At 72.8% G+C, this 55,090-nt stretch carries 58 protein-coding genes (2 of these 58 only partly in view); 37 read left to right on the top strand and 21 right to left on the bottom strand.

The genetic code is table 11. The annotated features are described in order from the left end of the window. The 3 genes in view from ACIQH8_RS15490 to ACIQH8_RS15480 are tightly spaced (at most 20 nt apart) and all read left to right on the top strand, a layout consistent with a single transcriptional unit that may run on beyond the window. Positions 1–753, top strand: the 3' portion of a protein-coding gene (locus ACIQH8_RS15490) for an amino acid ABC transporter ATP-binding protein (RefSeq protein ID WP_401000279.1). Its footprint begins 54 nt before the window's first position; only the last 753 of its 807 coding nucleotides appear in the window; the start codon falls outside the window, past its left edge; the stop codon is at positions 751–753. Then, positions 753–1,979: a M20/M25/M40 family metallo-hydrolase gene (locus ACIQH8_RS15485; RefSeq protein ID WP_401000277.1), complete on the top strand. Its 1,227-nt coding sequence runs from the start codon at positions 753–755 to the stop codon at positions 1,977–1,979. Before ACIQH8_RS15490 ends, ACIQH8_RS15485 begins: the two co-directional genes overlap by 1 nt. A gap of 20 nt (positions 1,980–1,999) precedes the next feature. After that, positions 2,000–2,875: a MurR/RpiR family transcriptional regulator gene (locus ACIQH8_RS15480; protein ID WP_401000275.1), complete on the top strand. Its 876-nt coding sequence runs from the start codon at positions 2,000–2,002 to the stop codon at positions 2,873–2,875. Between the two features lie 41 nt (positions 2,876–2,916). Here the strand turns inward: ACIQH8_RS15480 and ACIQH8_RS15475 are convergent, their stop codons facing one another. Further along, positions 2,917–3,078 (bottom strand): hypothetical protein, encoded by a 162-nt coding sequence (locus ACIQH8_RS15475; RefSeq protein ID WP_401000273.1) that lies wholly within the window; start codon positions 3,076–3,078, stop codon positions 2,917–2,919. 172 nt (positions 3,079–3,250) lie between these two features. Between ACIQH8_RS15475 and ACIQH8_RS15470 the strand changes: the two genes are divergently transcribed. Then, positions 3,251–5,365: a multicopper oxidase family protein gene (locus ACIQH8_RS15470; protein WP_401000271.1), complete on the top strand. Its 2,115-nt coding sequence runs from the start codon at positions 3,251–3,253 to the stop codon at positions 5,363–5,365. Here ACIQH8_RS15470 and ACIQH8_RS15465 read toward each other — a convergent pair. Both ACIQH8_RS15465 and ACIQH8_RS15460 read right to left on the bottom strand, forming a co-directional pair. Then, positions 5,344–6,867, bottom strand: a complete 1,524-nt coding sequence (locus tag ACIQH8_RS15465; protein ID WP_401000269.1) for an alpha/beta fold hydrolase — start codon at positions 6,865–6,867, stop codon at positions 5,344–5,346. The two genes, ACIQH8_RS15470 and ACIQH8_RS15465, sit on opposite strands and share 22 nt — an antisense overlap. 171 nt (positions 6,868–7,038) lie before the next feature. Further along, positions 7,039–7,443 carry an NUDIX domain-containing protein gene (locus ACIQH8_RS15460; protein ID WP_401000267.1) on the bottom strand — a complete coding sequence of 135 codons (405 nt, stop codon included), beginning with the start codon at positions 7,441–7,443 and terminating at the stop codon, positions 7,039–7,041. Between the two features lie 64 nt (positions 7,444–7,507). Here ACIQH8_RS15460 and ACIQH8_RS15455 point away from each other — a divergent pair, with 64 nt between their 5' ends. After that, a complete protein-coding gene (locus tag ACIQH8_RS15455; RefSeq protein ID WP_401000265.1) occupies positions 7,508–8,809 on the top strand; it encodes an alpha-hydroxy-acid oxidizing protein in 1,302 nt (433 codons plus the stop codon). Between the two features lie 51 nt (positions 8,810–8,860). On the opposite strand, the gene ACIQH8_RS15450 is transcribed toward ACIQH8_RS15455, so the two are convergent. Beyond that, positions 8,861–9,637, bottom strand: coding sequence for a polysaccharide deacetylase family protein (locus ACIQH8_RS15450; protein ID WP_401000263.1), 777 nt, complete (start codon positions 9,635–9,637; stop codon positions 8,861–8,863). A 219-nt stretch (positions 9,638–9,856) separates the two neighbouring features. On the opposite strand from ACIQH8_RS15450, the gene ACIQH8_RS15445 reads away from it, so the two are divergent. The 7 genes from ACIQH8_RS15445 to ACIQH8_RS15415 all read left to right on the top strand — a co-directional run bounded on the left by ACIQH8_RS15445 (position 9,857) and on the right by ACIQH8_RS15415 (position 16,438). Next, complete coding sequence (locus tag ACIQH8_RS15445; RefSeq protein WP_401000261.1) at positions 9,857–11,242, top strand: glycine--tRNA ligase; 1,386 nt, start codon at positions 9,857–9,859, stop codon at positions 11,240–11,242. A gap of 190 nt (positions 11,243–11,432) precedes the next feature. Next, positions 11,433–12,044 (top strand): hypothetical protein, encoded by a 612-nt coding sequence (locus ACIQH8_RS15440; RefSeq protein ID WP_401000259.1) that lies wholly within the window; start codon positions 11,433–11,435, stop codon positions 12,042–12,044. Positions 12,045–12,168: 124 nt separating this feature from the next. Further along, positions 12,169–12,687 (top strand): thioredoxin family protein, encoded by a 519-nt coding sequence (locus tag ACIQH8_RS15435; RefSeq protein WP_401000257.1) that lies wholly within the window; start codon positions 12,169–12,171, stop codon positions 12,685–12,687. Positions 12,688–12,703: 16 nt separating this feature from the next. Continuing rightward, entirely contained in the window at positions 12,704–13,441 is a 738-nt protein-coding gene (locus ACIQH8_RS15430; protein WP_401000255.1) for a cytochrome c biogenesis CcdA family protein, read from the top strand. Continuing rightward, positions 13,434–14,183 (top strand): response regulator, encoded by a 750-nt coding sequence (locus ACIQH8_RS15425; RefSeq protein WP_401000253.1) that lies wholly within the window; start codon positions 13,434–13,436, stop codon positions 14,181–14,183. Before ACIQH8_RS15430 ends, ACIQH8_RS15425 begins: the two co-directional genes overlap by 8 nt. Beyond that, a complete protein-coding gene (locus tag ACIQH8_RS15420) occupies positions 14,180–15,316 on the top strand; it encodes a sensor histidine kinase (protein WP_401000251.1) in 1,137 nt (378 codons plus the stop codon). The genes ACIQH8_RS15425 and ACIQH8_RS15420 overlap by 4 nt, the downstream gene beginning before the upstream one ends. 84 nt (positions 15,317–15,400) lie before the next feature. After that, on the top strand, positions 15,401–16,438 hold the full coding sequence (locus ACIQH8_RS15415) for a DUF4190 domain-containing protein (RefSeq protein ID WP_401000249.1): 1,038 nt from the start codon (positions 15,401–15,403) through the stop codon (positions 16,436–16,438). Between the two features lie 215 nt (positions 16,439–16,653). Here the strand turns inward: ACIQH8_RS15415 and ACIQH8_RS15410 are convergent, their stop codons facing one another. The 3 genes from ACIQH8_RS15410 to ACIQH8_RS15400 all read right to left on the bottom strand — a co-directional run bounded on the left by ACIQH8_RS15410 (position 16,654) and on the right by ACIQH8_RS15400 (position 19,569). After that, a complete protein-coding gene (locus ACIQH8_RS15410; RefSeq protein ID WP_401000247.1) occupies positions 16,654–17,301 on the bottom strand; it encodes a GNAT family N-acetyltransferase in 648 nt (215 codons plus the stop codon). A gap of 65 nt (positions 17,302–17,366) precedes the next feature. Then, a complete protein-coding gene (locus tag ACIQH8_RS15405) occupies positions 17,367–18,785 on the bottom strand; it encodes a glutamyl-tRNA reductase (protein WP_401000245.1) in 1,419 nt (472 codons plus the stop codon). A 67-nt stretch (positions 18,786–18,852) separates the two neighbouring features. Beyond that, positions 18,853–19,569: a hypothetical protein gene (locus tag ACIQH8_RS15400; RefSeq protein WP_401000243.1), complete on the bottom strand. Its 717-nt coding sequence runs from the start codon at positions 19,567–19,569 to the stop codon at positions 18,853–18,855. 199 nt (positions 19,570–19,768) lie between these two features. Here ACIQH8_RS15400 and hemE point away from each other — a divergent pair, with 199 nt between their 5' ends. From hemE to hemL, 13 genes are all read left to right on the top strand, one after another. Next, complete coding sequence (gene hemE / locus ACIQH8_RS15395; RefSeq protein ID WP_401000241.1) at positions 19,769–20,929, top strand: uroporphyrinogen decarboxylase; 1,161 nt, start codon at positions 19,769–19,771, stop codon at positions 20,927–20,929. After that, a complete protein-coding gene (gene hemG / locus ACIQH8_RS15390; RefSeq protein ID WP_401000239.1) occupies positions 20,926–22,503 on the top strand; it encodes a protoporphyrinogen oxidase in 1,578 nt (525 codons plus the stop codon). The genes hemE and hemG overlap by 4 nt, the downstream gene beginning before the upstream one ends. Before the next feature lie 113 nt (positions 22,504–22,616). Next, entirely contained in the window at positions 22,617–23,075 is a 459-nt protein-coding gene (locus tag ACIQH8_RS15385; RefSeq protein ID WP_401000237.1) for a YtxH domain-containing protein, read from the top strand. Between the two features lie 23 nt (positions 23,076–23,098). After that, positions 23,099–23,503: a phage holin family protein gene (locus ACIQH8_RS15380; RefSeq protein ID WP_401000235.1), complete on the top strand. Its 405-nt coding sequence runs from the start codon at positions 23,099–23,101 to the stop codon at positions 23,501–23,503. Then, complete coding sequence (locus ACIQH8_RS15375; RefSeq protein ID WP_353815194.1) at positions 23,490–23,783, top strand: DUF3618 domain-containing protein; 294 nt, start codon at positions 23,490–23,492, stop codon at positions 23,781–23,783. The genes ACIQH8_RS15380 and ACIQH8_RS15375 overlap by 14 nt, the downstream gene beginning before the upstream one ends. Beyond that, positions 23,764–24,450 (top strand): GntR family transcriptional regulator, encoded by a 687-nt coding sequence (locus tag ACIQH8_RS15370; protein ID WP_401000233.1) that lies wholly within the window; start codon positions 23,764–23,766, stop codon positions 24,448–24,450. Before ACIQH8_RS15375 ends, ACIQH8_RS15370 begins: the two co-directional genes overlap by 20 nt. Positions 24,451–24,643: 193 nt before the next feature. Then, on the top strand, positions 24,644–25,153 hold the full coding sequence (locus tag ACIQH8_RS15365; RefSeq protein ID WP_401000231.1) for an OsmC family protein: 510 nt from the start codon (positions 24,644–24,646) through the stop codon (positions 25,151–25,153). A gap of 58 nt (positions 25,154–25,211) precedes the next feature. Continuing rightward, positions 25,212–25,946, top strand: coding sequence for a hydrogen peroxide-dependent heme synthase (gene hemQ / locus ACIQH8_RS15360; protein WP_401000229.1), 735 nt, complete (start codon positions 25,212–25,214; stop codon positions 25,944–25,946). Then, positions 25,946–27,232 carry a ferrochelatase gene (locus ACIQH8_RS15355; RefSeq protein WP_401000227.1) on the top strand — a complete coding sequence of 429 codons (1,287 nt, stop codon included), beginning with the start codon at positions 25,946–25,948 and terminating at the stop codon, positions 27,230–27,232. Before hemQ ends, ACIQH8_RS15355 begins: the two co-directional genes overlap by 1 nt. Next, complete coding sequence (hemC, locus tag ACIQH8_RS15350) at positions 27,229–28,200, top strand: hydroxymethylbilane synthase (RefSeq protein ID WP_401000225.1); 972 nt, start codon at positions 27,229–27,231, stop codon at positions 28,198–28,200. Before ACIQH8_RS15355 ends, hemC begins: the two co-directional genes overlap by 4 nt. Before the next feature lie 14 nt (positions 28,201–28,214). Beyond that, positions 28,215–29,012: a uroporphyrinogen-III synthase gene (locus ACIQH8_RS15345; protein WP_401000772.1), complete on the top strand. Its 798-nt coding sequence runs from the start codon at positions 28,215–28,217 to the stop codon at positions 29,010–29,012. Positions 29,013–29,181: 169 nt separating this feature from the next. Further along, positions 29,182–30,177, top strand: coding sequence for a porphobilinogen synthase (gene hemB, locus ACIQH8_RS15340; RefSeq protein WP_401000223.1), 996 nt, complete (start codon positions 29,182–29,184; stop codon positions 30,175–30,177). Next, complete coding sequence (gene hemL, locus ACIQH8_RS15335) at positions 30,177–31,577, top strand: glutamate-1-semialdehyde 2,1-aminomutase (RefSeq protein ID WP_401000221.1); 1,401 nt, start codon at positions 30,177–30,179, stop codon at positions 31,575–31,577. Before hemB ends, hemL begins: the two co-directional genes overlap by 1 nt. A 10-nt stretch (positions 31,578–31,587) precedes the next feature. Here hemL and ACIQH8_RS15330 read toward each other — a convergent pair whose 3' ends face one another. Continuing rightward, positions 31,588–31,773 (bottom strand): hypothetical protein, encoded by a 186-nt coding sequence (locus ACIQH8_RS15330; protein ID WP_401000219.1) that lies wholly within the window; start codon positions 31,771–31,773, stop codon positions 31,588–31,590. Here ACIQH8_RS15330 and ACIQH8_RS15325 point away from each other — a divergent pair. Further along, positions 31,772–32,200, top strand: a complete 429-nt coding sequence (locus tag ACIQH8_RS15325; RefSeq protein WP_401000217.1) for a hypothetical protein — start codon at positions 31,772–31,774, stop codon at positions 32,198–32,200. The two genes, ACIQH8_RS15330 and ACIQH8_RS15325, sit on opposite strands and share 2 nt — an antisense overlap. Positions 32,201–32,241: 41 nt before the next feature. Here ACIQH8_RS15325 and ACIQH8_RS15320 read toward each other — a convergent pair whose 3' ends face one another. The 5 genes from ACIQH8_RS15320 to ACIQH8_RS15300 all read right to left on the bottom strand — a co-directional run bounded on the left by ACIQH8_RS15320 (position 32,242) and on the right by ACIQH8_RS15300 (position 36,540). Further along, positions 32,242–32,631 carry a DUF1304 domain-containing protein gene (locus ACIQH8_RS15320; RefSeq protein ID WP_401000215.1) on the bottom strand — a complete coding sequence of 130 codons (390 nt, stop codon included), beginning with the start codon at positions 32,629–32,631 and terminating at the stop codon, positions 32,242–32,244. Between the two features lie 28 nt (positions 32,632–32,659). Next, positions 32,660–33,490, bottom strand: coding sequence for an ABC transporter permease (locus tag ACIQH8_RS15315; RefSeq protein ID WP_401000213.1), 831 nt, complete (start codon positions 33,488–33,490; stop codon positions 32,660–32,662). After that, positions 33,490–34,392, bottom strand: coding sequence for an ATP-binding cassette domain-containing protein (locus ACIQH8_RS15310; RefSeq protein WP_401000211.1), 903 nt, complete (start codon positions 34,390–34,392; stop codon positions 33,490–33,492). The genes ACIQH8_RS15315 and ACIQH8_RS15310 overlap by 1 nt, the downstream gene beginning before the upstream one ends. A 45-nt stretch (positions 34,393–34,437) precedes the next feature. Continuing rightward, a complete protein-coding gene (locus ACIQH8_RS15305) occupies positions 34,438–35,211 on the bottom strand; it encodes an isocitrate lyase/phosphoenolpyruvate mutase family protein (RefSeq protein ID WP_401000209.1) in 774 nt (257 codons plus the stop codon). A 75-nt stretch (positions 35,212–35,286) separates the two neighbouring features. Next, on the bottom strand, positions 35,287–36,540 hold the full coding sequence (locus tag ACIQH8_RS15300; protein ID WP_401000207.1) for a cysteine desulfurase-like protein: 1,254 nt from the start codon (positions 36,538–36,540) through the stop codon (positions 35,287–35,289). 54 nt (positions 36,541–36,594) lie between these two features. Here ACIQH8_RS15300 and ACIQH8_RS15295 point away from each other — a divergent pair, with 54 nt between their 5' ends. Beyond that, positions 36,595–37,686, top strand: a complete 1,092-nt coding sequence (locus ACIQH8_RS15295) for a serine hydrolase domain-containing protein (protein WP_401000205.1) — start codon at positions 36,595–36,597, stop codon at positions 37,684–37,686. A gap of 34 nt (positions 37,687–37,720) precedes the next feature. Here the strand turns inward: ACIQH8_RS15295 and ACIQH8_RS15290 are convergent, their stop codons facing one another. Next, positions 37,721–38,716: an SIS domain-containing protein gene (locus ACIQH8_RS15290; protein WP_401000203.1), complete on the bottom strand. Its 996-nt coding sequence runs from the start codon at positions 38,714–38,716 to the stop codon at positions 37,721–37,723. Further along, positions 38,680–39,858 carry a hypothetical protein gene (locus ACIQH8_RS15285; protein ID WP_401000201.1) on the bottom strand — a complete coding sequence of 393 codons (1,179 nt, stop codon included), beginning with the start codon at positions 39,856–39,858 and terminating at the stop codon, positions 38,680–38,682. The genes ACIQH8_RS15290 and ACIQH8_RS15285 overlap by 37 nt, the downstream gene beginning before the upstream one ends. A gap of 120 nt (positions 39,859–39,978) precedes the next feature. Between ACIQH8_RS15285 and ACIQH8_RS15280 the strand changes: the two genes are divergently transcribed. From ACIQH8_RS15280 to ACIQH8_RS15265, 4 genes are read left to right on the top strand one after another with little or no spacing between them, the layout of a single operon-like run. Next, positions 39,979–41,082, top strand: coding sequence for a spermidine/putrescine ABC transporter substrate-binding protein (locus ACIQH8_RS15280; RefSeq protein WP_401000199.1), 1,104 nt, complete (start codon positions 39,979–39,981; stop codon positions 41,080–41,082). A gap of 11 nt (positions 41,083–41,093) precedes the next feature. Further along, positions 41,094–41,996, top strand: coding sequence for an ABC transporter permease (locus ACIQH8_RS15275; RefSeq protein WP_401000197.1), 903 nt, complete (start codon positions 41,094–41,096; stop codon positions 41,994–41,996). Further along, entirely contained in the window at positions 41,989–42,828 is an 840-nt protein-coding gene (locus ACIQH8_RS15270; RefSeq protein WP_401000195.1) for an ABC transporter permease, read from the top strand. Before ACIQH8_RS15275 ends, ACIQH8_RS15270 begins: the two co-directional genes overlap by 8 nt. Further along, on the top strand, positions 42,825–43,967 hold the full coding sequence (locus ACIQH8_RS15265; RefSeq protein WP_401000193.1) for an ABC transporter ATP-binding protein: 1,143 nt from the start codon (positions 42,825–42,827) through the stop codon (positions 43,965–43,967). Before ACIQH8_RS15270 ends, ACIQH8_RS15265 begins: the two co-directional genes overlap by 4 nt. On the opposite strand, the gene ACIQH8_RS15260 is transcribed toward ACIQH8_RS15265, so the two are convergent. Further along, a complete protein-coding gene (locus tag ACIQH8_RS15260; RefSeq protein WP_401000191.1) occupies positions 43,949–44,557 on the bottom strand; it encodes a TetR/AcrR family transcriptional regulator in 609 nt (202 codons plus the stop codon). The two genes, ACIQH8_RS15265 and ACIQH8_RS15260, sit on opposite strands and share 19 nt — an antisense overlap. 133 nt (positions 44,558–44,690) lie before the next feature. On the opposite strand from ACIQH8_RS15260, the gene ACIQH8_RS15255 reads away from it, so the two are divergent. From ACIQH8_RS15255 to ACIQH8_RS15240, 4 genes are read left to right on the top strand one after another with little or no spacing between them, the layout of a single operon-like run. Continuing rightward, entirely contained in the window at positions 44,691–46,034 is a 1,344-nt protein-coding gene (locus ACIQH8_RS15255) for a glycosyltransferase (RefSeq protein WP_401000189.1), read from the top strand. After that, positions 46,031–47,443, top strand: a complete 1,413-nt coding sequence (locus tag ACIQH8_RS15250; RefSeq protein WP_401000187.1) for an NAD(P)/FAD-dependent oxidoreductase — start codon at positions 46,031–46,033, stop codon at positions 47,441–47,443. Before ACIQH8_RS15255 ends, ACIQH8_RS15250 begins: the two co-directional genes overlap by 4 nt. A gap of 13 nt (positions 47,444–47,456) precedes the next feature. Then, positions 47,457–48,914 (top strand): aminobutyraldehyde dehydrogenase, encoded by a 1,458-nt coding sequence (locus tag ACIQH8_RS15245; RefSeq protein WP_401000185.1) that lies wholly within the window; start codon positions 47,457–47,459, stop codon positions 48,912–48,914. Positions 48,915–48,968: 54 nt separating this feature from the next. Continuing rightward, complete coding sequence (locus ACIQH8_RS15240) at positions 48,969–50,486, top strand: LssY C-terminal domain-containing protein (protein ID WP_401000183.1); 1,518 nt, start codon at positions 48,969–48,971, stop codon at positions 50,484–50,486. Positions 50,487–50,489: 3 nt separating this feature from the next. Here ACIQH8_RS15240 and ACIQH8_RS15235 read toward each other — a convergent pair whose 3' ends face one another. Then, positions 50,490–51,389 carry a rhodanese-related sulfurtransferase gene (locus tag ACIQH8_RS15235; RefSeq protein ID WP_401000181.1) on the bottom strand — a complete coding sequence of 300 codons (900 nt, stop codon included), beginning with the start codon at positions 51,387–51,389 and terminating at the stop codon, positions 50,490–50,492. A gap of 196 nt (positions 51,390–51,585) precedes the next feature. Here ACIQH8_RS15235 and ACIQH8_RS15230 point away from each other — a divergent pair, with 196 nt between their 5' ends. After that, positions 51,586–52,122 carry a YbhB/YbcL family Raf kinase inhibitor-like protein gene (locus tag ACIQH8_RS15230; RefSeq protein WP_401000179.1) on the top strand — a complete coding sequence of 179 codons (537 nt, stop codon included), beginning with the start codon at positions 51,586–51,588 and terminating at the stop codon, positions 52,120–52,122. A gap of 54 nt (positions 52,123–52,176) precedes the next feature. On the opposite strand, the gene ACIQH8_RS15225 is transcribed toward ACIQH8_RS15230, so the two are convergent. Genes ACIQH8_RS15225 through ACIQH8_RS15215 form a run of 3 tightly spaced genes read right to left on the bottom strand, consistent with a single transcriptional unit; the run spans position 52,177 to position 53,486 of the window. Then, positions 52,177–52,398: a PLD nuclease N-terminal domain-containing protein gene (locus tag ACIQH8_RS15225; protein WP_401000177.1), complete on the bottom strand. Its 222-nt coding sequence runs from the start codon at positions 52,396–52,398 to the stop codon at positions 52,177–52,179. Between the two features lie 42 nt (positions 52,399–52,440). Continuing rightward, a complete protein-coding gene (locus ACIQH8_RS15220) occupies positions 52,441–53,079 on the bottom strand; it encodes a LysE family translocator (RefSeq protein ID WP_401000175.1) in 639 nt (212 codons plus the stop codon). Positions 53,080–53,102: 23 nt separating this feature from the next. Further along, positions 53,103–53,486: a VOC family protein gene (locus tag ACIQH8_RS15215; protein ID WP_401000173.1), complete on the bottom strand. Its 384-nt coding sequence runs from the start codon at positions 53,484–53,486 to the stop codon at positions 53,103–53,105. Positions 53,487–53,542: 56 nt separating this feature from the next. Between ACIQH8_RS15215 and ACIQH8_RS15210 the strand changes: the two genes are divergently transcribed. Continuing rightward, entirely contained in the window at positions 53,543–54,664 is a 1,122-nt protein-coding gene (locus ACIQH8_RS15210; RefSeq protein WP_401000171.1) for an enoyl-CoA hydratase/isomerase family protein, read from the top strand. Between the two features lie 100 nt (positions 54,665–54,764). On the opposite strand, the gene sufU is transcribed toward ACIQH8_RS15210, so the two are convergent. Next, a protein-coding gene (gene sufU, locus ACIQH8_RS15205) for a Fe-S cluster assembly sulfur transfer protein SufU (protein WP_401000169.1) crosses the window boundary here: on the bottom strand, positions 54,765–55,090 show its 3' portion. 115 nt of this gene lie beyond the right edge of the window; the window shows 326 of its 441 coding nt (coding positions 116–441); its start codon lies off the right edge, out of view; it ends in the stop codon at positions 54,765–54,767.

Below are 55,090 nucleotides of genomic sequence, written 5' to 3'. Positions count from 1 at the left end.
ATGGTCGAGGCCGTCGACGTGCACAAGCGCTTCGGCAGTCTCGAGGTGCTGAAGGGCATCACGATGTCGGTCCAGCGCGGGCAGGTCGTGTGCCTGCTCGGCCCCTCCGGCTCCGGCAAGTCGACCTTCCTGCGCTGCATCAACCACCTCGAGCAGATCGACGCCGGCATGATCCGGGTCGCGGGCGAGACCGTCGGCTACCGCGAGCGGAACGGCAGGCTCCACGAGCTCCGCGAGAAGGAGGTCGCCGCGCAGCGCCGCAAGGTCGGCATGGTCTTCCAGCGCTTCAACCTCTTCCCGCACATGACCGCGCTCGAGAATGTCATCGAGGCGCCCGTGCAGGTCGCGCGTCGGTCGAAGGCGGATGCCAGGGCGCACGCCGAACGCCTGCTCGCCCAGGTCGGCCTGGCCGACAAGGCCGGCACCTATCCGGCCCAGCTCTCCGGCGGCCAGCAGCAGCGCGTGGCGATCGCCCGCGCCCTCGCGATGGAGCCCGAGGTGATGCTCTTCGACGAGCCGACCTCGGCGCTCGACCCCGAGCTCGTCGGCGACGTGCTCGATGTCATGCGCGGCCTCGCGGAGAGCGGCATGACCATGATCGTGGTCACCCACGAGATCGGCTTCGCGCGCGAGGTCGGCGACGTGGCGGTGTTCATGGACGGCGGCGTGGTGGTCGAGGCCGGCGATCCCGCCCAGGTGCTCGGCGACCCGCGCGAGGAGCGCACGCGGGCGTTCCTGTCGAAGGTGCTCTAGTGGCACGCGCCGCCGCCGAGGCCGCAGCAGCAACGCCCGTCGCTCTCCCGCCCACGCCGGCGGAGCTGCTCGCGGCGGCCCGGGCGACGAATGCCCGGTACCGCGACGACCTCGCGCAGATCGTCGGCATCGATTCCGGCTCTCTCGACCACGACGGCGTGTCGCGCGTCGCCGCATGGGCGGAGCGGGCGCTGCACGAAGGAGGATTCGACGTCGAGGTCGTCCCGACGCCGGTACGGGCCGGACGCCGGTACGGGCCGGTCGTGGTCGGCCGTCGTCGAGGCCGGGGCTCCGCGCGGGTCGTCCTGTTCGCCCACCTCGATACGGTCTTCCCGGCCGGCACCGTGGCGGCGCGCCCGTTCCGGATCGACGGGGACGTGGCGCGCGGCCCGGGGGTCTGCGACGACGGGGCCGGCGTCGCCGCGGCGCTCGCCGCCGCCCGTGTGCTGGACCGCGTCGACTACGCGGGCTTCGCCGAACTGGTGATCGCCTTCACCCCGGACGAGGAGGTCGGGTCTCCCGCGAGCCGGGACATCCTCGCCGGCATCGTCGAGGGCGCGGATGCCGCGCTGTGCCTCGAGTGCGCGCGAGAGAACGGCGACCTCGTCGGGGCGCGCAAGGGCGTGGCGGACGTGCTCGTGACCGTTCACGGGCGAGCCGCCCACTCGGGCGTCGAGCCGGAGCGCGGCGTCAACGCGGCGGTCGAGGCCGCCCGACTGCTGCTGGACGTGCAGGCGCTCGGCGGCACCGTGCCGGGACTCACGGTCAACGTGGGCCGGGTGACGTCGGGGACTCGCGCGAACATCGTGCCGGAGCGAGCAGAACTCCACCTCGAGGTCCGGTCGGTCGGCCTCGCCGAGCTCACGGCCACGCTCGACGCGATCGACGAGCGCGCGCGCCATCCGTTCGTGGAGGGCGCTCGGATCTCGGTCGAACGCCTCGACGTGTGCCCGCCGCTCGAGCGGCGGGCCACGGGCGCGCTGGCCGGGCTGGCGCGGGAGGTGGCGGCGGAGCTCGCACTCGACCTCGACGTCGCCGCAACCGGAGGTGCCTCCGACGCGAACTTCGTGGCGGCACTGGGCGTGCCGACGCTCGACGGGCTCGGGCCCGTGGGCGGTGGCGACCACGGGGATGACGAGTGGCTCGACCTGGCCACGGTGCCCGAGCGGGTCGCACTGCTCGCCGGACTCGTCGTCGCGATCACCGAGGGCGGGCCGATACGGTGAGCACGGTGAAGGAGGAGGCCGTGGCACCTGGCGACGCAGCGGTTCCGATGGCGGAGGCGATCCGACGGGGCATGGCCGAGTGCAGTCCGGCCGAGCGGAAGGTCGCTCGGGTGCTGCTCTCGTCGTATCCGTCGGCCGGCTTCGAGACGGTCGCCAAGCTCGCCGCGCGCGCCGGCGTGAGCGGCCCGACCGTGCTCCGGTTCGCGAACCGCCTCGGCTATCGCGGGTTCCCCGATTTCCAGCAGGCGCTCCGCGACGACCTCGACGAGCGCTCGGCCTCGCCGATCGACCTCTACGACCGGCACCGCGCCGAGTCGGAGGCCGGACCGGTCACCGGGCTGGAGCGCGCCGCCGCGATCACGGCCGAGACGCTCGAGCGCACGTTCGACGCACTGGTGCCGGGCGAGTTCGACCGCGCGGTCGAGCTGCTCTGCACCCGCAGGACGCGCGTCTTCGTCTCGGGCGGGCGCTTCAGCGGCCTGCTCGCGAGGCTGCTCGCACAGCATCTCCAGCTCATCCGACCCGGTGTCACCGCACTGCCCGAGCACGATGCGGGCCGCATCGAGGCGGTGTCCGGACTCCGCCGGGGCGACATCGTCGTGCTCTTCGACTACCGCCGGTACGAGGAGCCGACCCAGCGGCTCGCGGCCCTGGCACGAGAGCGCAAGGCCTCGGTGATCCTCTTCACCGACACCTGGCTCTCGCCGATCGCGAGCGAGGCCGACGTCGTGCTGCCGAGCGAGACGGGGTCGCCGTCGGCGGCGTTCGACGCCATGACGCCCGTGCTGGCCATCGTCGAGGCCGTGATCGCCGAGTGCGCCGAGCGGCTCGGCGCCGAGGCATCCGCTCGAATGCGCGAGGTCGAGCAGACCGGTCGCGAGCTGGGGCTGTACTGAGCCGTCGCCGTCGCCGTCGCCGTCGCCGTCTCCGTCTCCGTCTACGGCAGCTGCAGCGCCGTGTCGCCGAGGACGACCGCGGCGACCGAGAGGATCACGCCGCCCGCGATCACGAGGCCGCCCATCAGCAGCAGGAGTGCCGTGCCGAAGAGGGTCGCCTTCGACTCGCTTCGGATCCCGGAGGCGGGAGGGTTCGCGGACATGGGCGCTCCTTCGGCTCGACGACGAGGCGGGTCGTACGTCGATCATCGCAGACCCGCGGGACCAGAGTCCCGGCGTGTCGCCGCGAGGGCCGGTAGGAATGGGGACGACCCGACCCGGAACCGCCGTCGCCACCCTGCGCCCCCGCCCGGCCCGAGACCCAGGGGAATCACGATGTCAGAGGCGACGCCGTTCGGGCGACCCATCAGCCGCCGCACGTTCATCGCGGCCGCCGGCGCCGCCGGCGCGGGCTTCATGCTCTACGCGATGCTGCCGGGCGGCGAACGCGTGGCGCTCGCGCAGATCCCGGGCGGCACGCTGCCACCCGGCGACGTGCCGAAGTTCGTCACGCCGCTGCTCGTGCCGCCGGTGATGCCGAAGGCCGGGACGATCAACCGGAAGGGCGGCAAACCCGCCGACTACTACGAGATCTCGGTGCGACAGTTCGCGCAGCAGATCCTGCCCGCGGGGCTGCCGGCGACGACGGTGTGGGGCTACGGGGCCATCACGTCGGCGAGCAGGAAGGGCCCGCTCATCCACAACGCCCCGTCGCTGACCATCGAGTCGAAGTGGGGGCGACCGGTCCAGGTCAAGTGGATCAACGACCTCGTCGACGCCGACGGCAACGCCCTTCCCCACCTGCTGCCGGTCGATCCGACACTGCACTGGGCGAACCCGCCCGGCGGTGAGGACGGTCGCGACACGCGGCCGACGTTCACGGGCGACACGCCGGGTGCGTACACCGGACCCGTCCCGCTCGTCACCCACCTGCACGGCGCGGTCGGCGTCGGCGACGAGAGCGACGGCTACGCCGAGGCGTGGTTCCTGCCCGACGCGGCCGACATCCCGGCGGAGTACGCCACGCACGGCACGTGGTACGAGTTCTTCGCCGGCAAGGCGGCCACCGCGTTCGGAGCGACCTGGGGGCCGGGCCACGCCGTGTTCGAGTACCCGAACGACCAGCGCGAATCGACGCTCTGGTACCACGACCACACACTCGGGATGACGCGCCTCAACGTCTACGCGGGCCCGGCCGGGTTCTTCATCGTCCGCGGCGGACCGGACGGCGAGAAGGCCGTGCTCGACTCGCGCAGCGGGGCGACCGCCGTCCTCCCGTCGCCCGCGCCGATGGAGGGCGACAAGTTCCCCCCGAACAAGACGTACCTCGAGATCCCGATCGTCGTTCAGGACCGTTCGTTCGACGTCGACGGCTCGCTGTTCTATCCCGACACCCGCGAGTTCTTCGACGACATCGTCGGCCCCTACATCCCCGCCGGGGACTTCTCGCCGATCTGGCAGCCCGAGTTCTTCGGCAACATGCTCATGGTCAACGGCAACACGTGGCCGTTCCACGACGTGCAGCAGCGCCGCTACCGGCTGCGGCTCCTGAACGGATGCCAGTCGCGATTCCTGATCCTCGATTTCAGTGCGATCCCCGGCGTCGAGGTGTGGCAGATCGGCAACGAGGGCGGATTCCTCGCCGCGCCCGTGAACCTCACCGCCGACCACGGCGACCGGATGCTGCTGGGTCCCGCCGAGCGTGCGGACGTCATCGTCGACTTCACGAACGTGCCCGTCGGCGCGTACGTGCTCGGAAACGTCGGGCCGGATGAGCCGTTCGGCGGGGGTGAGCCCGATCTCGACTTCGACGTGGCGGACCCCGACTCGACCGGTCAGGTCATGCAGTTCGTGGTCGGTCCGGCCGTCGGGGCCGACACGACCACCCCGCCGCAGTACCTCGTGCTCCCGCCGATCACGCCGCTCCCGGCGGAGTCGGTGGTCCGCCCGCTCGCGCTCATCGAGAAGATGGGCGAGGGGGTCGACGCGGGCGGCGAGCCCGTCGAGGGCCCCGTCGAGGCGCTGCTCGGCGACATCCGGTCGGGGGTCTGGATCGAGCGCATGTGGGCGGAGGAGATCACCGAGAACCCCGCAGTCGGCGCGACCGAGGTGTGGGAGTTCGTGAACACGACCGGCGACGCGCACCCCATGCACGTGCACGAGGTCGTGTTCGAGGTGGTGAACCGACAGGCCCTGGTGCTCGACGTCGACGGCGAGGTGGCCCAGCCCGTGCAGCCGCTCGGCGACCCGCGACCGCCCGAGCCCTGGGAGACCGGGTTCAAGGACACCGTGATCGCCTATCCGGGCGAGATCACGCGCGTGCGCGCCATGTTCGCGAACCCCGGCCAGTTCGTCTGGCACTGCCACATCGTCGAGCACGAGGACAACGAGATGATGCGGCCGTACCGCGTCGGGCCGGTGCAGCCCGGTCAGCCGGGTGCGCCCGGCTGACCGTCCGGGCTGCGGCCGTCGAGCCGCGCGACGCCCTCGAGCACCGCGCGGTGGGTCTCGACGGCGCCGAGGATCCGGAAGTGCCCGCTGACCGGCACCCGGATGTTCGTCGCGCCCTCGAGCAGGCTCCCGTCGGGGATGTGCGGATCGAACCGGCCGAAGACCGAGACGATGCGGGCGTTGACGGATGCCGCGCGCCCGAGCAGCACGATGGTCTCGTCGCTCGGGAGCAACGCGCGCACACTCGGGTCGAGGATGAGCCGCGCCATCCGCGAACCCGCGAACGGGGTCGCCACGGCGACCAGCCCGAGGACGCCGTCGGGGGAGGTCGCGCCCGCGGCATCCGCCCCCGAGACGAGCAGCTGCTTGGCGACCAGGCCGCCCTTGCTGTGCGCGACGATCACACGGCCCGCCCCGGGTGCCGGTCGCCGCTCGATCGCGCGACCCAGGCGCCGGGCGGTGTCGGCGATGCCGCGCCGGTTGGTGCCCATGCCGTGCACGACGCGCACGCGGTAGCCGGCGCCGTTCAGTGCGTCGCCGAGCGGCCTGAGGAACGACCAGTGCTCGTAGATTCCCGGCAGCAGCAGCACCTCGGGCAGGTCCTCGCGGCCGCGGCGCCAGCGCGCGGGCGGGTTCCACCCCTCGACGACGATCGCGAGCTGGCGGATGCCGGCGTAGACGTAGTCGCGCGCCCACCACCAGCCGCGTGCGAGCGCCGAGAGCTCCTGCGGCTCCGAGACGCGCTCGACCTCGTGGCCGACGTGCTCGCCGCGCGCGTGTCGCTCGACGAGGTCGGCGACGCGTTCGCCCGCGGTGACCATGGTCTCGTGGCCGCGGTCCGCGACCTCGACGTACCGGCCCTGCGGCACCATCCGCGCCACCTGCTCGGCCCATGCTCGCGGCGCGAGGCGGTCGTGCTCGCCGCGGACCACGAGCGTCGGCGCGGCGACATCGGGCAGGACGAGTTCGATGCGGTGGTCGAGCATGCGCCGGAGCTTCCGGAAGTACCAGCGCGGCCCGGCCTGCAGGTACGAGCGGATGCCGAGCGCGAGGACCTTGGGGCGGGTCAGCGACGGGTCCTCGAGCAGCCGTACGCCCTGCATGAAGGCCGACCGCTCGCGCGGGTTCACGGTCGGCGCGATGAGCACGACGGATGCCACGAGGTCGGGTCGCCGGGCGGCGGCCTCGGCCACGACCTGCGTACCCATCGAGTGGCCGACGAGCACGGCGGGCTCGCCGCCGCACTCGGCCTCCAGGAGCGCGGCGAGGTGCATGCCCGACTCGGCGATGGACTGCGTCTCGCGTGGCTCGGGGGCGTCGCCGAAGCCGGGCAGGTCGAGCGCGAGCACCCGCCCCTCGAGCGCGAGCGCGTCGGCGAGGTCCGACCAGTAGCGGTGCCCCATGCCGATCCCGTGCACGAGCACGTACGTCGGGCGACCGGCGCCCGACTCGGTGATCACCGTCACGGCGCCGCCGCGACGGAACTCGCGCGTCCGCGACATCCGCACCCCCTCGCTTCGCTCTCAGCCTGCCATCCCGCGGGGCGGCCCGCCCGAGAGGATGCCATGTGCACCGCTCGACGCCGAGAACGGTGCGGATGGCATCTCCTCGAAGGGTGCGCGGGAGCGGAGGCGCGACCCGCCCCGCGGGCGAGCATCCCGCGGCGGGCGCGGTCAGTCGATGAGGCCGGATGCCGCGAGCCGGCGCAGCACCTCGACGCCCGCCGGCGGACAGCTCCCCGCATCGGCCGTGCCCACCCAGTGCACCGCGCCGACTTCGCCCGAGGGCACGGGCGCGTCATCCGTCTCGGCGAGGAAGACGTGCATGCGCACGTGCCGGCCCTCGCCCTGGCCGTGCGCCAACTCGCGCACCGTGAACGCCTCGACGAGCTGCGCCGGGTCGAGGACCAGCCCGACCTCCTCCAGCGCCTCGCGCGCGGCGGCCTCGGCGGGCGTCTCACCCGCGTCGAGCTTGCCGCCCGGCATGTAGTGCACGTCGCGCCCGCGCGCCGTCACCATGAGCACGCGGCGATCGCGCACCAGCGCGATGGCGGCGACGTGCAGGTCGGGCAGCGGCATCCGCCCAGCCTAGGCCGACCGCCCCGCTACGCTCGTCGCAGTCCGAACGCGAAGGAGCGATGCGATGGCCGAGGCGACCCGAGGGTTCGCGAGAGCGGTGCAGTCCGAGGTCTACCGCGCGGGGCTCTCCGGCACCCGGCCGACCGTGCCCGTCGACCCGGACGCGCTCGAGCGAGCCGCCCGGAAGGCGCTCCCGGCCGAGGCGTACGCGTACCTCGCCGGCGGGGCGGGCTCCGAGCGGACGATCGCCGCGAACCGGGCCGCGTTCGAACGCTGGGGCATCTGGCCGCGGGTGCTGGCGGATGTCGCCGAGCGCGACCTCTCGATCGAACTGCTCGGCCGGCGTCGCCCGACCCCGTTCGTGCTCTCGCCGATCGGCGTCGTCGAGCTCGCGCACCGCGACGCCGACGTCGCCGTCGGCCGCGCTGCCGCCGCCCTGGGTGTGCCCTACGTGCTCTCGAACCAGGCGTCGCGCCCGATGGAGGAGGTCGCCGACGCGATGGGCGACGGGTCGCGCTGGTTCCAGCTCTACTGGAGCGCCTCCGACGACCTCAACGCGTCGTTCCTGCGTCGTGCCGAGGCCGCCGGCTGCGAGGCCGTCGTCGTCACGCTCGACACGCACCTGCTCGGCTGGCGCACGCGCGACCTCGATCTCGGGTTCCTGCCGTTCACGCGCGGGCAGGGGATCGCGCAGTACACCAGCGACCCCGTCTTCGCCGAGCTCGTGCGCGAGCGGGTCGCGCGTGGCACCGGCGGCGGGGAGCGGCCGAAGGTCACGCCGACGCTGCTCAGGTCGGCGCTCGCGATCGCGCGGGCGGGTGCGCGGAGCCCGCTCGTCGACGGCGGGATCCGCGACGCGCTCCGATCGCCGCTCCCGCGCGCGGCGATCGAGACGTTCCTCGACGTCTTCGCGCAGCCGGCGCTCAGCTGGGACGACCTCGCCCGGCTGCGCGAGTGGACCCGCCTGCCGGTGATCCTGAAGGGCGTCCTGCACCCGGATGACGCCGAGCGCGCCATCGACTTCGGCGTCGACGGGCTCGTGGTCTCGAACCACGGCGGGCGCCAGGTCGACGCGTCGGTCGCGGCGCTCGCCGCGTTGCCGGCGGTCGCAGCCCGCGTCGCGGGCCGGGTTCCGATCATCCTCGACAGCGGCGTCCGCGGCGGGGCCGACGCGGTGATCGCGCTCGGGCTCGGAGCGAGCGCGGTGGGCCTCGGCCGGCCGTACGCCTACGGCCTCGCGGTCGCCGGCGAGCAGGGCGTACGCGAGGTGATCCGCAACCACGTCGCCGAGTTCGACCTCACCATGGCACTCGCGGGGCATCGGTCGGTGCGCGAGATCGGACCGGAGACGATCCGCGCGGCATGATCGGCGCGGCGGCGCGAGGCGCGCCATCCGTCACCGCCGGTCGCGCTCGGCTCAGGGGTGCGGTTCCGACGTGAAGACGTCGTTGAGCGTCACCGTCTGCAGCCCGCGCTCGTCGAGGATCTCCTTCAGGCGGGGAAGGACGCCCACGACCGGGTCCTGGTTCAGGTGGCCGATGACGATGCGCCCGGGGCCGAACCACTCCGTGGCGAGGTCGACGATCTGCTGCTGCGAGATCGCGCCCGAGTCGCCGAGCGAGCCGTACCAGAGGGTCGGCACGGTGTAGCCGATCGCAGCGGCGGCGGCATCCACCCGGGCGTCGTGCACGCCGTACGGCGGCCGGAAGTACGGCCGCGCGTCGATGCCGTACACCGACTGCAGGTAGTCGTGGTTGTGCTGCAACTGCCACTGGATCTCGGCGTCGCTGAGCGTCGTCAGGTCGGGATGGGACCACGTGTGGTTCGCGAGCTGGATCTGACCGCGCTCGACGAGCGGGCGGATGGCGTCGGCATTGTCGTCCCACGACGCGTACACGCCGTTCACGAAGTAGGTGAGACGGATGCCGTTCGCCGCCGCGAACGCGGTGTACGCGCCGACCACGGCCGAATCGGTCCCGTCGTCGACCGTCCAGGCCATCACCTGCCCCGCGTCGGCGGGGAGCTCGGTGAGGGCGCCGGCGGGAACCGACACCCGGGCGAGCTCGGGCGCGGGGAACTCCTCGACCGCGGCCTGCTCCTCCTCGGCGTCCTGGCGATCGGCCATGACCCGTCCGACGGCGAGCACGCCGACGACCGCGACACCGGTCAGGAACACGCGTCGGGTGAAGCCCATGCGTCGCTCCCTCCGTGCCCGGTGCGGGGTCGGGTCGCCGTCGAGCGGCCCGGGACCGACCGCTTCACGAGCCGTTGTACACCGGCCCGCGGTGCGCGGCGGGGTGCGCACCCCGTGCGGCGCGAAGCCGCGGCATCCGCCGCCCGTCGAATTTCGTAGGATGGACAGCGACTTCGCGGGCGTCTCGCCCGATTCCCTCCCTGGACCATTGGAGCCACCGTGGCCGCACCCAGCCGTCTCGAATCCGTCATCACGCTCGCCCAGCACCGGGGCTTCGTCTTCCAGGCGGGTGAGATCTACGGCGGTTCGCGTTCGGCATGGGATTACGGACCCCTCGGCGTCGAGCTGAAGGAGAACATCAAGCGCCAGTGGTGGCGCACGATGGTGCAGGGCCGCGACGACGTCGTCGGCCTCGACTCGAGCGTCATCCTTCCCCGCCAGGTGTGGGAGGCCTCGGGCCACGTCGAGGTGTTCAGCGACCCCCTCGTCGAGTGCCAGCACTGCCACAAGCGCTTCCGCGAGGACCACCTCGTCGAGGCGTACGAGAACAAGAAGGGCCGCGCGCCCGAGAACGGCATGGCCGACATCGTCTGCCCGAACTGCGGCACGCGCGGCCAGTGGACCGAGCCGCGCGAGTTCTCGGGGCTGCTCAAGACGTTCCTCGGCCCGGTCGACGACGCAGCCGGCCTGCACTACCTGCGCCCCGAGACCGCGCAGGGCATCTTCGTGAACTTCGGCAACGTCCTGCAGGCGGCGCGCATGAAGCCGCCGTTCGGCATCGGCCAGATCGGCAAGTCGTTCCGCAACGAGATCACGCCCGGCAACTTCATCTTCCGCACGCGGGAGTTCGAGCAGATGGAGATGGAGTTCTTCGTCGAGCCCGGCACCGATGAGGAATGGCACCAGTACTGGATCGACACCCGCTACCAGTGGTACGTCGACCTCGGCATCGACCCCGAGAACCTGCGCCTGTTCGAGCACCCGAAGGACAAGCTCAGCCACTACTCCAAGCGCACCGTCGACATCGAGTACCGCTTCGGCTTCACCGGTGGCGACTGGGGTGAGCTCGAGGGCGTCGCGAACCGCACCGACTTCGACCTGTCGACGCACGCGAAGCACTCCGGCAAGGACCTGTCGTTCTTCGACCAGCAGAAGAACGAGCGCTGGACCCCGTACGTCATCGAGCCCGCGGCCGGCCTCACCCGCTCGCTCATGGCGTTCCTCGTCGACGCGTACCACGTCGAAGAGGTGCCGAACGCGAAGGGCGGCGTCGACACCCGCACGGTGCTGAAGCTCGACCCGCGCCTCGCGCCGGTGAAGGCGGCGGTGCTTCCGCTCTCGCGCAACGAGAAGCTCTCGCCGCTCGCGCGCGAGGTCGCGGCGAACCTCCGGAAGCACTGGAACGTCGACTTCGACGACGCCGGTGCGATCGGCCGCCGCTACCGCCGCCAGGACGAGATCGGCACCCCGTTCTGCGTCACGGTCGACTTCGACTCGCTCGACGACCGGGCCGTGACGGTGCGCGACCGCGACACCATGGGTCAGGAGCGCGTGCCGCTCGCCGAGCTCGAGGGGTACCTGGGCGCGCGCCTCGTCGGTGCCTGACGCGCACCGCGCGAGTCGCGCGCTGGTGCTCAGCCCCGCCCGGCTTCACAGGAGTTTCGCCGGTCTGCAGGACCGATCCGCGTGATCGGTCCTGCAGACCGCGGATTCTCCTGTGAACGGTGTGGTGTGGCGCCGGGCAGGTGCGCAGAGCGGATGCCGCGGGGCGGGCGGCGTCGATAGGGTGAGCGGCATGCGCGCGAGCTTCGGTGGGTTCTTCGACGTCGATCCGCCCGAGCGCGGCCCCGAGCCCGAGGTGCCGCCGATGCCGCAGTGGCTGCAGCCGCCGCAGGACGAGCTTCCCGGGCGCGCGGCCCGCGACGAGGTGCTCCATCGCGACGAGGCGACGGTGCTGCTGCTCCGCGGGATCGCGGCGTACTCGACCGGCCTGCACCTGGAGCTGCGGTGGGTGCACCGGCGCACGACCGAGAGCCGGCGCGAGTGGGAGCGGAGCATGATGGAGCACCACGCCTCGTTCCCCGGTCGGTTCCCCGAGCCGGACGGCATGCACGTCGGCGTGCGGCTCGCCGATGACATCCGCCTGCTGCCCATCGACCACCAGCAGGTCGCACAGGTCGCCGGAGATCCGACCCCGCCCACGCTGCAGGTGCTCGGTGGTGGCGGCGGCGGTGGCGACGACCGTCAGGAATGGAACGTCGAGCTCTGGCTGTGGACCGGGGCGCCAGTGCGCGACGGATTCGACCTGGTGTACTCGTGGCCCGCGTACGGCATCGCCGAATCGCGCCACCACGTGGCATCCGCCGACCTCGCCGCACTGCCGGACGCGCGGCCACTCTGGGGCTGACCGGTTCGATCGGGCGGCGATCGTCAGCGTTCCGTAATCCGAACGGCCCATCGCCGGCCGAGGGCCCCGCCTAGCGTTGATGCGACGGGCGGACGTCGCCCGCGAACGACACGAGGATGCCCCGATGCCTGCACCGACCGTCCGAACCACCGGAGCCGCCGCGCTGCTCGTCGCCGCACTCGCGCTGACCGGGTGCGCCGCGACCGGGACCGGGGGCGAGAGCGATGCGCCGGCGGCAGGGTCGTCGGCAACCGCTCCCGAGTCGACACCGCACTCGAGCGCGACGCCCGAGGCATCCGCCGACGCGGCCGACGCCGGCGCGGCCGTCGCTCCCGTCGAGGGCGCCTACCTCGACTACACCGACGGCGCGATCGAGGCGACCGCCGGCCCCAAGGCGCTCTTCTTCCACGCGAGCTGGTGCCCGAAGTGCCGCTCGCTCGACGAGGACCTGAAGGCGCAGGGCGCGCCCGACGGGCTCACCGTCTTCAAGGTCGACTACGACTCGCGCACCGACCTCCGGCAGCAGTACGGCGTGACGATCCAGACGACGATCGTGTTCGTCGACGACGCGGGCGAGAAGATCTCGAGCGTCGTGCTCTACGACGATCCGTCGGTCGAGTCGCTCGTCGCCGCCATGCCGTGACGCGAGGAGTCGCGCCGTGACCGCCTCGCTCACCCTCGCGCTCGCCGCCGGCGTCCTCACCGTCGCCGCGCCGTGCGTGCTGCCCCTCCTGCCCGTCATCGTGGGCGGATCGATCGTCCGCGACGGCGACGAGCAGCGCGCGCGCTACCGCCCGTACGTGATCGCCGCGTCGCTCGCGGCATCCGTCGTGCTCTTCACGCTCCTGCTCAAGGCGACCACCGCGCTGCTCGGCATCCCGCCGCAGGTGTGGCAGGTGATCGCGGGCGGGATCGTGATCCTGCTCGGTGTCGACCTGCTCGTCCCGCGGCTGTGGGAGCGGGTGTCGACCGCGCTCGGGTGGGGTGCGCGGAGCGGCGAGCTGCTCGACCGATCGGTCCGCCGTCAGAGCGTGGGCGGCGACATCCTCACCGGCGCGGCCCTCGGCCCGGTGTTCTCGAGTTGCAGCCCGACCTACGCGCTCATCGTCGCGGCCGTGCTGCCCGTCTCGTTCGGCGAGGGCGTGCTGCACGTCGTCGCGTACGCGGTCGGGCTCGCCGGAATGCTGCTGCTCATCGCGCTGCTCGGCCGCACCCTCGTGCGTCGGCTCGGCTGGCTCGCGAACCCCGACGGATGGTTCCGCCGCACGATCGGCGTGATCTTCATCGTGGTCGGCATCGTGGTCGTGACGGGTTTCGACAAGACGCTCCAGACGTGGATCCTCGACGCCGGGCTGTACGATCCGATCGCACGCCTCGAGGAGGTGATCGGTGGCTGACCAGGTCGACCTGCTGCTCGACGGGCGTCTCGTGCTGCTCGTCGACGACGACCCGACCGTGCTCGAGGTGTGCCGTGCGTACCTCGAGTCGGCGGGCTTCCGCGTGCAGGAGGCCGCGGACGCGTTCGTCGCGCTCGATCGCATCGCCGCCGAGCGCCCCGACCTCGTCGTGCTCGACCGGATGCTGCCGGGCATCGACGGCATCGAGGTGTGCCGCCGCATCCGTGCGCAGTCGCAGGTTCCGGTCATCATGCTCACCGCGCTCGGCGGCGAGGACGACCGCATCGCGGGACTCGAGGCCGGCGTCGACGACTACCTCGCGAAGCCGTTCTCGCCGCGCGAACTGACGCTGCGCGTGCAGTCGGTCCTTCGCCGGGCGCTCGCGGTCGAGGCGGCCGGCGCCGCCGTCGCCGGATCGGAGGCCGCGGTGATCTCGCGCGGACCGCTCCGCATCGACACGGCCGCGCACACCGTTACCCTCGACGGTCGCGGACTCTCGCTCACGCAGCGCGAGTTCGAGCTGCTCGCGTTCCTGGCGCGCCGCCCCGGAACGGTGTTCTCTCGCGAGGACCTGCTGCAGGGCGTGTGGGGCTGGAGCCACGGCGACCTCTCGACCGTGACCGTGCACGTGCGGCGGCTGCGCGAGAAGATCGAGGCGGATGCCGCGAACCCGCGCCTGCTCGTCACGGTCTGGGGGTACGGCTACCGGTTCGACGACCCCGGGGCGGAGGCGACACCGTGAGTGGCACCGACCTGCTCCTCGTCATCGCGGTCTCGGCCGCGATCGCCGCCGCGGTCGGGTTCGTCGCCTGGCTCCTGCTCCGCCGTTTCGCGTGGGCGCCGATCGTGGTCCACCTCGTCACCGTGGTGGTCGCCGCCGTGGCCTCGGTCGTCGGCGGGGTGCTCGTGGCCACTCAGGCGATGTACCTCTCCGACCACGACGCGCAGATCGCGCTCGCGATCGCGGTGACGAGCGGGGTCGTCGCGATCCTCACCGCGTCGATCCTCGGCGCCGAGATCGCGCGCGCCGCGCGTGTGCTGCGCTCGGCGGCCGAGGATCTCGGACGGGGGGTCCCGGTCGAGTCGCGGCCGCTGCCGATCGGAGAGTTCCGCGCCGTGCTCGACGAGCTCGCGGCATCCGATGCCCGCATCCGCGCCGCTCGCGAGGAGGTCGAACGCCAGGAGCAGGCCCGCCGCGAGCTCGTCACGCGCGTCGCGCACGACCTGCGGGTGCCGCTCGCCGGCATCCGCGCGCAGGCCGAGGCCCTGCAGGACGGGCTCGCGCCCGATCCCGACCGGTACCTCGCACGTATCGCGTCGCAGGTCGATCGGCTGGACGCGCTCGTCGCCGATCTCTTCGCGGTGTCGCAGATCGACGCGGGCACCCTGCGGCTGCGCACCGAGCGGCTGTCGTTGGCGGATGTCGCGAGCGACGCCGTCGCGGAGCTGCGCGGGTTGGCGGACGGCGCCGGGGTTCGGCTCGATCTCGCCGTCGCGCCCGAGACGTCGACCGTGGTGGAGGGCGACGCGTTGCAGCTCGGCCGTGCGGTCGCGAACCTGCTCGCGAACGCGTTGCAGCACACGCCGTCGGGCGGACGCGTCCTGGTCTCGGTCGACGGTGCGGGCGATGAGGTGCGGCTCGCGGTCGCAGACAGCGGTCCGGGCTTCGCCGAGGAGGACCTCGCGCACGCGTTCGAGGCGGGATGGCGCGGCTCGTCGGCGCGGTCGCCACATCGGCTCGACGTGACGGGCGGGGCGGGTCTCGGACTGGCGATCGTGCGAGGCATCGCCCGGGCGCACGGCGGGGACGCGTCGGCGTCGAATGCGCCGGAGGGCGGCGCGGTGCTCGCGGTGACCCTGCCCCGTTCCGCCTGACGCGCGCGCCGGGTCGTTGCCGACCCGTCGTGGGACTGTCATCATGGCGCGGGAGCGCACGTCCGAGCCATCCGTGGGGGAATGATGACGAACGCATCCGGACCGAACCCGCCCGACGACGAGCCCACCGAGGTGTTCGACGCACCCGGCGGCGAACGTGGCGGCGATCCCGCGGAGCAACCGCCGACGCGCAACGGCCTCGGCATCGGCGCGCTCGTCGTGGGCATCGTGGCGGCCGTGCTCGCCGTGCTGGCTCTCGCCTGGGAGTGGGCGTGGATCGCGGGCGTCGTACTCGCGGCGATCGGCCTGGTGCTCGGCATCGTCGGCCTCACGAAGGCGGACCGCCCGAAGGGCGTCGCGACCGCGGGCACGGTCGTCTCGGGCGCCGCGCTGGTGCTCGCGATCATCGTCGGCGTGCTCTACGGCACGGGCGCGATCGGTGCGGGCGGTACGCAGCCGACCGCCTCGCCGACACCGTCCGCGTCGCCGTCCGCGTCGCCGAGCGAGACGCCGACGCCGACCCCGACCGAGACGCCGACCGCGACCGTGCAGGAGTGGGCGGACCAGACCTGGGGCACGTTCACGGAGGTCGACGCGAGCGGTTCGGGCGACGACGTCGTCGCGATCCCCGACGGCATCTCGGGCGGGATCGTCACGGCCACGTTCGACGGCGATGACGACACGCCGTTCACGCTCACGCTGCTCGACGCCTCGAACCAGCCCTCCGGCGACCCGCTCGTCGACACGACCGACGACTACGAGGGCACGACGGCGTGGGGCGTGGCGGATGCCTCGTCGGCGCGCAGCGTGCAGGTGACGGCGACCGGCTCGTGGACGATCTCGATCCGGCAGATGTCCGCGGCGTCCGAGCTCCCGAACGCTGCGAACGGCGAGGACGACGCCGTGTACCTGTACGGCGGCGGGGCGGCGACGCTCGCCGCCACCCACACCGGCGACGACGCCGAGGATCCGTTCGTCGTCGCCCAGCAGTCGCAGCAGGCCTTCGGCGGGGCATCCCTCATCGACGTGACGGGCGCCTACGACGGAAGCGTTCCGCTCGCGGCCGGCCCATCGGTCGTCACGGTCCGATCGACCGAGGACTGGACGCTCTCCGTCGGCTGAGCAGTTCCCGGGCGGGTCGCCCGGCCGTGTGTCAGCGGATCGGCATTCTCTCGATCGATCGGCGAACGACCTCACTTCGCTGAGCTGGTGGAAAGGTATTCGCGGTTCACCTTTCCACCTGGTCTGCGGAGTGAACCGTGGGCCGAGGGGTCCGTGGGCTGCGGGTGCCGATCTGCACCGATCTGCTCGCCGGATGGAGCCCGCCGAGCGGTGGCTCAGGCGGAGCGCGCGGCGCGCAGCGCGCGCCACTCGCGCCGCAGCATGCCGTACGACGCCGTGTCCTGCCACTCGCCGTCGTCGTACTCCTCCTCGAGGAGGGTCGCCTCGCGCCGCATGCCGAGGCGTTCGCAGAGGTGGGCGGATGCCGCGTTGCGGGCGTCGAGGTGTGCGACGACGCGGTGCGCGGCGAGCCGTCCGAACGCGAGGTCGAGGAGCACGTCGGCGCCCTCCGTCGCGAGCCCCCGACCGTGGAAGTCGGGGTGGACGACCCAGCCGATCTCGAGTCGCGCATGCTGGGCGCTCGCGAGCCGGACCATGAGATCGCCGATCACGCGCCCGTCGAGCACCATCGCGAGGAAGATCGCGTCGCCGTCGGCGTCGAGGCGCCGCATCGCCGCACGCGCCTCGGTGTGCTCGCGGGCCTCGTCGCGCTCTCGTTCGGGCCATGGGATGTAGCGGAGCACCTCGGGCAGGCGCTGGTACTCCCACACGTCCTCGGCGTCGGAGGCCGCGAGCGGGCGCAGCGTCATCCGCGCGGTCGTGACGGGCCGGTGTTCGATCTCGGCGACGTCGAACGGCAGGCGGAGGGCCGGCGGCCCGGCGTCGGCGGCCTCGTCGGGCCGCGCGTGCAGGAGGGAGGACATCGAGGGCAGCGTACCCCGCAGGGCGGCATGCAGCGATCGGCCGATCGGGGGAGGGAACGCGTCCGTCAGCCGACAGAGGCCGACGGACGCTCGTCGGCCTCGCCACCGGCGTCAGCGCGAACGGCGGACGCGGCGGCGTCCGGGCGGATGCCGAAGATCGCCTCGAGGCCGTCGAGCCACGCCTGCTGGTCGCCGGCGCGCGCGTACTCGCGCGATCGGACCATCGGGGTGTGCAGCAGGACGCCCGCCATGTGCCGCAGCGCGGCCTCGGTGCGGCCGTCGTCGTCGCCACGCGAGCGGGCGCGCTCGATCTCGGCGTCGAGCACGTCGAACACGTGGCGGCGGAGTGCGACGACCGCCGGCGCGAGATCGAGCTCCTCGGCGACGCGACCGAAGTTCCGGGCGGCGCGTTCGACGATCTCGCGGGCCGCGTCGGTCGAGCCGAACTCCTCGAGCGGAGCGTGGATCTTGATGGTCTCGAGGTCGAGCAGCTCGACGCCCGCGACGCCGACGACGTCGGGTGCGACGTTGCGCGGCAGGCCGAGGTCGATCACGAGCTGGCGCGGCGCGTCGGCCGCGGTGTCCGTCGCGGTCGCGGCATCCGCCCCGCCCTGGGAACCCGTCGACTCCCGACCCGGCCGCAGCGCGACGGGCGCGCGCCCGTCGGCGACGACGAGCTCGGTGCGACCGAGTTCGAGCAGTTCACGGTCGACGACATGATGGTCGACCGTGGTGCACGTGACGATCAGGTCGGCGCCGGCGGCGGCCATCGCGTAGTCGGCGTTCGACACGGCGTCGATGCCGTGGTTCGCGGCGAAGCGACCGGCGCGACCGGAGACGGAGTGCACGGCGACGTCGACGACGCCGCGATCGCGGAGGGCCGCCAGCGAGGCGCCGGCATAGCGGCCGGTGCCGACGAGGAGCACGCGCACCGCCGACCAGTCGGTCACGCGGCTCTCGGCGAGGTCGAGCGCGAGCCGCACGAGCGAGCGGCCCTCGTGGCCGATGCCCGTGCGGTTCTTGACCTTGCGCGAGGTCTGCGACGCGCGCTGGAAGAGCCGCTCGAGCTCGGGGGTCGTCGTGCCCTCGTGACGTGCGCGCTCGAGCGAGCGGCGCACCTGACCGGCGATCTCCCCCTCGCCGACGACGACCGACTCGAGGCCCGCCGCGACCGAGAACAGGTGACCGGCGACCGCGTTGCCGTGCACGAAGTCGAAGGTGCTGCGCAGCTCATCGGTCGAGAGGCCCGCCACGTCGCCGACCGCGAAGATCGCGTCGTGCACGGCCTCGACGGGCGAATCGCCGTCCGCGATGTCGAGGTCGAGGTACGCCTCGAAGCGGTTGCAGGTCGAGACGACGACCGCCCCCTGGACCGCGTCGTGCCCGTCGGTCAACCGCGGCGCGGCGTGCTCGGAGGACGCCGAGAGACGTTCGAGCATGTCGAAGCCGGCGTTCTTGTGGCTCGCGGAGAGACAGATGAGCACCGGTCGATTCTACCCGGCGTCGAAACCCGCTCCGACCGGCCGCGTCACACGCGGAACGCCCGGCGTCTCAGGCGGCGGAACGATCCGGTCGGACGATCGGGATCGCACCCGTGACGGGTGGGAGTTCGAGCCCCTCGGCGGCGAGCGCCGCACGATGGCGTGCCTTCCAGGCCCGCACGGTCGCGAAGAACGGCGCATCGGTGAGCGCGTACCGGCCGGGACGGGGATCGCTCAGCATCATCGGCAGCTCGATGCTCGAGCCGTCTCGGCGGATCCGCACGACGGCGACGGGGACGCTCGTGCTGCCGGCCACGGTCGAATCGGCGCGGATGTTGCGCACCTCGCGCCACGGGAACGCGGCCGCGCGCCGGGGGCGGCGCCCGCCGCCCCAGAAGGAGATGCCGTGATCGTCGGCGACCACGGAGAAGCGTGCGGGGAGTCGGGGCGCACGGCCGCCGGGGCGGGTCAGCTCGTCCAGGCGGCCGACGAGGTCGCGGTTGCGGATGCCGCAGCCGACCGCTCCAGCATGGACCGACTCGAGGGCTCGGTGACGGGCACGCGCGCGGGCTGATGCGGCGCCGCGCACGATCGCCGAGACGAGGACGATGAGGCCGGCGACGGCGGCCAGCCCCAGCGCGACGGGCGTGCCGGGGATGTCGGGGAGGGTCGGGACGATCCGTTCGACCTGCCGACCGCCGAGGACGAGCGCGGCGATGACGGCGGCGGCGGCGAGGGCGACGAGCACGATGAGTCCGGTGCGATGCCGCGTTGCGATGGTGGACACGATGGTGTTCTCCGTGGGTGGCGGAGGCGCGCGTCGCGGGGGTGACGCGGAGCGCGTCGTCGTGCCGGGGGCGCACGACGCGACCGACCCTAGCGGTGTGGGAGCGCGGCCACCAGCCCCAGTTCTCCGATCGGCCAACACGAGCCGTGCGGTGGGCGAGGCCTGCCTCCCTGCCCGATCCAGTGCCCGTCCAGCCCGGATGGGGGAGGATGTCACGGTGAACCTCTCCCCGCAGCATCCGCTCGCCGCCGGCCTCACGCACGACTCCCGCCTCATCCGCGCCTACCGAGGTCTCCGCAGCGACACCCTGCCGGTCTGGTTCATGCGGCAGGCCGGCCGGTCACTGCCCGAATACCGGGAGCTCCGGGTCGGCACGCGCATGCTCGACGCGTGCCTCGACCCCGCGATGGCGGCCGAGATCACGCTGCAGCCCGTCCGGCGCCACGGGGTGGACGCGGGCATCTTCTTCAGCGACATCGTCGTTCCGCTGAAGCTCGTCGGCGTCGACGTCGAGATCCAGCCGGGCCGCGGGCCCGTCTTCGGTCGGGCGTACGCGGATGCCGCGGGCGTCGCCGAACTCACCTCGATCGACCCTGCGCGCCTCGACGAGACCGCCGGTCCGATCACCGAGGCCGTGCAGCGCACGGTCGCCGAGCTCGCGACCCTCACCGCGCCGGGCGCGCCGACCTCGACCCCGCTCATCGGCTTCGCGGGCGCGCCGTTCACCCTCGCCGCGTACCTCGCCGAGGGCGGCCCCTCGAAGGACCACCTCGCCGCGCGCACGCTCATGCACGCCGACCCGGGCGCGTGGCGCGCCCTCATGGACTGGACCGCCGAGCTCACCGGCCGGTTCCTCCGTACGCAGGTGCTCGCGGGCGCCTCCGCGGCGCAGCTGTTCGACTCGTGGGCCGGTGCGCTCTCGCTCGCCGACTACGAGACCCACGTCGCCCCCGCATCGGCCGCCGCGCTGACGCACGTGCACGACCTCACCTACGAGACGACGGATGCCTCCGGCTCCGCGGGCACCCACGCGGTCCCGGTCGTGCACTTCGGCGTCGGCACGGGCGAGCTGCTCGGCGCCATGAAGTCGGTCGGGGTCGACGTCGTCGGCGTCGACTACCGCGTGCCCCTCGACGTCGCGGCGCTGCGCGTCGGCGAGGGGGTGCCGCTGCAGGGCAACCTCGACCCCGCGCTCCTCGCCGCTCCGTGGCCCGTTCTCGAGCGCGCGGTGCGCGACGTGATCGAGCGCGGGAGGTCGGCGCCGTCGCACGTGTTCAACCTCGGCCACGGCGTGCCTCCCGAGGCCGACCCGACCGTGCTCACGCGCGTCGTCGAGCTCGTGCACGAGGCCGGACGATGACCGACTCGGCTCCCTCCGGTGGTCGAGTAGCGCCCGACGAAGTCGGACGCGTATCGAGACCCGACCACCGCTCGACCGACGTGGTCGTGCTCGGCGGCGGCGTCGCCGGACTCGTCGCCGCGCTCGAGTGCGCGCGCCTCGGCCTCGGCGTCAGCGTGCTCGAGCAGTCCGACCGTCCCGGCGGCTGCGTCGGCCGCATCGAGGTCGACGGCCTCGCGCTCGACGCGGGCGCCGAATCGTTCGCCACCCGCAACGACTCCGTCTCGAAGCTCGTCGAGCGCCTCGGCCTCGCCGACGCCGTCGAGTCGCCGAACCCGGCCGGCGCGTGGCTGGTGTGGGGCGACCGCGGCGGACGCCGCGCTGCCCGCCTGCCGCGGACGGGCGTGCTCGGGATCCCTGCGAACCCGCTCGGCGAGGACGTCCGTGCGATCATCGGCTGGGGCGGCGCGTGGCGCGCCTGGCGCGACCGCATCACGCCGATCCTGAAGATCGGACGCGCCGAGCGGCTCGGCCCGCTCGTCCGCCAGCGCATGGGCGACGCCGTCCTCGACCGGCTCGTGACGCCGATCTCGGCGGGCGTCTACTCGACCGACCCGGACGACCTCGACGTCGACGTCGTCGCACCGGGACTCAACGAGGCCATGACCCGCGCCGGCTCGCTCTCGGGCGGGGTCGCGCAACTCGTGGAGGCACGCCGCGCCGGCGGCGCGGTGCTCGGCCTCCGCGGCGGCATGCACACCTTGGTCGATGCGCTCACCGCAGAGCTCGCACGGTTCGGTGCCGAGGTCCGCACGGGTGTCCGGGCGACCGCGCTCGAGCGGCGTTCCGCGGCCGAGGCGGACGGCTCCGCACCGACGTGGCGCGCGATCGGCGAGGCCGTGCCGACCGAGGCGGGCGCGCAGCGGGGCGAACCCACGGACGACGGCGGCGCCGCGGCATCCCTCACGATCGACGCGCGATTCGCGATCGTCGCCACGCCCGCCCACGTCTCGCGCGCACTGCTCGAGGGCATCGCGCCCGCGGACGCCCTCGCCGAGGACTGGCCGGCCGCGGCATCCGTCGAGCTCGTCACCCTCGTGCTCGACGCGCCCGAACTCGATGCCGCACCGCGCGGCACGGGCGTGCTCGTCGCGGCCGGCACGCCCGGCGTGACGGCGAAGGCGCTCACGCACTCGAGCGCGAAGTGGCCCTGGCTCGCCGAGTCCGCAGGCGGTCGACACGTGGTCCGACTCTCGTACGGCCGCGCCGGCGTCGCGAGCCCTCTCGAAGGGCTGGACGACGAGGCCGTCGCGGAGCTCGCGTTGCGCGACGCGTCCGCCCTGCTCGGCGTCGAACTCGACGCGTCGCGGCTGCGCGCGCACGGACGCTCCGCCTGGCGCGACGCGCTCTCGCAGGCCGCCGTCGGCCAGCGCGATCGCGTCCGGGCGCTCGAAGCCGCGATCGAGCACGACGAGGACCTCGCGCTCGCCGGGTCCTGGGTCGCCGGAACCGGCCTCGCCTCGGTGGTGCCGCACGCGATCGAGGCCGCCGAGCGCATCCGCCGCCGCTCGCTCCGTCCGGCCGAGGATGCATAGCCGGATCGGCATACGATCGGCCGGATCGCCCGGCAACCCCCTTGCGCCGCTCGGGCCGGGGTCTACGCTGGAGTGACGCTGTCTGAAGAACCGCAGCGGGGGATGGGGTGCACATGAAGGGCAAGATCCTCTTCGTCGTCGGTCTCGGTGTGGGCTACGTGCTCGGCACGAGGGCGGGACGGGAACGCTACGAACAGATCCGCAAGGCCGCCGAAGGCGTCTGGAACCAGCCCGCCGTGCAAGACGGCGTGCAGACCGCGAAGGACTTCGCGATGGCGCGTGTCGGCGACGTGAGCGACACGGTGCTCGAGAACGCCAAGAAGCTGGTGCGCCAGATCTCCGAGGGGTCGACGACCACCGGGTCGGGATCGACGTCGAAGTCGACCACCTCGAAATCGACGACCTCGAAGTCGGGCGGTTCGAAGTCCTCGGCATCGAAGTCGTCCGGTTCCGGATCGACCGCGTCGAAGTCCTCGGGGTCGGGCTCGTCGACCCGATCGGGTTCGGCGAAGTCCGGCGCATCGGGTTCCAAGGCCTCGGGCTCATCCGGCTCGTCCTCGTCCTCGTCCTGACCGACCACCGGAGGTGACACCCGATGGCTGCACCACTCAACGACGACCGGTCGCTGTTCACCCTGGTCGGTGAACTGCCCGACCAGATCCAGGCGCTCGTCAAGGCCGAGATCGACCAGATCAAGGCCGAGCTGAGCTACAAGGCCAAGCACTTCGGCATCGGCGCCGGGCTCGTGATCGCCGCGGCGTTCGTCGGCATCTTCCTGCTCGGCACGCTCATCGCGACCGGCATCCTCGCGCTCTCGCTCGTGATGCCCGGCTGGGCAGCGGCGCTGACCGTCTCGGGCATCCTGCTGCTCATCATCGCGATCCTCGTCGGCATCGCGCTGGCGAGCTTCCGTCGCGGCAGCGAACCGCTCGAGACCATCGAGAGCGTCCGACAGGACATCGACGCGATCACCGGAAGGGGCGACTATGGCGGCTACTGACGTCGTCCGGCTCGACAGGAAGCAGCAGCGCAACTTCACGCGGCTGCAGGCCCACGACAACGCACGCGCCGCGCGCGACCAACTCGCCGGCACGCTCAGCGCGCTGGAGGAGAAGCTCAACGTGCCCAAGCGCGCGGCGCGCGCGACGGCGCGGGCGAAGCGCAGGATGCAGCGCTTCGCCGACGAACAACCCGGCGCGGCGATCGCGTTGGCCGTCGGGGTCGCGGCGGCCGTCGGAGTCGGGGTCTGGCTCGTGGTGCGTGCCAACCTCGACCGCTGAATCCCGCCGCGCCGACGCGGCGGCGGCCTCCACGGCCGTCGAGCGCGTCACCGCGGAACTGCGCGACGAGATCCTGAGCGGCGAGCTCGCGCTCGGCACCCCGCTTCGCGAGGAGTCGGCGGCAGCGCGGCACGGGGTGTCCCGGCACACCGTGCGCGCCGCGTTCCAGCGGCTCGTCGCGGAGCGCCTCGCCGTCGCGGAGCCGTACCGCGGCGTCCGCGTCACGAGCTTCGACGAGCGCGAGATCGTCGCGCTCCAGCAACTGCGCGCGGCGCTCGAGATCGAGGCGCTGCGCATCGCGTTCCAGCGGTTCGGCGGCACGCTGCCGGACGACGTGCTCGAACCCGCCCGTGCGGCGGTCGACGCCATGGAACGGGTCGGCGACGGCGGTCCGGGCGGCGCGACGGATGCCGCGTGGCGGGGCATCGAGCGCGCGCACGCCGACTACCACGCGGCGCTCGTCGCGGCATCCGACAGCCCCCGCATCATCGAAGCCCACGCGGCGATCGGCAGCGAGATGCTGCTGTTCGTCGCCCACATCCGGCGGCACGCCAGCGTCGCCGACCTCGTCGAGGAGCACCGGCGTCTGCTGGACGAGCTCCTCGAGCGCGGGCCCGAGGCCATGCGCGCCCATCTCGAGCACTCCACCCGGCTGCTCACCGACTGAGCGGCCCACCCCCGGCACCGGGACGGTCATGCGACCGGCGACGCTGGAACGCTACGCGCGGGAGGCCGGCTTCGGATCGGCCGAGATCCTGCCGATCGAGGGTTTCGCCGCCTTCCGATTCACCCGCCTCCATCCCTGACCCCGGCGTCGTCATGCGTTTGTGCCCGCGCGACGGCGCCGCGAGGATGTCGCCATGGACCAGGCCGAACTCCGGGCGCTGCAGGCGCCGCTCAAGGACCAGTACCGCACCGATCCCGACACCGCGATCGCCCCCGTCGCCGCGCGCGCGACGTTCGCCGAGCCCGGCATCACGGCGACCGTTCAGGGCTGGGCCGGTCCGGTGCGGACGGGCCTGCACCCCACCACGGGCGGCGACGGATCCGACGCGTGCTCGGGCGACCTGCTGCTGCAGGCGCTGGTCGGATGCGCGGGTGTCACCCTGCGGTCGGTGGCGACCGCGATGGGCCTCGAGATCCGCTCGGCCGAAGTGCGCGCCGAGGGCGTGTTCGATGCGCGCGGAACGCTCGGCATGAGCCGCGACGTGCCCGTCGGGCTGCTCGACGTCGTCGTCACCGCGGTCGTCGACACCGACGCCGACGATGCGACGCTCGAGCGTCTCCGCACGGGGACCGAGCGGTTCTGCGTCGTCGCACGCTCGCTCGCCGAGACCCCGGAGTTCGTGATCGAGCGCGCGGCGTACTGAGCGCGGCATCCTCCGACGCCCTTTTTGACCTTTCAGGTTGCGGGGGGAGGATAGTGGCATGTCTTCCCCCGCTGCCGAAGGGGCAGCCGCGAGCGCCATCGATTCCGACCCGACCCCCTCGCCCGAGGGCTACACGCTCTTCGCCGTGCTCCGCAAGGATCCGGCGCGACCCGACGACCTCGACGGCCGCGACGTGCCGCGATTCGTCGACGAACTCGACGGCGTCATCAACGTCGTCGAGGACGAGGGCGTCGTGGTGCGCGGCGTCTACGACGTGTCGGGTCTGCGGGCCGATGCCGACGTGATGCTGTGGCTGCACGGTCCGACCGCCGAGGGGCTCCAGTGGGCGCTCCGCGAGCTGCGCCGCGCGCGACTGCTGCGTGCGCTCCTCCCGACGTGGAACGCCATGGGCGTGCACCGCGACGCCGAGTTCAACAAGGCGCACGTGCCCGGCTTCCTCCGTGGAGTCGAACCGAAGTCGTGGCTCACCGTCTACCCGTTCGTGCGCAGCTACGAGTGGTACCTGCTCGCCCCCGAGGAGCGCGGGCGGATGCTCGCCGAGCACGGGCGCAAGGGCGCCGCGTTCCGCGGCGTCGTCGCGAACACGGTCTCCGCATTCTCGCTCGGCGACTACGAGTGGCTCCTGCCGATGGAGTCCGACGAGCTGACCGACCTCGTCGACATGATGCGCGACCTTCGGGCGACCGACGCGCGCAGGCACGTCCGCGACGAGCTGCCCTTCTACACGGGTCGCCGCATCACGACCGCCGAGCTCGTGGAGGTCCTGCAGTAATGGCCGCGACCAACCTCGGCGGTGCCGGCGCCGAATCGGCCGAGCGGGCACAGGCCGCCACCGCCGGTCACCCCTTCCGTGGCGTGAAGCCCGCGGCCGCGACATCCGCCCCCCTCGCCCCCGGCGCCGTCGTGCCCGGTGCGACCGAGCCCGCGCAGTCGGGCCCCGCGCACGTCGAGTCGCCCGTCGCGTACGACGCGATCCTGCTCGCCGGCTTCGGCGGGCCCGAGGGGCAGGACGACGTCATCCCCTTCCTCCGGAACGTCACACGCGGCCGCGGCATCCCCGACGAGCGTCTCGAGGAGGTCGCGCACCACTACCGCCACTTCGGCGGCGTGAGCCCGATCAACGAGCACAACCGCGAGCTGAAGGCAGCGCTCGAGGCGGAACTCGCGAGCCGCGGCATCGAGCTGCCGGTGCTCTGGGGCAACCGCAACTGGGATCCGTACCTGAACGACGCGCTGCGCGAAGCGGGCGACCGCGGCTTCACGAAGCTCATCGCGATCGCTACGAGCGCCTACTCGTCGTACTCGAGCTGCCGGCAGTACCGGGAGGACTTCGCGGACGCGCTCGAGGACACCGGGCTCGGCGGTGTCGTGCAGATCGACAAGGTGCGCCAGTTCTTCGACCACCCCGGCTTCGTCGCGCCGTTCGTCGAGGGCGTGCGCGAGGCCATCGCGAAGCTCGAGGCCGACCACGAGGCGTTCGACCCGGCCACCGACGTCGAGGTGCTGTTCGCGACCCACTCGATCCCGACGACCGATGCGGAGAAGTCGGGTCCCGCGGAGCGCGGGTTCGGCGAGGGCGGCGCCTACGCGGCCCAGCACCGGGCGGTCGCCGAGGTCGTCATGCGCGAAGCAGGCGCGGGCGACGTGCCCTGGCAGCTCGTCTACCAGTCGCGCTCGGGCCCCCCGTCGCAGCCGTGGCTCGAGCCCGACGTCAACGACGCGATCGCCGAGCTGCCCGCCGCGGGCCGCAGGGCCGTCGTGATCGTGCCGCTCGGGTTCGTGAGCGACCACATGGAGGTCATGTGGGACCTCGACGAGGAGGCCATGGAGACCGCCGAGGAGCACGGCCTCGCGGCGGTCCGCGTGCCGACGCCCGGCGTGCACCCGGCGTACGTCGCCGGCCTCGTCGACCTCGTGCTCGAGCGCGTGAACGGCACGCCCGCCGCCGAGCGCGCGCACGTCACCGACCTCGGCCCCTGGTACGACGTCTGCCGCCCCGGGTGCTGCGAGAACGTGCGCCGCGGCTTCAAGCCGGCCCTCGCGGGGATCGCGCCGTGACCGCGGCAGCGGCGCAGCGCGACGTGATCCGCGTCGGGACGAGGGGGAGCGCCCTCGCGCTCGCGCAGACGAAGCAGATCGCCGAGCGGCTCGGCAAGGCCGCCGATGCCGACATCGAGATCGTCACCGTCACTACCCAGGGCGACACGTCGCGCGCGTCGCTGCAGTCGATCGGCGGCACGGGTGTGTTCGCCGCCGCGCTGCGCGAGGCGCTCATCGCCGGCGAGTGCGACATGGTCGTGCACTCGCTGAAGGACCTCCCGACCGCCGACCACCCGCAGCTCCGCCTCGGCGCGGTGCCCAAGCGAGCCGACGCGCGCGATGCGCTCTGCGCCCGCGACGGGCTCGCGCTCGCCGACCTGCCGGAGGGCGCGCGCATCGGCACGGGCTCGCCCCGCCGCATCGCCCAGCTCGCCGCGGCGCGGCCCGACGTGGTCGCGGTCGACGTGCGCGGCAACATCGACACGCGCCTGGGGTTCGTCGAGCAGGGCGAGCTCGACGCGGTCATGCTCGCGGCCGCGGGCCTCGGCCGACTGGGGCGGGCGGATGCCGCGACGGAGCACTTCGCACTCAGCGACTGGCCGACCGCCCCGGGCCAGGGCGCGCTCGCGCTCGAGGTCAGGAACGAGCGAGGATCGCGGGCGCTCGAGCGCGGCCTCGACGCCGTCGACCACGTCACGACCCGTGCCACGGTGCTCGCCGAACGCCTCGTGCTCGCCGGCCTCGAGGCCGGCTGCGCGGCCCCGGTCGGGGCCACGGCGTTCGTGGAGGACGAACTTCTGTTCCTCACGGCGACGGTGTACAGTGCCGACGGGACGCGGCAGTTGACCAGTTCGCACGCTGCGACCCCCGACAGCCGCTCGGCCGCCGACCTGGCGGACGCGGCACGCGACGTCGCATCCCGCGTCGTCGCGGACCTCCTCGGCAACGGCGCCGCCGACCTCGCACCTGCCCAGGAGTCGCCGTGACCGAATTCGAACCGATGACCGGCGCGATCAACCTGCCCGGAGCCGATGGCTCCAAGCCGCTCGCAGGTTGGCGCGTGCTCGTGCCCCGCGGTGGGCCCTGGGGCGACTCCGTCGCCGCATCACTCCGGGCCCGTGGCGCCTCCCCGGTCATCGCGCCGATGATCAACTTCGCGCCGACCGACGACCAGCCCGCGCTCGAGGCGGCGCTCGCGAAGCTCGCCGCGGGCGGCTTCGACTGGGTCACGGTCACGAGTGCGACGACGGTCGACGTGCTGTCCTCGTACGGCGCGGTCATCCCGGATTCGACGAAGGTCGCCGCGGTGGGCGAGACCACCGCGGCCGCCCTCGTCGCCGCCGGCTACCGCGCCGACATCGTCCCGAGTGAGGAGAACTCCGCGCGCGGGCTCCTCGAGGAGTGGGAGGCCGCGACCGAGGGCGTCGTGCCGCTGCGCGTGCTCGCCCTCCGTTCGGCGATCGCGAAGCAGGTGCTCTCGGTCGGCCTCGAGCGCATCGGCCACCACGTCGAGGCCGTCGTCGCCTACCGCACGGTCGGCGTCCCGGTCGCGCAGAAGGTCGTCGACGACGTGCGCGCCGGCAAGGTCGACGCGATCCTCGTGACGTCGGGCAGCGTCGCCGAGCAGGTGCAGGCGCAGCTCGGCCCGGTGCCCGAGAAGACGCTCGTCGCCGCCATCGGCCCGCAGACGCAGAAGGATGCCGCGGCCTTCGGCCTCCGCGTCGACGTGATCGCGGCCGAGCGGAGCGCGGAGTCGCTCATCGACGCCGTCGTGAACTCGGCGCTCGCGAGCGCCTGACGCGCCCGCGCCATTCGCCCGCCCCGTCGCATCCGCCCGCCCCGCGCCATCGCCGGGGGGTCGCATCGCGTCATCCGGCCGCGGCCTGCCCGTCCGACCTGACGTGAAACGACCCCGCTGCGCACGCCCGCCCACCGGGCGCACAGCCGCGCGCGCGTAGGCTTGCCGGGTGACTTCCGCACCCGCCCCCCGCGTGCGGCCCCGGCGCCTGCGTGAGACGCCGGCCCTGCGCCGCCTCGTGTCCGAGACCCGCCTCGACCCCGCCGAGCTCGTGCTGCCGATCTTCGTCCGCGAGGGCGTGACCGAGCCGATGCCGATCGCGTCGATGCCGGGCGTCGTGCAGCACTCGCTCGACTCCGTGAAGCAGGCGGTGACGGATGCCGCGGCCGCGGGTGTCGGCGGCGTGATGCTGTTCGGCGTTCCCGAGACCCGCGACGCCACGGGCACGTGCGGTGTCGACCCGAACGGCATCCTCAACGTCGCGACCCGCGTGGTCGCCGACGAGGTGGGCGACGCACTCGTCGTGCAGACCGACCTGTGCCTCGACGAGTTCACCGACCACGGCCACTGCGGCGTGCTCGACGCGCTCGGCCGGGTCGACAACGACGCGACGCTCGAGCGGTATCGCGAGATGGCGCTCGTGCAGGCGGCATCCGGATCTCAGCTGCTCGGCCTGTCGGGCATGATGGACGGCCAGGTCGCCGCGGTGCGCGACGCGCTCGACGATGCCGGCTTCACGCACACCGCGATCCTCGCCTACTCGGCGAAGTACGCCTCGGCCTTCTACGGGCCGTTCCGCGACGCGGTCGAGTCGACCCTCGAGGGCGACCGTCGCACGTACCAGCTCGACCCGGGCAATCGGCGCGAGGGCCTCCGCGAGGCCATGATCGACATCGACGAGGGCGCCGACGTCGTGATGGTCAAGCCCGCCGGCTCCTACCTCGACGTGCTGTCGGACGTCGCCGCCGCAAGCGACGTGCCGGTGTGGGCGTACCAGGTGTCGGGCGAGTACTCGATGATCGAGGCCGCCGCGATGCACGGATGGATCGACCGCCGCCGCGCCGTGGTCGAGTCGGTGCGCGGCATCCGCCGTGCCGGCGCCGACGCCGTGCTGACCTACTGGGCGACCGAGCTCGCCGGATGGATCCGGGAGGGGATCGACTGATGACGGATCTCGATACGGGCGCTCCGCGTCCTACTCGATCAGCGGAGGGTGAGGGCGCTCCGCGTCCTACTCGATCAGCGGGAGCGACGAACGCCGACCTCTTCGCCCGCGCGCAGGCCGCGATCCCGGGCGGGGTGAACTCGCCCGTGCGCGCGTTCCGCTCGGTGGGCGGCACGCCGCGCTTCCTCGTCTCGGCGCGCGGCCCGTACGTCACCGACGCCGAGGGGCGCGAGTACGTCGACCTCGTCGCTGGCTGGGGTCCCGCCATCCTCGGTCACGCGCACCCCGAGGTGATCGCGGCGGTGCAGGATGCCGCGGCTCGCGGCCTCTCCTTCGGAGCATCGACGCCCGTGGAGACCGAGCTCGCCGAGCTCATCGAGCAGCGCGTGGCGCCGGTCGAGAAGCTGCGGCTCGTGTCGACCGGGACGGAGGCGACGATGAGCGCCATCCGTCTCGCCCGCGGCTTCACCGGACGCGACCTGCTCGTGAAGTTCGCCGGCCACTACCACGGCCACTCCGACGGCCTGCTCGCCGAGGCGGGATCGGGCCTCGCGACGTTCGCGCTGCCCGGTTCCGCGGGCGTGCCCGCCGAGGTCGCCGCGCTCACGCTCGTGGTGCCGTACAACGACCTCGACGCGCTCGCCGCGGTGTTCGCCGAGCACGGCGACCGCATCGCGGCCGTCATCACCGAGGCCGCCGCCGCGAACATGGGCGTCGTGCCGCCGCTGCCGGGCTTCAACCGCGCGCTCGTCGAGCTCGCGCACGCGCACGGCGCGCTCGTCATCAGCGACGAGGTGCTCACCGGCTTCCGCGTCTCGAAGGCCGGCTGGTGGGGTCTCGAGGCCGAGACGGATGCCGCGTACACGCCCGACCTCATCACGTTCGGCAAGGTCGTCGGCGGCGGCATGCCCGTCGCCGCGCTCGGCGGCCGCGCCGAGATCATGGAGCGCCTCGCGCCGCTCGGCCCGGTCTACCAGGCGGGCACGCTCTCGGGGAACCCGGTCGCGGTCGCCGCGGGCGTCACGACGCTGCGGCTCGCCGACGACGCGGTCTACGCGCGGCTCGATGAGGTGAGCGCGCTGCTCCGGCGCGAGGTGTCGGCCGCGCTCTCGGCCGAGGGCGTCGCGCACGGCGTGCAGGTCGCGGGCAACCTGTTCAGCTTCCTCTTCGGTGAGTCCGTCGCGGACGGGGCGCACGACTACGCGACCGTGCTCTCGCAGGAGTCGTGGCGCTACGCCCCGTTCTTCCACGCGATGCTCGACGCCGGCATCTCGCTTCCGCCGAGCGTCTTCGAGGCGTGGTTCGTCACCGCCGCGCACGACGACGCCGCGGTCTCGCGCATCCTCGACGCGCTCCCGGCGGCGGCCCGCGCCGCGGCATCCGCCCGCCCCCCGTCGTAACCCACCTTTCTCAGGAGTTTTTCGGCGTGTCGCCGTTTTCGGCGGCGCGTCTTCCTGAGAAACGTGCGATTTCCGGGTGCGGCTCCTGAGAAACGTGAAGACCGCGCACTGAGAGGTTCCGTGCACGGAACCGATCCCGCGTTTGTGGAGCGTCGACGACGCCCGTGACGGCGGCCTCGGGCAGGATGGAATCCATGGCCAACCTGCGCGTCCACAACGATCGGCTCGAGGTCCACCTCACGCCGGCCGAGAAGTCGCTCGCGCTGCGCAGCGCCGACGTGATCGTGCAGCGCGACGACATCCGCTCGGCCATCATCACCGACGACCCGTGGATCTGGATCAGAGGCATCCGGCGCCGCGGCACCGAGGTGCCGCTCGTCATCGCCGTCGGGGTCTGGAAGACGCACACCGGCAGCGACTTCGTGCTCGTGAAGGGCAAGCGCCAGGCGGTCGTGCTCGAGCTCTCGGACGGCGAGTTCGGCCGGCTCGTCCTGAGCACCAGCCGGGCCACCGAGCTGATCGACAAGCTCAAGGTCGGCGCGCCGAACGACGACGACCCCGAGCCCGCCGGGGCGCGGGTCGATGCCGACGACTTCGCGCAGGAGGAGACGAGCGGCGACTGACGCCGCGCGCGACCGCGCAGCCGCCGGCCGGCCGGCCCGCCTCAGGCGATCAGCAGCAGCACGAACCCGAGCAGCGGCAGCGTGCCCTGCACGAGCGCCGCGCGAAGGTACCCGCGACCCGTCGTCGTCAGCACCACGGCTGCCGCGGCCATGCACGCCGTGGTGAACAGCGCCAGCGTGAGCCCGACTCGCGGGAGATCGGTCCAGAGCAGCCAGATGCCCGCGAGCGCCCCGATCGCGAGGAACAGATTGTAGAACCCCTGGTTGTAGGCCATCGGGCGGAGCACCTCCGCCTGCTCGCGGTCGCGCACGCCGAACACGCGCCACGTCGACGGCTGCATCCAGCGGACGCTCTCGAGCACGAAGATGACGACGTGCAGCAGGGCGGCGAGCACCACCACGACACTTCCGACGATCGCGATCACGCTCATGGACGGATGCTACGCCCGCGGCGGTCCGTCACGATACGTCGCGGCGCCACGTCGTCGCCCCGCCGATGATCGTCGTCACGACGGCGATGCCGAGCAGCACGAGTCCGCCCTGCCACCACTCGAGCGAGTCGCTGGCGCCGAGCGAGGCCACGCTGTAGAACGAGGCGCCGACGAGCGCATCGCTCGCGGCGCCGGGCAGGAACCGCCCGATCGATGCCGTGACGTCGTTGAGCGAGGACACGAGCCGGAGCACGGGCTCGAAGAACTGCGTGAACGCGATGACGATCACGATCGCCGCGACCTGGTTCGGCACGAGCGCGCCGAGGCCGACGCCGATCGCCCCCCAGAGGGCCATGGCGAGGATGCCGCGGCCGATCAGCGCCCACGTGTCGCTCGAGTCGAGGCCGGTGTCGAGGTCGAAGGCGGCGAGGGCGGCGGCGCCTGCGCCGACCGACGTGGCGAAGCCGATGACGCCGAAGACCGCGCCGACGACGAGCTGCGAGGCGAACTTGCCGGAGAGCACCGTGGTGCGGTGCGGTTCGGCGAGGAACGTCGTCGTGAGCGTGCGGTGGCGGAACTCCGTCGTCACCGCGAGGGCCCCGAGGAGGACGGGGAACACGTACCCGATCGAGGAGGCGAAGCTGTAGAGCAGCGGTGCGAGGTCGACCCCGGGCGGGATTCCCGTGTTCCCGCCCGCCGCCGCCGCGGCATCCGGATTCTGCGTGGCCCACCCGAGGAATGCACCGAAGCCGCCCGCCATCATCGCGACGTACCCCACGAGCACGATCGCGAGCAGCCACCACATGCGGGTGGTGAGGACCTTCTGGAACTCCGCGCCGACGGAACGGACGATCGACATCACGCCTCACCCTCACCCTCGCCGACGAGGGCCAGGAACGACTCCTCGAGCCCCGACTTCAGCCGGTGCAGCGAACTCAGTTCGACACCGCCCACGAACGCCGCGTGCCCGACGATGCCGGGATCCGGCTCGACGACGATGAGCCCGCCGCGCCCCTCCGTGTACTCGAGCCCGGCCTGGTCGAGTGCGGCGGCGAGCCGCGCCCGGTCGGGCGAATCCACGACGGTCCGCGGCGAGGCGTCGAGTTCGAGGCTCGACAGCGGACCCGTCCGCACGAGCCGCCCGCGCGAGATGATGACGACCTCGTCGACCGACTGCTGCACCTCGCTCAGGAGGTGCGAGCTCACGAGCACGGTGCGGCCCTCGCGGGCGAGCGACTGGAGGAACCCGCGGATCCACTTGATGCCCTCGGGATCCAACCCGTTGATCGGCTCGTCGAGCACCAGGACGCGGGGATCGCCGAGCAGTGTGGTCGCGAGCGCCAGTCGCTGCCGCATGCCGAGCGAGAACCCGCCGACGCGTCGGCTCGCGAACTCCGACATGCCGACCTGCTCGAGCACCTGATCGACCCGTGATGAACGGATGCCGGCGGCGGTCGCCGTGACGCGCAGGTGGTTGCGGGCCGTCCGTCCCGGATGGAAGGCCGCGTCGAGGGCCGCACCGACCGTCTCGAGCGGCCGCTTCAGGTCGCGGTAGACGGTGCCGCCGAAGGTCGCGGTGCCGGCCGTCGGACGCTCGAGGCCGAGCAGCGTGCGGAGCGTCGTCGTCTTCCCGGCGCCGTTCGGCCCGAGGAAGCCGGTCACGCGGCCCGGTTCGACCGTGAAGGTCAGGTCGTCGACCGCGGTGACGGCGCCGAAGCGCTTCGTGAGTCCGGTGATCTCGATGGTGGTCCCATCGCCCATGCGCGATCCTCTCGGTGTTCGGTCCGGTCGGCGGTGCCGGCGGGTCTAGTTCAGCGGGCGGATGCCGCGCGGCAGCACGCCGCCGCCGTACAGCATGGTCGCGAGGTCCTGCAGTGCGCCGAGCGTGACGCGCTGCGGGTACGGCCCGTAGGAGATGCGTGCGACGCCGAGTTCGGCGAGCCGGTCGGGCGGCGGGACGTCCGGCAGCCCGATCAGGCTCACCTTCCGCCATCCGATGCCCTCGACCAGTTCGGTGACGACGTCCTCGCCGAAGTTCCCGGGCACGAACACGCACGTCGCACCCGCGTCGAGGTAGGCGCGCCCGCGCTCGACCGCGTCGGCGATCCATACCTCGCGGGGCCGGTCCTTGCCGCGGAGCCAGGCGTCGGTGCGCGCGTTGAGCGCGAACGGGACGCCCTCGGCGTCGGCCGCGGCGACGGCCGCCTCGACGGAGCGCACCGAGTCGGCGAGGGGCTTCAGCTGGTCCTCGAGGTTCGCGCCGACGACGCCCTCGCCGATCGCACGCCGGATCGTCTCGCCCGCGTCGCCGTAGCCGGCCTCGAGGTCGGCGCTGACGGGCACGTCGACGGCGCGCGCGATGCGCCCGACCATGTCGAGCATGAGCTCGACCGGGATGTGCTCGCCATCCGGGTACCCGAAGGCGGCGGCGATCGAGTGGCTCGCGGTCGCGAGCGCCCGGGTTTCGGGGAGCGCGGCGACGGCGGTCGCGCTCACCGCATCCCACACGTTGACGACCTGGAGCAGCTCGTCGTCGACGTGCAGTCGGCGCAGTTCGGCGCCGGCTTCGGCGGGGGTCATGCGCCCAGACTATTGCCCGCCGCGGGTTCTGCGGAGGAAACGCCCCGGTTCGTCGCGGTCCCGTCCGGCAGCCGATCAGGTGACGGCGCGGCGGAGGCCCGCGATGAGCCGCTCGACATCGTCGTCGTCCGTGTAGGGCGCGAGCCCGATGCGCAGTCCGCCGTCGTCGCCGAGTCCGAGGTGCCGCGACGCCTCGAGGGCGTAGAAGTTCCCGCTCGGTGCGAGCACGCGGTCGGCCGCGAGGGCCTCCGAGACGGCGGATGCCTCGTGGCCGGCGAAGGTCGCGAGCAGGGTGGGGGTGCGCAGCGAGGCGCGCGAGTGCACGGTCGTGCCGGGCAGGTCGGCGAGCGCCGATTCGAGGCGGGCGAGCAGACGGGACTCGTGCTCGTGCAGTGCGGCGTACGACGCGGCGAGGCGCGTGCGGCGCGAGTCGGGGGCATCCGTCGCAGTGCCGGTGCCGCCGCCGGCATCGCCGGCGGGCCGGTCGGCCGGCTCGGCGAGCGAGGCGAGCACGTCGACCGCCGCCGTCACGCCCGCGAGGAGTTCGTACGGCAGCGTGCCGAACTCGAACCGCTCGGGCACCACGTCGGTCGCGGGCAGCAGCTTGTCGGGCGTGATCGTCTCGAGGAGCGCCGGGTCGGCGACGAGCAGCCCGCAGTGCGGGCCGAGGAACTTGTACGGCGAGCAGGTGAGGAAGTCGGCGCCGAGCTCGCCGAGGTCGGGCAGCTCGTGGGCGGCGGAGTGCACGCCGTCGACGAAGAGCAGGGCGCCGACGGCGTGCACGGCCGCGGCGATCGCGGGCACGTCGGGCATCGTGCCGATGAGGTTCGACGCGGCCGTCACGGCGACGAGCCGGGTGCGCTGGGTGAGGGCGGATGCCACGGCGTCGACCGGGAGTTCGCCGGTCGCCGGGTCGAATGCGACCCACCGCACGGTCGCGCCCGCGCGCTCGGCCGCCTGCACCCACGGGCGCACGTTCGCGTCGTGGTCGAGCCGGGTGACCACGACCTCGTCGCCCGGACCCCAGCCCGTCGACAGGTGACGCGAGAAGTCGTAGACGAGCTGGGTCGCGCTCCGGCCGTGCACGACACCGCGCGGGTCGGCGCCCGTGAGGTCGGCGACCGCCGCCCGGAACGCCGCGACCGCGGCATCCGCTCGCTGCGCCGATTCGCCGAGCCGCCCGCGGTTCGAGAGCGGGCCCGTGAGTGTCGCGGCGATCGCGTCGCCGACCTGTCTCGGCGCCTGCGTGCCGCCCGGGCCGTCGAAGAGCGCCCAGCCGTGCCGAAGTGCAGGGAACCAGGATCGGATGCGGGCGACGTCGTAGGCCATGCGTGCGAGCGTAGCCCCGCGCCGGGCTCAGGGACGGCGAGTAGCATGCGCCGTATGGCCGCGCACCGCGTGGCGCCCCGGCATCCGCATTCGCACCGGCACGTCGCAGCCGCTGTCGTCGCGGCGGTCGCGATCGGGGCGATGAGCGGATGCGTCTCGGGCCCGCCGTACGATCAGCTCCTCACCGGCGACGAGGAACTGCTCTCCGTCGTGCGCGTGCAGTACACGAACGCCCGGGACCGCGTCGCGATCGCCCTCATCGAGGCGGACGAGGTCCGGACCGCGTTCGTCTCCGCCGATGCGGGCACGCGGTTCGGCTTCGGCGGCGCGACGAGCGCGCTCACCGGCCTGCTCCTGGCCGACTCGATCGACCGCGGCGAGGTCGCGATCGACGACCCCGTGTCGGCGTACCTGGACCTGGGGGACGCGCCGGCCGCCGGGCTGTCGCTCCGACGCCTCGCGACCCATCGGGCGGGGCTCCCGCAGGACCCGCTCGGGCCGGAGGCGTACGAGCCGGCCGCAGCGCCCGGCGAGCGGGCCCTCGACCGGGGCGGCCTCGACGCCCTGCTCGCGCGGGTCGCCTCGCTCGACCTCGTGCCCGAGCTCGAGTACAACCCGAGCGATTTCGACAGCGCGCTCGTCGGTCAGTCGCTCGCGGCGGCGACCGGCACGAGGTACGCCGACCTCCTCGCGGAACGGGTGTTCGCGCCCGCCGGGATGTCGGACGCGCTGGTGGTGGAGTCGGGCGACCTGCTGCCCGACGGACTCGCGCAGGGTCACGACCGGCAGGGCGAACGGGTCGCCGCGAGAGGGGCCGGGGCGTATGCGCCCGCGGTCGGCGCCGTGGTCACGCTCGACGACGCGGTCGCGCTCGCGCGGGCGATCGTCGACGGCCCCTTCGCCGACAGCGCCGCCCTCGACCCGGTCGCCGCCACCCGGTGGCCGCAGATCGAGGTCGGACTCTTCTGGGAGCGCATCTCCTCCGACGACGGCGACGTCGTCTACATCACGGGCTCGGCCGAGGGGTTCACGGCAGCGGTGCTCGCCGACCAGCGTGCCGGGCGCGCAGCCGTGCTGCTCGCCAACTCGGAGGAGGCGTGGCCCTGGCTGCGGCTGCGGCCGCTCCTCGCCCTGGTGGTCGGTTGAGCGGCGAGCGCGTCCGGTCGACCGGGCGGGACGCTCAGCCCGCCGAGCGGGTGTGCGGCGCCGGCACGGTGCGTCGACGGTCGGCGACGAGTTCGCCGAGCAGCGTGTCGGCGAGCGCGGCGACGGTCGGATCGTCGTCGCCCGGGTAGCGGACGGTGAGTTCTGCGCCGTCGAGCGCCCCGCCGACGGCGGCGAAGCGCGAGCCACGCCGGTGCATCCAGTCGAGTGCTTGGGTGTCCCACGCGGAACCGGCGAACACGAGCGCGCGGTAGTCCTGCGTCTTCGTGAGGTAGACGTCGACGTGCGACCAGTCGCCGGTCTCCGACGCGAACGCGCCGAGGCGGGGCACCTCGCGCAGCATGAGCGCCGACTGCTGGGCGCTCGAGAGGCGCTCGGCGGGCGCGAGCGTCCACGTCCCGTCGGGACCGGTGAGCAGGTCGGCGAGCGGGTCGAGCCAGTCGGCGGATGACTCCAGCAGCGCGGCATTCGCGTCGGCCGCGCGTCGCACCGCCACCGCGTCGAACCGCGCGGCGGGCGCCGTGCCGAGGAGCTCGGCGAGCACCTCGTCGAGCACGGCGAACGTCGCCCGGAACGTGCGGCACGCGACGCCCGACGCTTCGACGCCGGCGCCGAGCGGCACCACGACGTCGGCGGCCTCGGCGAGCGGCGACTCCTCCCGGTTCGTGATCGCGACGAGCCGGCCCGTGCCGCGGTAGCGCTCGATCGCGCGGAGCACCTCGACGCTCCCGCCCGTCGCGGAGACCGCGACGACGACGAGGTCGTGGGCCGCGGGCGGGAGCAGCTCCACGCTCGCGAGCTCCACGAGCACGTTCGCGCCGACGGCGCGGAAGCGACGGGCGACGACCTCGGCGGCGTAGCGGCTCGACCCCATGCCGACGACGAGCACCCGTGAGGCGCCGAGCAGCGCGAGCCGGTCGAGGCCCGCGAGGCCCGCATCGAGTGCATCGGCGAGTCGGCCGAGCGACTCGGGGATCAGGTCGAGGTCGGCTCGAAAGGCGGCGGTGTCCACGGGTCCTCCGGAAGCTCGTCGGTCGAGGGGTAGCGGTGCGTGATCGCGGCATCGGGTGCGTAGGCCCAGCGCGGGAGGTACCGGTCGGCGTACGTGAGTTCGGCGGCCAGTTGCTCACCCTCGAGCCCGGGCAGGAGCGCGGGGTCGAACAGCTCTCCTCGCACGAGGGTCGCACGGTAGGCGTCGAGCAGCGAGCGGCGCGCGCGGTCGGCCCATGCGAATGCGGCCGGCTCGACGCGTCCGATCCGCTTCTGCGCCACTGCCGCGACGAGGTCGAGGGACACGAGCAGGTGCGCCACGTCGCGAGCCGCGGCATCCGTGCGCCCCCGCTCGGCGGCCTCGAGCTGCGGGTCGCCGTCGAAGTCGATCACGGTGTAGCGCGGCGGCGTCCCGGTGGAGCGCAGCACCTGTCCGACGTGCAGGTCGCCGTGCAGGTCGAAGGCGAGGCCGGGCGCCGCGGCCCCGAGCGAGCGGATGTCGCGGCGCAGTGCCTCGGCACGGTTCGCCAGTCGCGCGGCCGTCGGTCCGCCCGAGCGGCGGGTCGCTTCGAGTGCGGCGTCGAGCGCCGTGCGCGCGCGCTCCGCGCGCTCGGCCGGAGCCGGGGCGGGGGCGGCCACGGCGTCCGCGCCGAGCATGTCGTGCAGTCGCGCCACCGTTGCGCCGAGCGCCGCGGGGAAGTCCGGCTCGCTGCCCGTGCCCGCGAGCAGCGCGACCACGTCGTCGACCGCCCAGTCCCAGCCGTCCTGCGCGCCGGGCAGGTACTCGGTGACGATCGCGAGCGTCGACGTGCCGAACGACGGATGCCGCCAGTCGACGCGGCCGGCGTAGCCGGCGACATCCGTCGACCCCGCCTCGGCCAGCCGCTCGAGCAGGTGCGCCGCGCGATCGGCCGCCGCCCAGCGGCCCACGACCTTCACGACCAGGCGCTCGCCGACGATGACCGACGTGTTCGTTTGGTCGACCGCGATCGCCCGCTCCGCGGCATCCGCCGGCACGCTCGGATCGACCAGTCGCGCGAGTTCGCGTGCGATGCCGTCGCCCGCAGCCGGTCGGGAGCCGTCGAGCGCGACCTCGCCTCCGGGCGCGACCGACAGCGCGCGGCCGGCGATCTCGGGCCGCTCGCCCCGGAGCAACGAGTTCATTGAATTCGGATTGTAACAACTGTGCAAAACCGGCTCTAGAGCGTCCCGAAAACCATTGCGGTTTCTTGATGCCCGGTGCAACAATTCCTCAACCTTTCCGACGTCCCCAGGAGGTACCTCATGCCCACCATGCGTCGCATCTCCACCGCAGCGGCCGGCACCGCTGCAGTCGTGCTCGCACTGACGTCCTGCGCCGGCGGCGACAGCGGCGACGGCTCCGACATCGACCGCACCGCCGACATCTCGGAGCAGACGCTCACCGTCTCGATCTGGGCCGACTACTACCCCGAGGACCTCGCCGAGCAGTTCGAGGCCGAGACCGGCGTGAAGACGACGATCGTGAACCACACGACCAACGAGGACGTCGTCGCGAAGCTCACCGCGAGCTCCGACCCGGGCATCGACGTCGCTTTCGTGTCGGGCCAGTACGCGCAGGCGCTCGCCGAGCAGGGCCTGCTGCAGGAACTCGACAAGGAACTCGTGCCCAACGAGTCCAACCTCTACCCCGAGGCGCTCGAGCTCGACTACGACCCGGGCAACGTCTACTCGGAGCCGTACGCGTGGGGCACCACGGGCCTCTGCTACCGGCCCGACCTGACCGGCTTCGAGCCGACCTCCTGGAACGACCTCCTGAACCCCGTCCCCGAGCTCGAGGGCAAGACCACGATGCTCTCGACCGACCGCTGGCTCTCGATGCCCGCGCTGAAGGCCGCCGGGCACTCGCTGAACACGACCGACGACGCCGAACTCGAGGAGGCCAAGGCCCAGCTCATCGAGACGAAGCCGACGCTGCTCGCCTACGACGACACGACCTTCTACTCGAAGCTCGTCTCCGGCGAGGCCGCGATGGTCGAGGCGTGGGACGGCTGGTGCAACTACGGCATCGCCGAGAATCCCGAGATCGAGTTCGTCGTGCCCGAGGAGGGCGCCGACCTCTGGGTCGACACGATGACCGTGCTGAAGAGCTCGGAGAACAAGGAGGCCGCGATGGCCTTCATCAACTACATCCTCGACCCCGAGGTGCAGACCTGGGTCGCCGAGAACATCCTCTACAAGGTGCCGAACCAGGTCGCCATGGAGGCGCTCGACCCGGCGCTCGTCGAGTCGTACCCGACGCTCGGCATCACGGTCGACGAGCTCTTCGAGCAGGAGGTGATCGTCGACCTCGGCGAGGACTCGCTGAAGTACGTCGACCTGAACGCCGAGGTCCTCGCCACCAACTGAGCCGGAGCGCCGTGACCACCACGACCGACCAGGCGACCCCCGCCGTGCGCGCCCAGCGCGCCCGGCGGGGGCTCGCCGCCGCACCGTTCCTCGCGCCCGGCCTGCTCTTCCTCATCGTCTTCATGGCGATCCCGGTCGGGCTGCTGGCGTTCTACACCTTCTTCCGTCGCGGCCGCTTCGGCGGCCTCGTGTTCGAGTTCACGCTCGACAACTGGGCCAAGCTCGCAGAACCGCTCTACGTCGGCGTCATCCTGCAGTCGATCGGCCTCGCGCTCGTCGTCACGCTGCTCGCCCTGCTCATCGGCTACCCGATGGCGTACGCCATCGCCGGGCTCTCGCCGAAGTGGCGCACGATCGCGCTCATCGCGGTGGTCCTGCCGTTCTGGACGAACTTCCTGATCCGCACCTACGCGTGGATCCTGCTGCTCAACAACGCGGGCTTCGTCAACCAGTGGCTCCAGGCGCTCGGTCTGACGGACGACCCGATCGCGATGCTCTACACGCCGCAGGCCATCGTCGTCGGACTCCTCTACATGTACCTCCCGCTCATGGTGCTGCCGCTCTACGCGTCGCTGCAGCAGCTCGACCCCGCGCTCCGCGAGGCCGCCACGAACCTCGGCGCCTCGCCGTGGCGCGCGTTCCGCACCGTCACGCTGCCGCTCTCGCTCCCGGGCGCGCTGACGGGGTGCATCTTCGTGTTCGTGCCCGCGATGTCGAACTTCGTGATCCCCGAGCTCATCGGCGGCGGCAAGACGATCATGATCGGCAACCTCGTGCGCGACCAGTTCTTCGAAGCCCGCGACTGGCCCTTCGGTGCGACGCTCGCGCTGGTGCTCACGATGCTGCTCATCGTCGTCATCGTGGTCCAGGCCGCGGTGACGCGGCGCCTGAACGAAGGGCCGCGACATGGCTGACGCGACCGCACCCGCGAGGACGGATGGCACGGGCGCGCCGCGCACGCGACCGGCGCGCCGCGGCCGGCCCCGCGGCATCCTCGTGCCCCTCTGGCTCGGGTACGTCTTCCTCTACCTGCCGATCCTCGTCGTCGTCGTGATGAGCTTCAACGAGTCGCGCAACCTGTTCGTCTGGACCGGCTTCTCGCTGCGCTGGTACCCCGAGCTCTTCGCCGACGCGGCCATGATGCAGGGGCTCGTGAACACGCTCATCGTGGCGACCGGGGCGACGCTCATCGCGACCGTGCTCGGCACGCTGCTCGCCTACGGCATCCACCACTACACGCGCGGGGGGCTCATCCGGGCGTTCGCGATCGCGCCCGCGATCCTGCCCGACCTGCTGCTCGGCATCGGGCTGCTCACGTTCTTCTCCCTGCTGAGCGTCACGCTCGGGCTGCACTCGGTGATCCTCGCGCACGGGGTCTTCGCGACGGCGTTCGTCACGGCGATCGTGCTCGCGCGGATGGCGAACCTCGACCCCAGCCTCGAGGAGGCCTCGCGCGACCTCGGCATGGGTCCCGCGAAGACGTTCCTCCGGATCACGCTGCCCCAACTCGCGCCGGGCATCCTCGCGGGCGCGCTCCTCGCCTTCACGCTCTCGCTCGACGAGTTCGTCATCGCGTTCTTCACGACCGCTCCGACGCAGCCGACCCTGCCGATCGTCATCTACTCCATGGTGCGCTTCGGCGTCACGCCCGAGGTGAACGCCCTCGCCACCCTCCTGCTGCTCGTGAGCATCGTCGCGGTGATCTCGGCGCAGCGCCTCACCCGACTGACAGGAACCACCCGATGAACGCCGAACCGACCGCCGAACCCCTGCTCCGCGTCGACGGCGTCCGCGCCGTGTACGGCGACACCGTCGCCCTGCACGACATCTCGCTCGACATCGCGCACAACGAGTTCTTCGCGCTGCTCGGCCCGTCCGGTTGCGGCAAGACGACCCTGCTGCGCTCGATCGCCGGTTTCGAGACGCCCGCCGCCGGACGGATCACGGTCGACGGGCTCGACCTGCTGGGCCTGCCCGCCCACAAGCGGCCGGTGAACATGATGTTCCAGAGCTACGCGCTGTTCCCGCACCTCTCGGTCGAGAAGAACATCGCGTACGGGCTCGAGGCCGAGGGCGTCAGCCGTGCCGAGATCCGCACGCGTGTCGGAGAGGTCATGGAGGTCGTCCGGCTCGGGCATCTCGCCAAGCGCCGGCCGTCGCAACTCTCGGGCGGGCAGCGGCAACGCGTCGCGCTGGCTCGCGCGATCATCAAGCGGCCGAAGCTGCTGCTGCTCGACGAGCCGCTCTCGGCGCTCGACCGCCAGGTCCGCGCCTCGATGCAGCTCGAGCTCAAGCGCCTCCAGCACGAGGTCGGACTCACCTTCGTCGTCGTGACGCACGACCAGGAGGAGGCCATGTCGATGGCCGACCGCATCGCGGTGCTCAACGAGGGTCGCCTCGAGCAGCTCGCGACCCCGCAGGAGCTCTACGCCGAGCCCGTGTCGCGGTTCGTGGCCGCGTTCATCGGCACCGCGAACCTCCTCGACGGCGACGCGACCGCCGACGGCGTGGCCGTTCCCGGGATGGGGCTCGTGCGCGCGTCGCACGCGCTCACCGCCGGGTCGCCCGCGACCGCCGTTGTGCGTCCGGAGGACGTCAAGGTCGGCGCCGACGTCTCCGGAGGCCTGCGCGGCACGGTCGTCGACACGTACTTCCTCGGCGGCGCCTCGACGATCTCGGTCGAGGTGCCGGGTCTGCCTGCGCCGATCCTCGCGAGCGTGCACGGTGCGACGCGCCTCGCGCGCGACGCCGAGGTCGGCGTGACGTTCGGGCGGGCGACGGCCGTGCCGCGCGACCCGTCGCAGCCGCCGTCGTTCGGGACGACGATCCCGACGACCGCGATCCCGGTGACGGATGCCGCGGAGCCTCAGGACGTCAGCGCGTGACCCGTCGCCAGGCGCGCGTACTCGCGCAGGAGCTCGGCCGCCGCGGCGCGGTCGAGCGTCGGGTGCTTGGCGACGATGCGATAGCCGTACGCGTCCTCCAGGGCGACGAGGTTCCGCGCGATCACGAGCGTCGGCTGCGCGAGGGCGAAGAGGCCGCGCGCCGCGCCCTGCTCGAGCACGACCTGGTACATGCCGACCTGGCGGTCGTAGAGCGTGGTGAGCAGCGAGGCCATGAGCGGGTTGCGGCCGGCCGATCCGCCGAGCTCGCAGAGCAGGCGCACCTCGGTGTCGTCGGAGCCGCTCGGCAGGCCGGAGTCGATGAGGGCGACGAGGCGCACGACCGGGTCGTCGGGCAGGCTCTCGAGCATGCGGACGCGCCCCTCGTAGAAGCGTTCCATGCCGGCACGGTTCGCCTCGAACATGAGCTCGTCGATGTCGGGGTAGTAGTAGAGCACCGCGCCGGACGTGAGCCCCGCCTCTTCGGCCACGCGGTTGAGCCGCGCCCCGTCGGGGCCGTGCGCCGCGATCGCGCGCTGCGCCGCCGCCACCAGCTGGCTGCGACGCTCCTCCTGCCGCTTGGGCCTCGCCATGGTGCTCCCTCCCGAGCGGACAGATTGTCTGCACTGCCACGCAATGTTAGCCCGTATCGACCGTGTGAAACAGGGTTTCGAGCGTGCTGAATTCTCTATAACCTGCTGCAAAGAATCGATGAACGGAGTCGCCATGACCGACGCTCGCCGCACCTTCCTCTTCATGCCCGAGAGTGCCTACGGCCCGACTAACAACTGCGTCGGGATCGCCAACGAGCTGCTGAAGCAGGGCCACCGCGTAGTCTTCGCCGCCGAGCGGTCGTGGGAGGGCAAGCTCACCGCGCTCGGCTTCGAGGAGGACCTCGTCGACCTGGCACCCGCGCCCGAGCCGGTCGACGGCGAGGAGGTCGAACAGGACGCCGGCCAGTTCTGGAAGGACTACATCAAGGAGGTCGCCCCGGAGTTCCGGAAGACGACCGCCGAGCAGCTTGAGACGGTCACGCTCCCCATCTGGGAGGAGCTCGTGAACGGCGCGAAGTACTGCGAGCCGCAGCTGAAGGCGATCATCGCCCGCGTGCGCCCTGACGTGATCGTCGAGGACAACGTGCTCGCCTTCCCGGCGCTCGTCACCGCGGGCGTCCCGTTCGTGCGCATCGTGAGCTGCAACCCGCTCGAGATCCCCGGCGACGACATCGCGCCGGTCTTCTCGGGGCTCGGTGAGGACGACCGCGAGGGCTGGGCCGCGTTCCGCGCGGAGTACGAGCGCACGCACCGGCCGCTCTGGACGTCGTTCGACGCGTGGGTGCAGGAGCAGGGCGCGCCGCCGCTGCCCGACCTCGAGTTCATCCACACGGGCGACGCGAACCTCTACGTGTATCCCGAAGAGCTCGACTACACCGACGTGCGCCCGCTCGACGAGACGTGGCACCGCCTCGACTCGTCGGTCCGCGAGACCGAGCAGGCGCCGGGCGACCTGCCCGCGTCGTTCACCGACGGCAGCCGGCCGCTGGTCTACTTCAGCCTCGGCTCGCTCGGTTCGGCCGACGTCGACCTGATGAAGCGCGTGATCGACGCGCTCGCCGAACTGCCCGTGAACGTCATCGTCTCGAAGGGCCCGCTGCACGACGAGTTCGAGCTCGCCGACAACATGTGGGGCGCCGAGTTCCTGCCGCAGACGAAACTGCTGCCGCTCGCCGACCTCGTGATCACGCACGGCGGCAACAACACCACGACCGAGGCCATGCACTTCGGCAAGCCGATGATCCTGCTGCCGCTCTTCTGGGACCAGTACGACAACGCGCAGCGGGTCGACGAGCGGGGCTACGGACGCCGCCTCGACACCTACGGCTTCACGCCAGACGAACTCCGTCGGGCCGTCACCGAGCTCCTCGCCGACGACGCGCTCCGCGCCCGCTCCGACGCCGCCGGTGCCGCCATCCGCTCCCGCCACGGTGTCGTGAAGGCCGCCGAGATCATCGCGGGCGTCGGGCTCCCGGTCGGGGCCGGCGTCGGCTTGGGTGCCGCGGGGGCCGAGTGAGCGGTTCGATGACGGATGCCGCGGCCGCGGCGATCTCGGACGCCGCGCCGCGGCCCTACTGGACCGACCGTCCCGAGGCGCCGGCCCTGCGGTCGGCACTGGCCGGACGCCAGGAGGCCGACCTCGTCGTCATCGGCGCCGGGTTCACCGGCCTGTGGGCGGCATGGCGGGCGCTCGAGCGCGGTGACGCGGCATCCGTCGTGGTGCTGGAAGCCGAGCGCGTCGGGTACGGGGCCAGCGGCCGCAACGGCGGATTCGTCGCCTCGTCCCTGACGCACGGGCTCGCCCACGGCACCATGGTGTGGCCCGACCAGGTCGGCGCGCTGCACGAGGAGGGCGAGCGGAACCTCGCCGACCTCGTCGCGACGATCGAGGCGGCCGGCATCGACTGCGACCTGCGGCGGGTCGGCAAGACGACGCTGGCGGTCGAGGACTGGCAGGTCGCGGGCCTCCGCGAGGCGGCCGAGCTCGGCGAGCGGCACGGCGTCGCGCTCGAGCTGCAGTCGCGCGACGAGGTGCAGGCCGACGTCCACTCCCCGACCTACCTCGCCGGGCTCCGCGACCGGACGGGCACGGTGCTCATCGACCCGGCGAAGCTCGCGTGGGGCATGGCGGCCGAGCTCGAGCGGCGCGGCGTGCGGATCCACGACGGGTCGCGTGCGACCGGCATCGACCGGGCCGGCTCCGGCGTGCGCGTGCGCACCGACCGGGGCGAGGTGCTCGCGCGCGCCGCGGTCGTCGCGACCGCCGCGTACCCCGCGCCGCTTCGGCGCCTCGGGTCGTACATCATGCCGCTCTACGATCACGTGCTGATGACCGAGCCGCTCAGCGCCGCGCAGCGCGAGTCGATCGGCTGGGCCGAGGGCCAGGGGCTCACCGACGCGGGCAACCAGTTCCACTACTACCGGCCCACCGCCGACGGCCGGATCCTGTTCGGCGGCTGGGACGCGGTCTACCACCGCGGCGGCCGCGTCGATGCGGCGTACGAGCAGCAGGGCGGCTCGCACGCGTTGCTCGCACGGCACTTCGTCGCGACGTTCCCGCAGCTCGAGGGCGTTCGATTCACGCACCGCTGGGCGGGACCGATCGACTCGACGACCCGATTCACCGCCGCCTACGGCACGGCCCGCGGCGGGCGCGTCGCCTATGCGGTCGGCCACACCGGCCTCGGGGTCGGCGCCTCTCGGTTCAGTGCGGATGTCGCCCTCGACCTCCTCGCGGGCGAGCCCACGTCGCGCCTGCGCTACGACATCGTGCGCCGCCGGCCGTTCCCCGTCCCGCCCGAGCCGTTCCGCAACCCGATCATCCAGTACACGCGCCGCAGCATCCTCGCGGCCGACGCGCACGAGGGCCGTCGCAACCTGTGGCTGCGCACGCTCGACCGCTTCGGCCTCGGCTTCAACTCCTGAAAGGCACCACCACATGACCACCACGGGCACCTTCATCGGCGAGTACCGCGCCGGCACGGGCGGCGACGCCGTCATCGTGAACCCCGCGAGCGAGGAGGAGGTCGCGGCCTACCGCGAGTCGGGGCTCGCCGACGTCGACGAGGCCGCCGCTGCGGCCCGCGCGGCGCAGCCCGACTGGGCCGCGAAGACGCCGGGGGAGCGCTCGCTCGCGCTGCTCCGCCTCGCCGACGCGATCGAGGCCGACGCCGAGCACCTCGCGAGGCTCGAGGTCGAGGACTCGGGCAAGCCGTGGACGACCGCCTTCGACGGCGAGCTGCCCTTCGCCGTCGACAACCTGCGGTTCTTCGCGGGCGCCGCGCGCTCCCTCGACGGCACCGGCGCCGGGTCGTTCTCGAACGGCTACACCTCGATCCTCACGCGCCGGCCGGTCGGCGTCGTCGCGGGCATCACGCCGTGGAACTTCCCGCTCATCATGGCGATCTGGAAGGCCGGGCCTGCGCTCGCCGCGGGCAACGCGGTGATCGTGAAGCCCGCTCCCGCGACGCCGCGCACCACGCTGCGACTGGCAGAGCTCGCGGTCGAGGCCGGGCTGCCCGCGGGCCTGTTCGACGTCGTGACCGGCGGTGCCGAGGTCGGACAGGCGCTCGTCGCGCACCGCGAGGTCGACATGGTGAGCGTCACGGGTTCGACCCAGACGGGCAAGGCCGTGATGCGCGGCGCGGTCGAGGGCGTCAAGCGCGTGCACCTCGAACTCGGCGGCAAGGCGCCCGTCATCGTCTTCTCCGACGCCGACCTCGGTGCGATGGCGCAGGCGGTCGCGCTCGGCGCGACCTACAACACCGGCCAGGACTGCACGGCCGCCACCCGCGTCTACCTCGAGCGCTCGGTGTTCGACGACGGCGTCGCCGCGCTGCGGCAGGCCCTCTCGGGCGTCGTCGCGGGCGACCCGATGGACGCCGGCACGCACATCGGACCGCTCATCTCGCGCGGGCACCGCGACCGCGTCGACGGGTTCGTCTCGCGGGCCGTCGCCGAGGGCGCGGAGGCGCTGGTCGGCGGCCACGCGATCGACCGCACCGGTTCCTACTACGCGCCGACCCTCCTGGTGGGCGCGGCGCAGTCCTCGGAGATCGTGCAGGGCGAGGTGTTCGGGCCCGTGCTCGTCGCGCTGCCGTTCGACGGCGAGGCCGATGGCATCCGACTCGCGAACGACAGCGCCTACGGGCTCGCCTCGTCGGTCTGGACGTCGGATGTCGCGCGCGCGATGCGCGTCAGCCAGTCGCTCGACGTCGGCGTGACGTGGGTGAACGACCACCTGCCGATCGCCTCCGAGGCCCCGCACGGCGGGGTCAAGGGCTCAGGCTTCGGCAAGGACATGTCGCTCGAGCCGTTGCTCGACTACTCGGTCACGCGCCACCTCATGATCCGCCACGCGCCGCCGCCCGAGACCTCCGGGTTCCGCCCCGCCTGAGCGGCGGGCCCGTCGGCCGGGCTCGTCGCGGTCCCACCGGGCTAGCATCGAGGCATGCGAGCCGCGGGATCGGCGCTCCATGACTCGGTCGACGAGCGGCCGGCACCGGAGCTGCCCGCGCGCACGTCGTTCCGGAGCCTGCTCGACGGGTTCTTCTTCGTCTTCGCCGGACTCGCGGCCGTGTGGCTCTCATGGCTCCTGCTCACCGAGACGTTCGGGTTCGGCTGGGCCGGCATCGTGTTCTTCGTCGCCTTCTGGGTCGTGCTCGCATACCTGGTGCTACCGCGCCTCCACCGCATCCTGACCACCATCTACGTGCCCGACTACTTCATCGGGCGCACGCGCACGAGCGACGGCCTCCTCGGCGACCCCGTGAACCTCGCGTTCGACGGAACAGAGGCGGCCCTCCACGAGGCCATGAGCGCGGCCGGATGGACGCGGGCCGACGAGGTCACGCTCGCGACGAGCCTGCGCATCGTGAGATCCACCATCTGTCGGCGCAGCTACGACGAGGCGCCCGTGAGCCCGCTCTTCCTCTTCGGCCGCATGCAGGACTTCGCCTACCAGCAGGAGGTCGCCGGCAACCCCGCGAAGCGCCACCACGTGCGCTTCTGGCGCACGCCCGACGGCTGGCTGCTCCCCGGCGGCACGCGCGTCGGGTGGCTCGCGGCCGGGACCTTCGATCGGTCGGTCGGGTTCTCGCTGTTCACGTTGCAGGTCACCCACAAGATCGACGCCGACATCGACGTCGAGCGCGACCACATCGTGTCGACGCTGGTCGCGGCCGATCCGACCGTCCGCGTCGACGTGCTCCGCGACTTCTCCACGGGGTACCACTCGCGCAACGGGGGCGGCGACACCATCCGGACCGACGGGGACCTGCCCGTGGTCGTGGTCGGGGGCGGATCATCCGTTTCCGACTCCGCCCGGGCGACCCGGTCGGACCCGGCCGGATCCCCGCTGCCGAGGCCGGCGAGCGCGAGCGCGCCGGCGCCCGTCGAGGTCCCCAAGCGCACGGCGTTCGAGTCGCCGCTGCGGCTCGCCGAACGCAGGCCCGTCCCCGAGCGGATGGCCCGGCCGAGCGCCACCTCGTTCGGTGCGGTCGTCGTCGTCCTCCGTGCGCTCGCCGGAGTCGTCTGGCTCGTCAGCCTGGCGGCGCAGTGGAACGACGTGCTCGCCGATGCCGGGTTCGATCCGACGGCGAGCGCCGACGCGGCGGCCGCATCGCAGGGTGCGCGGATCTTCGCCCTGGTCGCGCTCGGCGTGGTCATCGCGGTCCAGGTCCTGCTCGCCGTGCGCATCTGGTTCGGCGGCAACCTGTCGCGCATCGTCGTCATGGTGATCTCGACGGCGAACATCTCCGTCGCCGCGCTCGACTCGTTCACCGGCGACGTCGAGATCACGATCCGCACCACGCTCGTGACCGTGGCGCTCGACATCCTCGTGCTGCTCGCCCTCTCGAGTCGCGCGGCGCGCGACTTCGCGCGTCAGCCTCGTCGGCGCCGAACGCGCCGGGGCGGGGCCGAGGGTGCGGACGGCCGGGTGTCGGCAGGAGCCGACGCGCGGGCGTGACGATCAGGCGACGGATGCCGCGTGCTCGACGCAGCGCGCCGGCGTGCACGACTTGCAGCGCACGAGCTGCGTGCGGCACGCGGCATCCGTGCAGTTCACGGTGCGGTTCGTGGCCGCACCGCAGCCCTCGCAGACGCCGACGACGGCGGCGTGGTCGCTGAAGTCGACCGACCCGCGGCCATCGAAGACGTAGAGCGAGCCCTCCCACAGGCCGTCGTCGCCGAAGCGCTCGCCGTAGCGGACGATGCCGCCCTCGAGCTGGTACACCTCGCCGAAGCCGCGGTTCGCCATGAGGCTCGAGAGCACCTCGCAGCGGATGCCGCCCGTGCAGTACGTCACGACCGGCCGCCCCTTCAGGTGGTCGTACGCGCCCGAGTCGAGCAGCCCGACGAAGTCTCGAGTGGTCTCGGTCGGCGGAACGATCGCGCCGCGGAACCGGCCGATGGCGGCCTCGACCGCGTTGCGGCCGTCGAAGAACACGACCTCGTCGCCGCGATCCTCGACGAGCTCGTGCAACGCCTCGGGGGAGAGGCGGGTGCCGCCGCCGACCACGCCCGACTCGTCGACGCGCAGCTCGCCGGGGGCGCCGAACGAGACGATCTCGTCGCGCACCTTGACGCTGAGCTTCGGGAAGTCGACGCTTCGGCCGTGCTCGTCGAGCCCGGTGCCCTCGCTCCACTTCACGTCGAGGCCCCGGAAGCCCGCGTATTCCTTCGTCTTCCGCACGTACCGTTTCAGCGCCGCCATCTCGCCGCCGAGCGTGCCGTTCAGGCCGTCCTTCGAGACGAGCACGCGACCGCGGAGCCCGAGCGACTCGGCGAGGTCGCGCTGCCACAGCCGGATCGCGTCGGGGTCGGCGAGCGGCGTGAAGGCGTAGAACAGCAGGATCTTGGGCGTCGGCACCCCGAGATCCTAGGGGCGCAGGCTGGGCGGATGCCGCGACGGCTTCGGGGTCGCCCTGCGACACCGTTCTCCCACGGGAACGACGCGGATGGCGCGAACCGACCCCCTGGGCTGGTCGGGGTGGCGCGGGCCGGCGTGCGGACGCCCCGCGTATGCTGGCCGCGACGCCGACCTTTCCGAACGAGGAGGATCGCCGATGCTCGACGTGGACCCCTACGGAGCGTTGCAGCGGCTCAGGCCCGTCGGCTCCTTCACCGTCACCAGCACCGACTTCGACGACGGCGGCCCGCTCGCACGGCCGCAGTGGAGCCACGCCGCCGGGGGCGTCGACCGCTCGCCGCAGCTGTCGTGGAGCGGGTTCCCCGAGCGCACGCGCGGCTTCGCGGTCACCTGCCTCGACATCGACGCGCCCACCGGCTCCGGCTGGTGGCACTGGGCCGTACTCAACCTGCCGCTCGAGACGACGAGCCTCGACGCGGGCGTCGGCGCGCCCGGCGGGCCGCCGCTGCCCGACGGAGCCATGATGCTCGCCAACGAGGACGGCGAGCGCGGCTTCGGCGGCGCAGCCCCGCCACGCGGCACGGGCGAGCACCGCTACGTGTTCGTCGTGCACGCGCTCGACGTGCCGAGCCTCGAACTCGACCCGGCGTCGACGCCCGCGGTGCTCGGCATCCGCTGCTTCGCGCACGCGCTCGCGCGCGGCATCCTGACCGGCACGGTCAACCGCGACTGAACCGGGCGGACGTGCGCGCGCCCCGCGCGGGTGCGACGCCGCGGCCGCGCCGCGTCAGTCGACCCGGCGCCCGAACAGGAAGTACGAGATCGGGCCGATGAAGTTCACGGCGATGACGATCGCCCAGATCCACTTCCGCCCGTTCACGTCGTCCGCGTCGCGCTTGGCCAGGTCGGTCCACGCCGCCGTCGCGAGCGCGAGCTGGATCACCCCCGTGACGATGCCCCTGACCTGCTGACCCCGACTGAGGTCGCTCCACTGCTTCGCCTTGGCCATGGCTCCTCCGATCCCCGGTGCCGGCCTCTCCCATCGACCGTTCTAGTGCTTGTTCCCCGAGAGCGCCAGCACTCCGCCGAGACCGATCATCATGACGCCGCCCGACGCGGCGAGGTGCGACGCCCGGCGCGGCGAGCGCGCGAACCAGTCGCGCGCCGTACCGGCCGCGAGCGCCCAGACCGAATCGCACGCGAGCGCGAGCACCACGAACGCGGTGCCGAGCATCGCCATCTGCAGCGGAATCGCGCCCGCGTGGAAGTCGACGAACTGCGGCAGCACGGCGACGAAGAACGCGATCGTCTTCGGGTTCGTGACGCCGACGACGAACCCCTCGCCGAGGAGGCGCCACGGGGAGCGGGGCGCGACCTGACGCGTGACGGCGTCCGCGGCATCCGCTCGGTGCCTGATCGCCTGCACGCCGAGGTACACGAGGTAGAGGGCGCCCGCGATCTTGATCGACGTGAACAGCGCGACCGACTGGGCGACGACCGTGCCCACGCCGAGCGCGACGGCGGCGACGAGCGGCAGCATGCCGGCCGCGTTGCCGACCACGCTGAGCAGTCCGCCCATTCGACCGAGCGCGAGCGATCGGCCGATGACGAACAGCACGCTCGGCCCCGGGATGACGATGAGCACCACCGAGGCCAGCACGAACGCCCAGAGGTTGGATGCGGGGACCACGTCGGGATCCTACGCCCGCCCGGCTACTCCTCGTCGGGCGGCGGCGCGATCGGCTGGCCCAGTCGCACGCGAGTGCCGAACGGGTCGGTCACCAGCGACACCCGCTCGCCCCACTCGCTGTCCGCCGGCTCCTCGATCACGAGGAACCCGGCCTCGGCGAGGGAGGCCGTCACGGCGTCGACGTCGTCGACGTAAAACCACAGCAGGATGCCGGCGCCCTCTCCGGCCGTCGCCCCGTCGGCGAGCCCCAGGCCGACCTGCGACGACCCGGCCTGCAGGGTCGCGAAGAGCGGCTCGCCCTCCGGCGGATACCGGTAGGTCACGGTCGCGCCGAGGCCGTCGCGGTAGAACCGCAGCGCGGCCGCCATGTCGGGCACCTCGACGATCGGGAATGCGGATTCGATCATGGTCCCTCCTCCGACCGACGCTACGCGGCGCGAGGGGATGCCGCTACCGTTGCACCGTGAGCGAGCACATCTCCGCGAGCGTCGCCGACGGCGTCGGCCACCTGACGCTCGAGCGGCCCCAGGCGCTGAACGCGCTGAGCTACGAGATGATCCGCGCGCTCACCGCCGTCTTCGACGCGTGGCGCCACGACCCCGAGGTCTCGATGGTCGTGCTCGACGGCGCCGGCGAGCGCGGGTTCTGCGCGGGCGGCGACATCCGCGAGCTCTACCTGTACGCCACCGGCGGGCACGTCGCCGAGGCCCTGCGCTTCTTCCGCGACGAGTACCGGTTGAATGCCGCGATCGCGCGCTACCCGAAGCCCGTCGTCGCGATCATGGACGGCATCACGATGGGCGGCGGCATCGGGCTCGCCGGGCACGCGTCGATCCGCATCGTCACCGAGCGTTCACGCGTCGCCATGCCCGAGACCCGCATCGGCTTCACGCCCGACGTCGGCGGAACCTGGCTGCTGGGTCGCGCGCCCGGCGAGCTCGGCACGCACCTCGCACTGAACGCGCGCACCATGGACGCCGCCGACGCCATGCACGTCGGCTTCGCCGACGCGTTCGTGCCGAGCGCGAGCATCCCGCACCTGCTGCAGGCCCTCGAGGAACGGGCCGACCCCGGCACGCCGTCCGAGATCGTGATGCTCTTCGACGAGACGCCCGGGCCGTCCGCGCTCGCCGCGGCACGGCCGTGGGTCGACGCGTGCTTCGCCGCGCCGACCGTGCACGAGATCATCGACCGCTTGCGGGCGTTCGCCGACGGGCGAGCGGATGCCGCGTGGGGCGCGCCGGGAGCGGGTGACGGGTCCGCGCACCCGGCCGACCAGCCCGCGCACGCCTACGCGGCGGCCGCCGCCGACGAACTCGAGACGCTCTCGCCCACGGCCCTCGCGATCACCCTCGAGGCCGTGCGACGGGCTCGCACGCTGCCGAGCCTCGAGGACGCGCTCGAGCAGGAGTTCCGCGCCGTGTCGTGGTTCATCGGCCAGCACGACCTGCACGAGGGCATCCGGGCGCAGGTCATCGACAAGGACCGCTCGCCCAAGTGGGATCCGCCGACGCTCGACGACGTGCAGCCGGGGCTGCCCGCGCGCGTGCTCGAGGAGCAGCTGCACGACCCCGTCTGGCCGTAGGCCCGGTGGTCGAGTAGGACGCGCCCCCCCCGGTGGTCGAGTAGGACGCGCAGCGCCCGCCCGGTGGTCGAGTAGGACGCGCAGCGCCCGTATCGAGACCTCAGCGCGCCTTCGCGACCGCCGCCTCGAGCGCGACCCACGAGAGCATCGCGCACTTGATGCGCATGACGTACTTCGAGACGCCGTGGAACGCGATCGCATCGCCGAGCACGTCCTCGTCGGGCACGCCCTCGCCCTTCGAGCGCAGCATCGCGCGGAACTCCTCCGCGAGCCCGAGCGCCTCGTCGACCGGTCGTCCGGCCACGAGGTCGGTGAGCACCGACGCCGAGGCCATCGAGATGCTGCATCCGTCGCCCTGCCAGGCGACCGCGTCGATGCGCTCGTGCGCGGCGTCGAGCTTCACCCGCAGCGTGATCTCGTCGCCGC

Source organism: Agromyces sp. GXQ0307, from assembly GCF_044769845.1.
In the GTDB taxonomy this organism is placed as follows: Bacteria; Actinomycetota; Actinomycetes; order Actinomycetales; family Microbacteriaceae; genus Agromyces.
This window is presented reverse-complemented; position numbering and strand designations above follow the sequence as displayed.

Coding starts and splice junctions, on each gene's coding strand:
- ACIQH8_RS15300 (WP_401000207.1), bottom strand. CDS start 36,540: ATGGCCTACGACGTCGCCCGCATCCGATCCTGGTTCCCTGCACTTCGG.
- ACIQH8_RS15375 (WP_353815194.1), top strand. CDS start 23,490: ATGGCGGCTACTGACGTCGTCCGGCTCGACAGGAAGCAGCAGCGCAAC.
- hemL (WP_401000221.1), top strand. CDS start 30,177: ATGACGGATCTCGATACGGGCGCTCCGCGTCCTACTCGATCAGCGGAG.
- ACIQH8_RS15330 (WP_401000219.1), bottom strand. CDS start 31,773: ATGGATTCCATCCTGCCCGAGGCCGCCGTCACGGGCGTCGTCGACGCT.
- ACIQH8_RS15265 (WP_401000193.1), top strand. CDS start 42,825: ATGAACGCCGAACCGACCGCCGAACCCCTGCTCCGCGTCGACGGCGTC.
- ACIQH8_RS15285 (WP_401000201.1), bottom strand. CDS start 39,858: ATGAACTCGTTGCTCCGGGGCGAGCGGCCCGAGATCGCCGGCCGCGCG.
- ACIQH8_RS15245 (WP_401000185.1), top strand. CDS start 47,457: ATGACCACCACGGGCACCTTCATCGGCGAGTACCGCGCCGGCACGGGC.
- ACIQH8_RS15470 (WP_401000271.1), top strand. CDS start 3,251: ATGTCAGAGGCGACGCCGTTCGGGCGACCCATCAGCCGCCGCACGTTC.
- ACIQH8_RS15280 (WP_401000199.1), top strand. CDS start 39,979: ATGCCCACCATGCGTCGCATCTCCACCGCAGCGGCCGGCACCGCTGCA.
- hemE (WP_401000241.1), top strand. CDS start 19,769: ATGGGGGAGGATGTCACGGTGAACCTCTCCCCGCAGCATCCGCTCGCC.
- ACIQH8_RS15270 (WP_401000195.1), top strand. CDS start 41,989: ATGGCTGACGCGACCGCACCCGCGAGGACGGATGGCACGGGCGCGCCG.
- ACIQH8_RS15460 (WP_401000267.1), bottom strand. CDS start 7,443: ATGCCGCTGCCCGACCTGCACGTCGCCGCCATCGCGCTGGTGCGCGAT.
- ACIQH8_RS15260 (WP_401000191.1), bottom strand. CDS start 44,557: ATGGCGAGGCCCAAGCGGCAGGAGGAGCGTCGCAGCCAGCTGGTGGCG.
- ACIQH8_RS15215 (WP_401000173.1), bottom strand. CDS start 53,486: ATGATCGAATCCGCATTCCCGATCGTCGAGGTGCCCGACATGGCGGCC.
- ACIQH8_RS15455 (WP_401000265.1), top strand. CDS start 7,508: ATGGCCGAGGCGACCCGAGGGTTCGCGAGAGCGGTGCAGTCCGAGGTC.
- ACIQH8_RS15255 (WP_401000189.1), top strand. CDS start 44,691: ATGACCGACGCTCGCCGCACCTTCCTCTTCATGCCCGAGAGTGCCTAC.
- ACIQH8_RS15450 (WP_401000263.1), bottom strand. CDS start 9,637: ATGGGCTTCACCCGACGCGTGTTCCTGACCGGTGTCGCGGTCGTCGGC.
- ACIQH8_RS15240 (WP_401000183.1), top strand. CDS start 48,969: ATGCGAGCCGCGGGATCGGCGCTCCATGACTCGGTCGACGAGCGGCCG.
- ACIQH8_RS15410 (WP_401000247.1), bottom strand. CDS start 17,301: ATGTCCTCCCTCCTGCACGCGCGGCCCGACGAGGCCGCCGACGCCGGG.
- ACIQH8_RS15325 (WP_401000217.1), top strand. CDS start 31,772: ATGGCCAACCTGCGCGTCCACAACGATCGGCTCGAGGTCCACCTCACG.
- ACIQH8_RS15345 (WP_401000772.1), top strand. CDS start 28,215: ATGACCGGCGCGATCAACCTGCCCGGAGCCGATGGCTCCAAGCCGCTC.
- ACIQH8_RS15315 (WP_401000213.1), bottom strand. CDS start 33,490: ATGTCGATCGTCCGTTCCGTCGGCGCGGAGTTCCAGAAGGTCCTCACC.
- ACIQH8_RS15440 (WP_401000259.1), top strand. CDS start 11,433: ATGCGCGCGAGCTTCGGTGGGTTCTTCGACGTCGATCCGCCCGAGCGC.
- ACIQH8_RS15365 (WP_401000231.1), top strand. CDS start 24,644: ATGGACCAGGCCGAACTCCGGGCGCTGCAGGCGCCGCTCAAGGACCAG.
- ACIQH8_RS15230 (WP_401000179.1), top strand. CDS start 51,586: ATGCTCGACGTGGACCCCTACGGAGCGTTGCAGCGGCTCAGGCCCGTC.
- ACIQH8_RS15310 (WP_401000211.1), bottom strand. CDS start 34,392: ATGGGCGATGGGACCACCATCGAGATCACCGGACTCACGAAGCGCTTC.
- ACIQH8_RS15415 (WP_401000249.1), top strand. CDS start 15,401: ATGACGAACGCATCCGGACCGAACCCGCCCGACGACGAGCCCACCGAG.
- ACIQH8_RS15320 (WP_401000215.1), bottom strand. CDS start 32,631: ATGAGCGTGATCGCGATCGTCGGAAGTGTCGTGGTGGTGCTCGCCGCC.
- ACIQH8_RS15305 (WP_401000209.1), bottom strand. CDS start 35,211: ATGACCCCCGCCGAAGCCGGCGCCGAACTGCGCCGACTGCACGTCGAC.
- ACIQH8_RS15465 (WP_401000269.1), bottom strand. CDS start 6,867: ATGTCGCGGACGCGCGAGTTCCGTCGCGGCGGCGCCGTGACGGTGATC.
- hemG (WP_401000239.1), top strand. CDS start 20,926: ATGACCGACTCGGCTCCCTCCGGTGGTCGAGTAGCGCCCGACGAAGTC.
- ACIQH8_RS15385 (WP_401000237.1), top strand. CDS start 22,617: ATGAAGGGCAAGATCCTCTTCGTCGTCGGTCTCGGTGTGGGCTACGTG.
- ACIQH8_RS15435 (WP_401000257.1), top strand. CDS start 12,169: ATGCCTGCACCGACCGTCCGAACCACCGGAGCCGCCGCGCTGCTCGTC.
- ACIQH8_RS15380 (WP_401000235.1), top strand. CDS start 23,099: ATGGCTGCACCACTCAACGACGACCGGTCGCTGTTCACCCTGGTCGGT.
- ACIQH8_RS15355 (WP_401000227.1), top strand. CDS start 25,946: ATGGCCGCGACCAACCTCGGCGGTGCCGGCGCCGAATCGGCCGAGCGG.
- hemQ (WP_401000229.1), top strand. CDS start 25,212: ATGTCTTCCCCCGCTGCCGAAGGGGCAGCCGCGAGCGCCATCGATTCC.
- ACIQH8_RS15475 (WP_401000273.1), bottom strand. CDS start 3,078: ATGTCCGCGAACCCTCCCGCCTCCGGGATCCGAAGCGAGTCGAAGGCG.
- ACIQH8_RS15295 (WP_401000205.1), top strand. CDS start 36,595: ATGGCCGCGCACCGCGTGGCGCCCCGGCATCCGCATTCGCACCGGCAC.
- ACIQH8_RS15225 (WP_401000177.1), bottom strand. CDS start 52,398: ATGGCCAAGGCGAAGCAGTGGAGCGACCTCAGTCGGGGTCAGCAGGTC.